This is a genomic window from Enterococcus sp. C65 (assembly GCF_040887165.1).
Lineage (GTDB): Bacteria > Bacillota > Bacilli > Lactobacillales > Enterococcaceae > Enterococcus_B > Enterococcus_B hirae.
Genome location: NZ_JBFOFG010000001.1, coordinates 1 through 57671 on the forward strand (window position 1 = coordinate 1; position 57671 = coordinate 57671).

46 protein-coding genes and 1 other annotated feature are annotated in these 57671 nt (G+C 36.1%); of the genes, 39 read left to right on the forward strand and 7 right to left on the reverse strand.

From position 1 onward, the window contains the following. Nucleotides 1–5: 5 nt before the first annotated feature. The 4 genes from AB3I12_RS00005 to AB3I12_RS00020 all read left to right on the forward strand — a co-directional run bounded on the left by AB3I12_RS00005 (nucleotide 6) and on the right by AB3I12_RS00020 (nucleotide 5038). Nucleotides 6–815: an isoprenyl transferase gene (locus AB3I12_RS00005; RefSeq protein WP_010718874.1), complete on the forward strand. Its 810-nt coding sequence runs from the start codon at nucleotides 6–8 to the stop codon at nucleotides 813–815. Continuing rightward, nucleotides 812–1612 (forward strand): phosphatidate cytidylyltransferase, encoded by an 801-nt coding sequence (locus AB3I12_RS00010; protein ID WP_010718875.1) that lies wholly within the window; start codon nucleotides 812–814, stop codon nucleotides 1610–1612. The genes AB3I12_RS00005 and AB3I12_RS00010 overlap by 4 nt, the downstream gene beginning before the upstream one ends. Nucleotides 1613–1996: 384 nt before the next feature. Beyond that, a complete protein-coding gene (gene rseP, locus AB3I12_RS00015) occupies nucleotides 1997–3265 on the forward strand; it encodes an RIP metalloprotease RseP (protein WP_010718876.1) in 1269 nt (422 codons plus the stop codon). 69 nt (nucleotides 3266–3334) lie between these two features. Next, a complete protein-coding gene (locus AB3I12_RS00020) occupies nucleotides 3335–5038 on the forward strand; it encodes a proline--tRNA ligase (protein ID WP_010718877.1) in 1704 nt (567 codons plus the stop codon). 196 nt (nucleotides 5039–5234) lie between these two features. Here the strand turns inward: AB3I12_RS00020 and AB3I12_RS00025 are convergent, their stop codons facing one another. Both AB3I12_RS00025 and AB3I12_RS00030 read right to left on the reverse strand, forming a co-directional pair. Then, nucleotides 5235–6029: an SDR family NAD(P)-dependent oxidoreductase gene (locus AB3I12_RS00025; protein WP_053766742.1), complete on the reverse strand. Its 795-nt coding sequence runs from the start codon at nucleotides 6027–6029 to the stop codon at nucleotides 5235–5237. A 16-nt stretch (nucleotides 6030–6045) separates the two neighbouring features. Continuing rightward, nucleotides 6046–6888, reverse strand: a complete 843-nt coding sequence (locus tag AB3I12_RS00030) for an aldo/keto reductase (protein WP_063627249.1) — start codon at nucleotides 6886–6888, stop codon at nucleotides 6046–6048. A gap of 131 nt (nucleotides 6889–7019) precedes the next feature. On the opposite strand from AB3I12_RS00030, the gene AB3I12_RS00035 reads away from it, so the two are divergent. From AB3I12_RS00035 to AB3I12_RS00085, 11 genes are all read left to right on the forward strand, one after another. Beyond that, nucleotides 7020–7385: a helix-turn-helix domain-containing protein gene (locus AB3I12_RS00035; protein WP_063627248.1), complete on the forward strand. Its 366-nt coding sequence runs from the start codon at nucleotides 7020–7022 to the stop codon at nucleotides 7383–7385. Between the two features lie 150 nt (nucleotides 7386–7535). After that, entirely contained in the window at nucleotides 7536–11888 is a 4353-nt protein-coding gene (locus AB3I12_RS00040; protein ID WP_063627709.1) for a PolC-type DNA polymerase III, read from the forward strand. Between the two features lie 143 nt (nucleotides 11889–12031). Beyond that, the gene (rimP, locus tag AB3I12_RS00045; RefSeq protein WP_010718882.1) at nucleotides 12032–12505 is read left to right on the forward strand and encodes a ribosome maturation factor RimP; all 474 of its coding nucleotides are present in this window, start codon (nucleotides 12032–12034) and stop codon (nucleotides 12503–12505) included. Between the two features lie 21 nt (nucleotides 12506–12526). Next, the gene (nusA, locus tag AB3I12_RS00050; RefSeq protein WP_010718883.1) at nucleotides 12527–13714 is read left to right on the forward strand and encodes a transcription termination factor NusA; all 1188 of its coding nucleotides are present in this window, start codon (nucleotides 12527–12529) and stop codon (nucleotides 13712–13714) included. 23 nt (nucleotides 13715–13737) lie between these two features. Next, entirely contained in the window at nucleotides 13738–14031 is a 294-nt protein-coding gene (locus AB3I12_RS00055) for a YlxR family protein (RefSeq protein WP_010718884.1), read from the forward strand. Next, nucleotides 14028–14339, forward strand: a complete 312-nt coding sequence (locus AB3I12_RS00060; RefSeq protein ID WP_010718885.1) for a YlxQ-related RNA-binding protein — start codon at nucleotides 14028–14030, stop codon at nucleotides 14337–14339. The genes AB3I12_RS00055 and AB3I12_RS00060 overlap by 4 nt, the downstream gene beginning before the upstream one ends. A 12-nt stretch (nucleotides 14340–14351) precedes the next feature. Beyond that, nucleotides 14352–16673 carry a translation initiation factor IF-2 gene (infB, locus tag AB3I12_RS00065; RefSeq protein ID WP_063627247.1) on the forward strand — a complete coding sequence of 774 codons (2322 nt, stop codon included), beginning with the start codon at nucleotides 14352–14354 and terminating at the stop codon, nucleotides 16671–16673. Between the two features lie 19 nt (nucleotides 16674–16692). Beyond that, complete coding sequence (gene rbfA, locus AB3I12_RS00070) at nucleotides 16693–17040, forward strand: 30S ribosome-binding factor RbfA (RefSeq protein ID WP_010718887.1); 348 nt, start codon at nucleotides 16693–16695, stop codon at nucleotides 17038–17040. A gap of 662 nt (nucleotides 17041–17702) precedes the next feature. Further along, nucleotides 17703–18626, forward strand: a complete 924-nt coding sequence (truB, locus tag AB3I12_RS00075) for a tRNA pseudouridine(55) synthase TruB (protein ID WP_010718888.1) — start codon at nucleotides 17703–17705, stop codon at nucleotides 18624–18626. A 2-nt stretch (nucleotides 18627–18628) separates the two neighbouring features. Continuing rightward, entirely contained in the window at nucleotides 18629–19564 is a 936-nt protein-coding gene (gene ribF / locus AB3I12_RS00080) for a riboflavin biosynthesis protein RibF (RefSeq protein ID WP_063627246.1), read from the forward strand. Between the two features lie 199 nt (nucleotides 19565–19763). Then, nucleotides 19764–20549 carry a glucose-1-dehydrogenase gene (locus AB3I12_RS00085; RefSeq protein ID WP_034698325.1) on the forward strand — a complete coding sequence of 262 codons (786 nt, stop codon included), beginning with the start codon at nucleotides 19764–19766 and terminating at the stop codon, nucleotides 20547–20549. Nucleotides 20550–20908: 359 nt separating this feature from the next. Here the strand turns inward: AB3I12_RS00085 and AB3I12_RS00090 are convergent, their stop codons facing one another. Next, nucleotides 20909–21364, reverse strand: coding sequence for a helix-turn-helix domain-containing protein (locus AB3I12_RS00090; RefSeq protein WP_010718891.1), 456 nt, complete (start codon nucleotides 21362–21364; stop codon nucleotides 20909–20911). Between the two features lie 788 nt (nucleotides 21365–22152). Between AB3I12_RS00090 and AB3I12_RS00095 the strand changes: the two genes are divergently transcribed. Beyond that, nucleotides 22153–23370: a radical SAM protein gene (locus tag AB3I12_RS00095; protein ID WP_196763496.1), complete on the forward strand. Its 1218-nt coding sequence runs from the start codon at nucleotides 22153–22155 to the stop codon at nucleotides 23368–23370. 14 nt (nucleotides 23371–23384) lie between these two features. Further along, entirely contained in the window at nucleotides 23385–23648 is a 264-nt protein-coding gene (locus AB3I12_RS00100; RefSeq protein ID WP_010718894.1) for a hypothetical protein, read from the forward strand. Between the two features lie 147 nt (nucleotides 23649–23795). Here AB3I12_RS00100 and brnQ read toward each other — a convergent pair whose 3' ends face one another. Further along, nucleotides 23796–25154: a branched-chain amino acid transport system II carrier protein gene (gene brnQ, locus AB3I12_RS00105; protein WP_063627245.1), complete on the reverse strand. Its 1359-nt coding sequence runs from the start codon at nucleotides 25152–25154 to the stop codon at nucleotides 23796–23798. Between the two features lie 133 nt (nucleotides 25155–25287). Then, nucleotides 25288–25526, reverse strand: a binding site (T-box leader). Nucleotides 25527–26034: 508 nt separating this feature from the next. Between brnQ and AB3I12_RS00110 the strand changes: the two genes are divergently transcribed. The 6 genes from AB3I12_RS00110 to AB3I12_RS00135 all read left to right on the forward strand — a co-directional run bounded on the left by AB3I12_RS00110 (nucleotide 26035) and on the right by AB3I12_RS00135 (nucleotide 32308). Further along, entirely contained in the window at nucleotides 26035–26376 is a 342-nt protein-coding gene (locus AB3I12_RS00110) for an LPXTG cell wall anchor domain-containing protein (protein WP_063627244.1), read from the forward strand. Beyond that, on the forward strand, nucleotides 26342–27010 hold the full coding sequence (locus tag AB3I12_RS00115) for a WxL domain-containing protein (RefSeq protein ID WP_063627243.1): 669 nt from the start codon (nucleotides 26342–26344) through the stop codon (nucleotides 27008–27010). Before AB3I12_RS00110 ends, AB3I12_RS00115 begins: the two co-directional genes overlap by 35 nt. A gap of 17 nt (nucleotides 27011–27027) precedes the next feature. Continuing rightward, nucleotides 27028–27738, forward strand: a complete 711-nt coding sequence (locus AB3I12_RS00120) for a WxL domain-containing protein (RefSeq protein WP_010737764.1) — start codon at nucleotides 27028–27030, stop codon at nucleotides 27736–27738. Beyond that, a complete protein-coding gene (locus tag AB3I12_RS00125) occupies nucleotides 27735–28775 on the forward strand; it encodes a DUF916 and DUF3324 domain-containing protein (RefSeq protein ID WP_368015405.1) in 1041 nt (346 codons plus the stop codon). The genes AB3I12_RS00120 and AB3I12_RS00125 overlap by 4 nt, the downstream gene beginning before the upstream one ends. An 8-nt stretch (nucleotides 28776–28783) precedes the next feature. Continuing rightward, nucleotides 28784–30541, forward strand: a complete 1758-nt coding sequence (locus AB3I12_RS00130; protein ID WP_063627241.1) for a hypothetical protein — start codon at nucleotides 28784–28786, stop codon at nucleotides 30539–30541. A 504-nt stretch (nucleotides 30542–31045) separates the two neighbouring features. Then, nucleotides 31046–32308 carry a sensor histidine kinase gene (locus AB3I12_RS00135; protein ID WP_063627240.1) on the forward strand — a complete coding sequence of 421 codons (1263 nt, stop codon included), beginning with the start codon at nucleotides 31046–31048 and terminating at the stop codon, nucleotides 32306–32308. 59 nt (nucleotides 32309–32367) lie between these two features. Here the strand turns inward: AB3I12_RS00135 and AB3I12_RS00140 are convergent, their stop codons facing one another. Continuing rightward, the gene (locus AB3I12_RS00140; protein WP_202606086.1) at nucleotides 32368–33132 is read right to left on the reverse strand and encodes a LytTR family transcriptional regulator DNA-binding domain-containing protein; all 765 of its coding nucleotides are present in this window, start codon (nucleotides 33130–33132) and stop codon (nucleotides 32368–32370) included. A gap of 409 nt (nucleotides 33133–33541) precedes the next feature. Between AB3I12_RS00140 and AB3I12_RS00145 the strand changes: the two genes are divergently transcribed. The 10 genes from AB3I12_RS00145 (at nucleotide 33542) to AB3I12_RS00190 (ending at nucleotide 48809) form a co-directional block, all read left to right on the forward strand. After that, complete coding sequence (locus AB3I12_RS00145; RefSeq protein ID WP_063627239.1) at nucleotides 33542–34225, forward strand: hypothetical protein; 684 nt, start codon at nucleotides 33542–33544, stop codon at nucleotides 34223–34225. After that, a complete protein-coding gene (locus AB3I12_RS00150; RefSeq protein ID WP_063627238.1) occupies nucleotides 34218–35939 on the forward strand; it encodes a sensor histidine kinase in 1722 nt (573 codons plus the stop codon). The genes AB3I12_RS00145 and AB3I12_RS00150 overlap by 8 nt, the downstream gene beginning before the upstream one ends. Beyond that, nucleotides 35936–37453 carry a response regulator gene (locus AB3I12_RS00155; protein WP_063627237.1) on the forward strand — a complete coding sequence of 506 codons (1518 nt, stop codon included), beginning with the start codon at nucleotides 35936–35938 and terminating at the stop codon, nucleotides 37451–37453. Before AB3I12_RS00150 ends, AB3I12_RS00155 begins: the two co-directional genes overlap by 4 nt. 226 nt (nucleotides 37454–37679) lie before the next feature. Beyond that, nucleotides 37680–38648: a sugar ABC transporter permease gene (locus tag AB3I12_RS00160; RefSeq protein ID WP_063627236.1), complete on the forward strand. Its 969-nt coding sequence runs from the start codon at nucleotides 37680–37682 to the stop codon at nucleotides 38646–38648. Nucleotides 38649–38661: 13 nt separating this feature from the next. After that, complete coding sequence (locus AB3I12_RS00165; RefSeq protein WP_010737756.1) at nucleotides 38662–39579, forward strand: carbohydrate ABC transporter permease; 918 nt, start codon at nucleotides 38662–38664, stop codon at nucleotides 39577–39579. A gap of 16 nt (nucleotides 39580–39595) precedes the next feature. Further along, entirely contained in the window at nucleotides 39596–41035 is a 1440-nt protein-coding gene (locus AB3I12_RS00170; protein ID WP_034866998.1) for an ABC transporter substrate-binding protein, read from the forward strand. A gap of 72 nt (nucleotides 41036–41107) precedes the next feature. Next, nucleotides 41108–44182 carry a glycoside hydrolase family 38 C-terminal domain-containing protein gene (locus AB3I12_RS00175; RefSeq protein ID WP_063627234.1) on the forward strand — a complete coding sequence of 1025 codons (3075 nt, stop codon included), beginning with the start codon at nucleotides 41108–41110 and terminating at the stop codon, nucleotides 44180–44182. Next, nucleotides 44175–46412, forward strand: coding sequence for a glycoside hydrolase family 3 N-terminal domain-containing protein (locus AB3I12_RS00180; protein WP_063627233.1), 2238 nt, complete (start codon nucleotides 44175–44177; stop codon nucleotides 46410–46412). The genes AB3I12_RS00175 and AB3I12_RS00180 overlap by 8 nt, the downstream gene beginning before the upstream one ends. Continuing rightward, a complete protein-coding gene (locus AB3I12_RS00185; protein ID WP_063627232.1) occupies nucleotides 46381–47733 on the forward strand; it encodes an alpha-L-fucosidase in 1353 nt (450 codons plus the stop codon). The genes AB3I12_RS00180 and AB3I12_RS00185 overlap by 32 nt, the downstream gene beginning before the upstream one ends. 17 nt (nucleotides 47734–47750) lie before the next feature. Continuing rightward, complete coding sequence (locus tag AB3I12_RS00190) at nucleotides 47751–48809, forward strand: family 20 glycosylhydrolase (RefSeq protein ID WP_231105502.1); 1059 nt, start codon at nucleotides 47751–47753, stop codon at nucleotides 48807–48809. Between the two features lie 175 nt (nucleotides 48810–48984). Here AB3I12_RS00190 and AB3I12_RS00195 read toward each other — a convergent pair whose 3' ends face one another. Further along, complete coding sequence (locus AB3I12_RS00195) at nucleotides 48985–49362, reverse strand: YccF domain-containing protein (protein WP_010718913.1); 378 nt, start codon at nucleotides 49360–49362, stop codon at nucleotides 48985–48987. A gap of 274 nt (nucleotides 49363–49636) precedes the next feature. Here AB3I12_RS00195 and AB3I12_RS00200 point away from each other — a divergent pair, with 274 nt between their 5' ends. From AB3I12_RS00200 to AB3I12_RS00225, 6 genes are all read left to right on the forward strand, one after another. After that, a complete protein-coding gene (locus AB3I12_RS00200; protein WP_063627230.1) occupies nucleotides 49637–50167 on the forward strand; it encodes a PadR family transcriptional regulator in 531 nt (176 codons plus the stop codon). Nucleotides 50168–50334: 167 nt separating this feature from the next. Continuing rightward, nucleotides 50335–51705 (forward strand): MFS transporter, encoded by a 1371-nt coding sequence (locus AB3I12_RS00205; protein ID WP_063627229.1) that lies wholly within the window; start codon nucleotides 50335–50337, stop codon nucleotides 51703–51705. A 643-nt stretch (nucleotides 51706–52348) separates the two neighbouring features. Next, on the forward strand, nucleotides 52349–53101 hold the full coding sequence (locus AB3I12_RS00210; protein WP_010718916.1) for a restriction endonuclease: 753 nt from the start codon (nucleotides 52349–52351) through the stop codon (nucleotides 53099–53101). A gap of 227 nt (nucleotides 53102–53328) precedes the next feature. Next, nucleotides 53329–53940 carry a hypothetical protein gene (locus AB3I12_RS00215; RefSeq protein ID WP_231105501.1) on the forward strand — a complete coding sequence of 204 codons (612 nt, stop codon included), beginning with the start codon at nucleotides 53329–53331 and terminating at the stop codon, nucleotides 53938–53940. Between the two features lie 679 nt (nucleotides 53941–54619). After that, complete coding sequence (locus AB3I12_RS00220; protein ID WP_010718919.1) at nucleotides 54620–54811, forward strand: hypothetical protein; 192 nt, start codon at nucleotides 54620–54622, stop codon at nucleotides 54809–54811. 401 nt (nucleotides 54812–55212) lie between these two features. Continuing rightward, nucleotides 55213–56235, forward strand: a complete 1023-nt coding sequence (locus AB3I12_RS00225) for an HNH endonuclease signature motif containing protein (protein WP_063627228.1) — start codon at nucleotides 55213–55215, stop codon at nucleotides 56233–56235. Between the two features lie 460 nt (nucleotides 56236–56695). Here the strand turns inward: AB3I12_RS00225 and AB3I12_RS00230 are convergent, their stop codons facing one another. Beyond that, the gene (locus tag AB3I12_RS00230; protein WP_231105500.1) at nucleotides 56696–56842 is read right to left on the reverse strand and encodes a putative holin-like toxin; all 147 of its coding nucleotides are present in this window, start codon (nucleotides 56840–56842) and stop codon (nucleotides 56696–56698) included. Nucleotides 56843–57671: the final 829 nt, after the last annotated feature.

Genomic DNA, 57671 nt, shown 5'->3' on the forward strand with positions numbered 1-57671 from the left:
AAAGAATGTTACGTTTTTTTCCGCAAAAAAACAAGTATATTCAAGAAAAAAGTGATTTTCATTTTGCGGCTGAAGGTCCCATTCCTCAGCATATCGCAATCATTATGGATGGAAATGGTCGTTGGGCCCAAAATCGACGTTTACCTCGAGTTGCTGGACATAAAGAAGGGATGGAGACAGTTAAAAAAGTAACCAAACAAGCTTCTCGTTTAGGTGTGAAAGTTTTAACCCTCTATGCTTTTTCAACAGAAAATTGGAAACGACCAAAAGATGAAGTCCGTTTTTTGATGCAACTTCCAGTGGATTTTTTTGATACATTTGTTCCAGAATTGATCAAAGAAAACGTTCAGGTTCGTGTCATGGGCTATGAAGAAGTATTACCTGAACATACACAAGATGCTGTTCGTCGAGCAATTGAGCAAACAAAAGATAATACTGGAATGATCCTTAACTTTGCTTTGAATTATGGAAGCAGAGCAGAGATTGTGACAGCAGTCAAAAAAATTGCTGAAGAAGTCAAAAATGAAGAAACTGCGATTGAAGCTATTGACGAAGAACTGATTGCAGATCATCTCATGACTGGTTTTTTGCCAACCGAATGGCGGGATCCTGAATTGGTTATTCGAACAAGTGGGGAAGAAAGAATTAGTAACTTCTTGCTTTGGCAACTTGCATACAGCGAATTGTATTTCACAAAAGCTTTGTGGCCTGATTTTGATGGGGCGCATCTAGAAGAAGCAATCGCAGCATTTCAAAACAGAGACCGTCGTTTCGGTGGCGTGAAGAAAACAGAGAAAGAAGGAGATCAGTCATGAAGCAACGAGTGATCACAGCTGCTATTGCCCTGGTCCTATTTATACCAATTATATGGATCGGTGGAATCACAATCGAATTTGTAGCAGCTTTGTTAGCAGTTGTCGGTGTCTATGAGTTATTCCGTATGAAGGGCTTGACGTTGTTAAGTTTTGAAGGAATATTATCAGCGATTGGAGCAGTTATTTTAGTTCTACCAAAAGAACGTTGGTTTTTCTTTTTACCGGAGAAGACAAGCACGTTTATGCTCTTTTACTTGATCGTCATGATCTTGTTAGGGACATCAGTTATTTCAAAGAATACCTATACGATTGATGAAGCGGGGTTCCCGGTAATTACTAGTTTATATGTAGGTATTGGATTTCAAAATTTCGTCAATGCAAGAACAGAAGGTTTGGCAGTTTTGCTCTTTGGATTATTTGTCGTTTGGGCAACTGATATCGGTGCTTATATGGTTGGAAGACAATACGGAAAACATAAGTTAAGTCCAGATGTTTCACCGAATAAAACAATCGAAGGAGCATTAGGTGGTATTGCTAGTGCATTAGTCGTTGCTTTGTTGTACTTCTTGTTCTATCCAGCCAAAGAATTATTTGGACATGGGCTGTTCTTCATGCTCCTTGTAACGATGCTCTTATCGATCGTGGGACAATTTGGTGATCTCGTTGAATCTTCGATCAAACGTCACTACGATGTCAAAGATTCTGGGAATATCTTACCAGGGCATGGCGGGATACTAGATCGTTTTGATAGTTTGCTTTTTGTCTTTCCAATCATGCATTTATTTGGATTGATTTAGTGATCATCAAAGACTTGAATGAGCACTTGCCTAATCGTCTACTCATTTATAAATAACAATAGTTTAATAGGATGCCAATGAGTTGTTAACTAAATATGGGCATGGGAATGAAGCATTATCTTTTTTCAAATCAATATGCGAGTTTTATGTTCACATCTTACTCAAAAAAGAATACGTGGTGTCTTAGAAGTTGTTCGTTCAGAAAATAAGCCGAATAATCCAGAAGAAAAATAGTTTTGGATTATTCGGCTTATTTCTAAAAATTGATTATTTCCAGCGCCACCTCTTTTCTTTAAAAAAACTAGGGCTATTGGTGAATAGCTATTAATATGGTAAAATTAAGATGTTTTATTTAACCTAAAAAAAAGTAAAGGAGAATGTAAAATGAAAACAATTATTACATTTATTATTGTTTTTGGCATTTTGGTCATTGTTCATGAATTTGGACACTTCTTCTTTGCGAAACGATCAGGAATTCTCGTTCGAGAGTTTGCAATTGGTATGGGACCCAAAATTTATGGGCATCAAGCTAAGGACGGAACTACCTATACACTACGTTTATTGCCAATCGGAGGTTATGTGAGGATGGCAGGAAACGGGGACGATGAAACAGAGATGGCTCCGGGAATGCCGTTATCTCTTTTATTAAATTCTGATGGTATCGTAGAGAAAATCAATTTAAGTAAAAAAGTACAGCTTACAAATAGTATCCCGATGGAATTGATTCGTTATGATCTTGAAGAAGAATTAACGATTACTGGCTATGTCAATGGCGAGGAAGAACAAGAAGTGACTTATTCTGTCGCGCATGATGCTTCGATCATTGAAGCCGATGGCACAGAACTTCGAATCGCTCCAAAAGACGTGCAGTTCCAATCAGCCAAATTATGGCAACGGATGTTGACGAATTTCGCAGGACCAATGAATAATTTCTTGTTAGCTATTTTGTTATTTATTCTGCTTGCTTTTATGCATGGCGGAGTTCAAGTCACTAACACGAATCAAATTGGCGAAGTCTTACCTAATGGTGCAGCACAAACTGCTGGTTTAAAAGAAAATGATAAAATCTTGGAGATCAATGGGAATGCCATTCATTCTTGGGGAGATCTAACGGCTACGATCACCGAGAATCCTGGGAAAAAACTCAATGTTGAAGTCGAGCGCAATGGTCAGAAACAAACCCTTTCAGTAACACCAGGCGTGGTAGAATCGAATGGAAAAAAATATGGGCAATTAGGAATCAAAGCACCAATGAAAACGGGATTTTTTGACAAAATCATTGGAGGAACACAACAAGCTTTCAGTAGTTCATTAGAAATTTTTAAAGCACTAGGCTCATTATTTACAAACTTTAGTTTAAATAAATTGGGCGGTCCTGTAATGATGTTCCAATTATCTTCAGAAGCTGCAGATCAAGGAATATTAACGGTCATTAGCTTGATGGCCATTCTTTCGATGAATTTGGGAATCGTTAACTTATTACCAATTCCAGCGCTTGACGGAGGAAAGCTTGTCTTGAACGTCGTGGAAGGGATTCGTGGAAAACCAATCAGCCAAGAAAAAGAAGGCTTTATCACATTAGCAGGCTTCGGTTTATTGATGCTTTTAATGGTATTAGTCACATGGAATGATATCCAACGATTCTTTTTCTAGAAAAAGTTTATAAATAGGGTATAATTACAAACGATAAATGATTATATGAGAAATGAAGGAGTATATAGAATGAGACAATCAAAAATGTTGATTCCAACATTACGAGAAGTTCCAAATGATGCAGAAGTACTAAGTCATCAAATTTTATTAAGAGCAGGGTATATTCGCCAAGTTTCAGCTGGTATTTATTCTTATTTGCCTCTTGCTAATCGTGTATTGGAAAAATTAAAAACGATCATGCGTGAAGAATTTGAAAAGATTGGCGCTGTCGAAATGTTGATGCCAGCTCTCTTACCTGCGGAATTGTGGGAAGAATCTGGTCGTTATGAAACTTACGGCCCAAATTTATATCGTCTCAATGATCGTAATGATCGCAAAATGATCTTAGGTCCAACTCATGAAGAAACATTTACTGAATTGATTCGCAATGAAGTCAATTCCTATAAAAAATTGCCGTTGAACCTTTACCAAATCCAGACAAAATATCGTGATGAAAAACGTCCACGGTTTGGGTTATTACGTGGCAGAGAATTTATTATGAAAGATGCTTACTCTTTCCATTCATCAGAAGAAAGTTTAGATGAAGCGTATAAAGATTATGAAAAAGCATATACTGAGATTTTCAAACGTTGTGGGTTAGATTTCCGAGCAATCATTGGTGATGGTGGCGCAATGGGTGGTAAAGATTCAAAAGAATTCATGGCGATCTCAGAAATCGGTGAAGATACGATCTGTTACTCAACAGAAAGCGATTATGCCGCTAACTTAGAAATGGCGACAAGTTATTATGTCCCTAAAAAATCACATGAAACTCAACTTGAATTAGAAAAAATTGCGACACCAGATGTAAAAACGATTGAAGAAGTAGCGAACTTCTTTGAAACTGAGCCACAAAAAATCATCAAATCTGTTTTATTTATGGCAGACGAAAACCCAGTATTGGTATTAGTACGTGGGGATCACGATGTCAATGATGTGAAACTGAAAAACTTTTTAGCGGTTGATTTCTTAGAAGAAGCAACAGAAGAAGATGCTCAAAAATACCTAGGAGCAGATTTCGGCTCTGTTGGTCCAATCGGTGTAGCAGAAGAAGTAAAAGTCTACGCTGATCGTCATGTCCAAGACTTAGCGAACGCTATTACTGGAGCGAATGAAACTGGGTTCCATTATGTGAATGTCAACCCAGAACGAGATTTTGAAGTGATCTCATATGAAGACCTTCGCTTTGTTCAAGAAGGAGATCCATCACCTGATAATAATGGTGTATTGGCATTTACACGTGGAATCGAAATCGGACATATCTTTAAATTAGGCACACGCTATAGTGAATCAATGGGCGCAACCGTATTAGATGAAAATGGACGTGAAAAATTTGTCATTATGGGTTGTTACGGAATTGGCGTAAGTCGTCTGCTTTCAGCAATCGTTGAACAAAATTCAGATGAAAATGGCATTAACTGGCCTAAAGGAATCGCGCCTTTTGATTTACATGTTGTTCAAATGAATCTAAAAGACGAAAACCAAACGAACTTAACCGAAGAAGTCGAACAAACGATGTTAGCTGCTGGTTATCAAGTACTCGTTGACGATCGAAATGAGCGTGCAGGTGTGAAATTTGCAGATTCCGATTTAATTGGCTGTCCAATTAGAATTACAGTAGGTAAAAAAGCGGTGGATGGTATCGTTGAAGTCAAAATTAAGAAAACTGGGGAAATGGTTGAAGTTCGCAAAGAAGAGCTAGCAAATACGTTACCCATTCTTTTAAATCAATAAAATACAGTCAAGAAAGAAAATTCTTGCTTGAAATGAAAGACAAGCCTAACAAATAGTTGGGCTTGTCTTTTTTCTAATGAGACTGAGGTAAGTTTTGGCTCGGTATCCTTCGTTTTTTGTTTCTCACATTTGTTCGAATGAAAAATCATACTGGCTCTTTAGTAAGAAGAAATTAATTTGTGTTACAAAATCGTTCTTAATAAATCGTTGGCACCAATCCTCCATCAAGTCGCAAGGCAGCGCCAGAAAAAGAAGTTGCATAGGGGCTAGAAACAAATGCAACAAAACGCCCGATTTCTTCTGGTCGGATCAAGCGTTGGATCTGTGAGAGTGGACGATGATTTTTCATAAAATCTTGTTCCCATTCAGATTCAGGCAATTGGCTGTCTGCGTACATTGTTGTTAACATTTCTTGAACGCCCTCTGTCAAGGTGGAGCCAGGCATGATCGTGTTGACGGTCACTTGAGAGCCAACAGTCAATTTGGATAAACTTTTTGCTAAAGAAAGATTCATCGTTTTGGTCATACTGTATTGAGCCATTTCACCTGAAGGCATCACTGCTTCTTCACTCGCAATAAAAAGGATACGACCAAAATCTTGCTTCAACATTTTAGGTAAATAATTTTTGGCTAATGCATTTCCAGCAAGTACATTGACTTGGAAAAAATGTTCCCAAATATCATCTGTGATAGCTAAATAATCCATCGGTTCAAAAATCCCCATATTATTGATCAAAATATCTACTGTAGGAAATTGCGTAAACAGTTCTTGCCGTGCTTCTGGATCTGCTAAATCAAATGGCGCACGCTGAGGGTTAGTTTGGGGGAATTTTTCTTTTAATTCAGTGACCACTTGATCAACAAGCGGTGCGTGACGACCGTTTATGATGACATCTGCACCTTCTTTTGCCAATTCGATCGCAATGGCCTTTCCGATGCCTTTTGTTGAGCCAGTGACTAACGCAACCTTATGAGATAAACCTAGTTCCATCTTACATCTTCCTCCTTTATTTAAAATCGAATGTATCAGGATTTGGTCCTACCCGAAAATGCTCGTTCAGTGCATTCAAAACCGTCATTTCATCTTCAGAAAGAACGAAATCAAAAATGTCAGCATTACTTTTCATTCGTTCGGGCTTAACTGACTTGACCACTAATAAGATGTCTTGCTGGACATCCCAACGTAAGATTACTTGGGCTGGAGTAATATGATGCGCTTCAGCAATCTCTACTATAGTTGGGTGATTCAATAGTTTCCCTTGCATCAAAGGGGACCACGCTTGGATCTTTATTGCATGTTTTGCGCAGAAATTGCGTAGTTCAATTTGAGATAACTTTGGATGTAGTTCCACTTGGTTGAGAACGGGAATGACATTCGCATGTGTCAATAATTTTTCTAAATGAGTGATTTGAAAATTGCTAACACCAATCGCTTTGATTTTCCCCGCTTGATATAATTGTTCCAAAGCACGCCATGACTCTAAAAATGCATCTTCGCCAGGCCAATGGATTAAATAAAGATCTAGATAGTCTAGTCCTAGACGTGCTAAACTGGTTTCAAAAGCTTGGATCGTTTCGTCATAGGTTAAATGATCGTTCCAGACTTTGGAGGTTACGAATAGTTCTTCTCGAGAAATTCCAGCAGCTTTCAGCCCTTCTTTGATTCCGATTCCTGTACCAATTTCATTATCATATATTTGAGCAGTATCAATCAACCGATAGCCCTTTACAATGCCTTCTTTGACTACTTCAGCAGTTTGGGTATCAGGGATTTGAAAGACACCAAGTCCTATCCCTGGAATTTCTATTTGGTTATTTAACATGATTCGATCATTCAATGAATGGATCATCTATACTCCTCCTTTAATTTTCAATAGATATAATGTATACTAGATAGGCTCTAATAGATAGTACCTACTTTATTGTGCTATAGTGTCTAAAAAGTAACTATTGGATAGTAAAAGGATTTTAGGAGGGAAATATGATTGGAAAAACGTATAATATTGGTGTAGAAGCCACGATGGATGTTATCGGTGGGAAATGGAAACCGATTATTTTATGCAACCTGCGTCACAGTCCGCTTCGTCCCAGCGACTTAAAACGAAAAATTCCTAATCTTAGCCAAAAGATGTTGACTCAACAATTGCGTGAATTAGAAGCAGACGGTATTGTTGTACGAACCTCATATCATCAGGTTCCACCAAAAGTTGTTTATTCCTTAAGTGAATATGGTCAAACATTAAGTAGTGTGTTAGATGCGTTATGTGATTGGGGCGAACTGCATGTTACTACGTTGCAAGAGCAAGGAGTACCAATCAGCTTACGTTGTGAGGATTCATTTAGCTAAGTAATCAACGATTTAGAACGAGAAAGAAAATTCTTTGTCGTTTTTTTAATGTAAATCCATGTAAAAACGGGTATACTAAATAGTACTGAAAGAAGAAGAGGTTCAAATGAAATAGCATTGATTTGTCCTCGTCAGAAAGGGCGTATGGTTTTGTCAGAAAAACGAGAGTTATTTGAAAAATTGTTGGAACAAATCCAACTAGAAGAAGTGGAAAAAAATCATCCACTAATCTCTGCTGGCGAAATGGAGCGTGTAGTGGTTCACCGCAAATCAAGATTGTGGGAGTTTACCCTACACTTTACTCAAATTTTACCGATCATGCTTTATCGATCATTGCTCCAAAATTTGACACTGGCATTTAAAGATATTGCACAGATCAGATTAACTATCAAAGCTGATGATCAGCAGTTTGATGAAAAATTATTACAAGATTATTGGGCACAAGCTTTAGAAAGCCAACAATGCGATACGCCGTTGGCTCAACAAGTTTTAAAAACACAAGTCCCTATATTGAAGGAAAAGAAAATTGTCTTGCCAGTCGATAGTAATGGCGCTATTAATTATTTAAAGCAACAATATCTACCTTTAGTTGAAACGCTGTTTGTCAGCTACGGGTTCCCTAAATTTCGTATCGAACCTGAAATTGATGAAGAACAAGCAGAACGTGTGCTAAAACTGTTTGAAGAGCGGAAGCAAGAACAAGCAGAAGCGTTCATGAAGCAAGCTGCGGAAAGTTTGATTGTCCATGAACAAAAGAAAAAAGAAAGAAAAGAGCAACTTCCTGTACTAGATGGACCGATCCAGTTAGGTCGTAATATTCCAGCAGATGAACCGACAACACCAATGATCAATATCGTTGAAGAAGAACGTCGTGTGACCTTGGAAGGCTATGTATTTGATAAAGAAGTGCGTGAGCTACGTTCAAAACGTAAGATTCTAACGTTAAAAATCACCGATTATACTTCTTCTTTTATTGTTAAGAAATTTTCAAATAATGAAAAAGATGAACAAATCTTTGATGCAATCAGCGTAGGAAGCTGGTTAAAAGTTAGAGGAAGTATCCAAGAAGATACATTTGTGCGAGACCTGGTGATGAATGCACAAGATATCATTGAGGTGAAGCATGCACCTCGTAAAGACTATGCTCCTGACGATGAGAAACGAGTGGAATTACATGTTCATAGTAATATGAGTACGATGGATGCAACCAATAGTATCTCTGACCTTGTGGCTCAAGCTGGAAAATGGGGACACAAAGCGATTGCGATCACGGATCATGGAGGGGCACAAGCATTTCCTGAAGCGCATAGTGCCGGTAAAAAAGCAGGCGTAAAAATTCTTTATGGGGTTGAAGCCAATGTTGTAGATGATGGTGTGCCGATTGCTTACAATGATGAACATGTTTCTTTGAATGAAGGAACATATGTCGTATTTGACGTGGAAACCACTGGACTATCTGCTGTTTATGATACGATCATCGAATTAGCTGCGGTCAAGATGTATAAAGGGAATGTCATTGAAAGCTTTGATGAATTTATTGATCCCGGACACCCACTTTCCCGCACAACAATTGATCTAACTGGAATCACGGATGAAATGGTACGAGGATCTAAATCAGAAGAAGAAGTCCTACGTCTGTTTCTCGAGTTTTCAAAAGATTCGATTCTGGTCGCCCATAATGCCGCGTTTGATATGGGATTCTTGAATACAAGTTATGCAAAATATGGAATCCCAGAGGCGACGAATCCAGTCATCGATACGCTGGAATTAGCCAGATATCTGTATCCTCAATTTAAACGATTTGGTCTAGGTGTGTTATCTAAAAAATTTGGTGTCAGTCTTGAACAGCATCACCGAGCGATTTACGATGCTGAAGCGACAGGTCATTTAGCATGGATTTTCGTTAAAGAAGCAATGGAAAACCATGAGATGCTCTACCATGATCAACTCAATGCTCATGTGGGAGAAGGCGATTCGTATAAACGAGCAAGGCCATTTCATGTGACGATCTTAGCGAAAAATCAAGCTGGATTAAAAGATTTATTCAAATTAATCTCGATGTCGAATGTGGAATATTTTGAACGTGTCCCACGTATTCCTCGTTCACAACTGAAGAAATTACGTGAGAATCTTTTCATTGGCTCTGCTTGTGATAAAGGTGAGATTTTCGAAGCAATGATGCAAAAAGGAATTGAAGAAGCTAGAAATCGAGCAAAATTTTATGATTATATTGAAGTGATGCCAAAAGCGGTCTATGCACCATTGCTTGAGCAAGAACTAGTCAAAAATGAACATGATTTAGAAGAAATCATCAAAAATCTAGTTGAAATCGGAAAGTCATTGGACAAAATCGTCGTTGCTACTGGGAATGTTCATTACCTTAATGAAGAAGATGCAATCTATCGGAAGATTTTGATTAATTCAATGGGTGGGGCTAATCCGTTGAACCGACATAGTTTGCCTGATGTGCATTTTAGAACAACAGATGAGATGTTGACTGCTTTTAACTTTTTAGGAAAAGATCTAGCGAAAGAAATCGTCGTTGACAATACGAATAAGATTGCTGACCTTTGTGAAGAGGTCATTCCGGTGAAAGATGATTTGTATACGCCAAAAATTCCTGGATCTGAAGAAGAGATTTCTGATTTGAGTTATACCAGAGCTAAACAGTTGTACGGTGATCCATTACCAGAAATCATTGAAAAACGATTAGAAAAAGAATTGAATTCGATCAACGGGAATGGGTTTTCTGTGATCTATTTGATTGCGCAAAAACTGGTGCATAAAAGTAACGAAGATGGTTATTTAGTTGGTTCACGTGGATCAGTTGGTTCTAGTTTTGTTGCGACAATGACTGGGATCACTGAAGTAAATCCATTAGCCCCTCACTATTATTGTCCTGATTGCCAGTATTCAGAATTCTTTGAAGATGGTACTTACGGTTCGGGGTTTGATATGCCTGAAAAAAAATGTCCGAAATGTGGCGCACGATTAAATAAAGATGGACATGATATTCCTTTTGAAACGTTCTTAGGGTTCCATGGAGACAAAGTACCAGATATCGATTTGAACTTTTCAGGTGATTACCAAGCAGAAGCGCACAACTATACGAAAGTTTTGTTTGGGGAAGAATATGTTTATCGAGCAGGAACAATCGGTACAGTTGCCGATAAAACAGCTTATGGCTTTGTTAAAGGTTATGAGCGAGATCATAATTTACAATTTCGCAGTGCTGAAGTTGATCGATTAGCCAAAGGTGCGACTGGCGTGAAGCGAACGACTGGACAACATCCAGGGGGGATCATCGTTATTCCCGATTACATGGACGTATATGATTTTACACCGATCCAATATCCAGCAGATGATCAAAATTCAGAATGGAAAACAACGCATTTTGATTTCCATTCTATCCATGATAATGTACTGAAGCTTGATATTCTGGGACATGATGATCCGACAGTAATCCGTATGTTGCAGGATTTATCGGGAATCGATCCACAAACGATCCCAACTGACGATCCAGAAGTAATGAGGATTTTTGCCGGTCCAGATGTCTTGAACGTTACCAGTGAACAGATTTATTCTAAAACAGGGACACTAGGTATCCCAGAGTTTGGGACACGCTTTGTTCGGGGAATGTTGGAAGAAACACATCCAACGACTTTTGCTGAACTCTTACAGATTTCCGGATTATCACATGGGACCGATGTATGGTTAGGTAATGCAGAAGAATTGATCAAACGTGGGGATGCGACTTTGGCTGAAGTAATTGGTTGTCGGGATGATATCATGGTTTACTTGATCCATGCTGGATTAGATAGTGGGATGGCTTTTAAGATTATGGAAACCGTTCGTAAAGGGCTATGGAACAAGATCCCTGATGAATTACGAGAAACCTATCTATCCGCCATGAAAGAAAACAATGTTCCAGATTGGTACATTGATTCTTGTTCTAAAATCAAATATATGTTCCCAAAAGCCCATGCAGCGGCTTATGTTTTGATGGCCTTACGTGTAGCTTATTTTAAAGTCTATTTCCCTATTTTATACTATTGTGCCTATTTCTCAGTTCGAGCGGATGATTTTAATCTTGTGGCTATGTGTAAAGGGAAAGATGCGGTAAAACAAGCGATGAAAGAAATCACAGATAAAGGTTTGGATGCCTCAGTCAAAGAGAAAAATCAGTTGACCGTCCTTGAATTAGCGAATGAAATGTTGGAAAGAGGCTTCCATTTTGGCATGATCGATCTATATAAATCAGATGCCGTGAACTTCGTGATCGAAGGAGACACATTGATCGCACCATTTAGAGCTGTCCCAAGTTTAGGAACAAACGTTGCAAAACAAATCGTTGAAGCACGAAAAGATGGACCATTCTTATCAAAAGAAGATCTTGCTACACGAGGAAAAGTTTCTAAAACGTTGATTGAGTATATGAACGACAACGGGGTATTGAAAGACCTTCCAGATGAAAACCAACTTTCCTTGTTTGATATGTTCTAATCAAGGGTTAGCGTGGAAGCTTGTCATTTTAAATGAAATATGGTATAGTTATTTATAGGTAATGATACTAACTGTGAGTGAGCGGAATTTTCGCTCACTCTTTTTAATGGAATTACGGAAGCAATTTTAAGGAGGCGAACTTTTTGAGTAGCGTCGTTGAAACAGTCACAGCAATGGTGACTCCGATTTTAGAGGAACAAAATTTTGAACTTGTCGAAGTAGAATTTGTGAAGGAAGGCAAAAGTTGGTTCTTACGAGTATTCATTGACAAAGATGGCGGAATCGATATCGAAGAATGTGCATGGGTTAGCGAAAAACTTAGCGAAAAACTTGATGCAGCAGATCCAGATCCTATCCCACAAGCTTATTTTCTAGAGGTATCATCTCCAGGGGCAGAACGCCCATTAAAAAAAGAGAAAGATTACGAAAAAGCGCTTGGAGAATATATCCATGTTTCTCTTTATCAACCAGTTGATGGAGAAAAACAATATGAAGGATTTCTCCAATCAGTTGATGCTGAACAGCTGATATTGAAAATACGCATAAAAACACGGGAAAAAGAATTAATTCTTGACCGAAAAAATATTGCCAAAGCTCGCTTAGCGATCCAATTTTAATCACGGAGAGGAAACAGAAAAATGAGTAAAGAAATGCTAAACGCATTAGATGCATTAGAAGCTGAAAAAGGGATTTCAAAAGAAATCGTGATCGACGCTTTAGAAGCTGCTTTAGTTTCTGCATACAAACGCCATTATGGTCAAGCTCAAAATGTTGAAGTTGAATTTGATCAAAAGAAAGGGAAAATTCACGTCTATGCTGTGAAAGAAGTTACTGAAGAAGTAATGGATTCACAATTAGAAGTATCATTAAAAGATGCACTTTTGATTAATCCGGCATATGAGATTGGTGATACCATCCGTTTTGAAGTGACACCAAAAGACTTTGGACGAATTGCTGCACAAACAGCAAAACAAGTTATTTTACAACGTGTCAGAGAAGCAGAAAGAACCATCATTTACAATGAGTTCAGCGCTTATGAAAAAGACATTATGCAAGGTATCGTTGAACGTCAAGATAAACGATATATCTATGTAAATCTTGGAAAGATCGAAGCTGTTTTATCGAAACAAGATCAAATGCCTAATGAATTTTATCAACCGCATGATCGTATCAAAGTGTACGTTTCTCGTGTAGAAAATACGTCAAAAGGTCCACAAGTCTTCGTTAGCCGTAGCCATCCAGATCTATTACGCCGTTTATTCGAACAAGAAGTGCCAGAAGTTTACGATGGGATCGTTGAGATCGTAAGCATTGCTAGAGAAGCAGGCGATCGCTCAAAAGTAGCCGTTCGTTCAAATGATGAAAATATTGATGCAGTTGGAACTTGTGTTGGACCAAAAGGTCAGCGTGTGCAAGCGATCGTGAATGAATTAAAGGGTGAAAACATGGATATCGTTGAGTGGAACGAAGATCCAGCGGTATTTATCACGAATGCTCTGAATCCAGCGCAAGTGATCGATGTGATTTTTGATGAAGAAAATCCTAAAGCTTGTACCGTTGTCGTTCCAGATTACCAATTATCCTTAGCGATTGGTAAACGTGGACAAAATGCACGTTTGGCTGCCAAACTAACAAATCACAAAATCGATATCAAGTCAGAATCAGATATGGCTGAATATTATGAAAAACAAGCGCAAGATCAAGAAGTAGCTTCTGAAGAAGTCGCTCATGATGAAGCGATCGTTCAATCTGATTATACAGATGATGAATATGAAACGATTGCTTTCAACGATGAAACAGTTGAAAATACGGATCAAGATGCTTAACAATTAGCTTAGGAGGCGAAGAGATGAAACAAAGGAAGATTCCTTTACGCAAATCTGTGGTTTCAGGTGAAATGAAACCCAAAAAAGAGATGATTCGAATTACCCGTTCCAAAGAAGGGGAAGTATCGATTGATCCCACTGGGAAAATGCCAGGCCGTGGTGCGTATGTCTCACTTGAGCCGGCTGAAGTACAACAAGCTTGGGATAAGAAGATTCTTGATCGGGCGTTAGAAACGACTTTGACAGATGAATTCTACCAAGAGTTACTCGATTATGTAACACATCAAAAAGCACGAAAAGAGCTATTCGGTAAATGAATGAAGGAAATCGGCAAAAAGCCATGAATCTCATTGGGTTAGCGATGCGCGCTGGTAAGTTGATTACCGGCGAGGAGTTGACCATTGCAGACATTCGTAAACAGAAAGCAAAGATCGTGTTTGTAGCAAATGATGCGAGTGAGAATACGAAGAAAAAAGTGAAAGATAAGAGTTCATATTATGAAGTTCCTTGCTTTGAACTATTTTCCGAAGCTGAAATCACGCAGATGATTGGGAAGCCTCGCAAAGTATTTGGAATCGTAGATAACGGTTTTGCGAAGAAAACCAAGGAGCTAATTGAAGGTTAGGAAGGTGATTGCATGAGCAACAAACGAATTTATGAACTAGCAAAAGAATTAAATCAGCCTAGTAAAGACGTTGTGGAAAAGGCGCAGCAACTTGGGATTAATGTGAAGAATCACATGGGAGCAATCACAACTGGTGATGAAAAGAAGTTGCAACAAGCGTTCAAAAAACCACAGACGAATAAAAAACCAGCACAGCAAGCCAGCCAAAAGCCAGCCACAAACCAGCCGAATGAACAAAAGAAACAAGAAACAAAAACGAAACAACAAAAAAATAACCGCAACTATCAAGATCGCGGTCAAGGGAGCGGTCAAGTGAATCAAGGAAAAAACCAATCAACAAACCAAAACCGAAGTAATAATGGAGGCGGAAATAACCAAAACCGTCAAGGAGCAACACAAGGCGGAAACCAAAATCGCCAAGGATCAAACCAAGGTGGTAACCAAAACCGTAACAACAATAATAATCGTGGTAAATTTAACAATAACAACCGCAATCGTTTTAACAAAAAAGGGAAAAAAGGAAAACAACAAACTTCCAATAAACCTGCTGTACCACCACGTAAATTCCGTGAGTTACCAGAAGTATTAGAGTATACTGAAGGCATGAACGTTGCGGATATTGCGAAGAAAATCCATCGTGAACCAGCAGAGATCATCAAAAAATTATTTATGCTTGGCGTAATGGTCAACCAAAACCAAGCACTAGATAAAGATACGATTGAACTCTTAGCAACAGATTATGGGATGGAACCACAAGAAAAAATCCAAGTAGATATCGCAGATATCGACAAATTCTTTGAACCAGAAGAATTAAATCCTGATACATTGGTTTCTCGTCCACCAGTTGTAACAATCATGGGACACGTCGACCACGGGAAAACAACATTACTTGATACATTACGTCATTCACGAGTAACAAGTGGTGAAGCTGGTGGGATTACACAACATATCGGTGCCTACCAAATCGATATTGATGGCAAACCAATCACATTCTTAGACACACCTGGGCATGCTGCATTTACAAGTATGCGTGCGCGAGGAGCAAGTATCACTGATATCACGATCTTAGTTGTAGCAGCAGATGACGGTGTTATGCCACAAACAGTCGAAGCAATCAACCATGCGAAAGCAGCTGGCGTACCAATTATCGTTGCTGTTAATAAGATTGATAAACCAGGGGCAAATCCTCAACACGTGATGCAAGAATTAAGTGAATATGAATTGATTCCAGAAGCTTGGGGTGGAGAAACGATTTTCGTTGAAATCTCTGCTAAATTTGGTCAAAATATTGACGAATTGCTAGAAATGATCTTGCTGGTTGCGGAAGTAGAGGATCTAAAAGCAGATCCTAAACAACGAGCAATTGGTACAGTAATTGAAGCACGTCTAGACAAAGGAAAAGGACCTGTTACAACATTACTTGTTCAACAAGGGACTTTAAACGTAGGTGATCCAATTGTAGTAGGAAATACCTATGGACGTGTGCGTGTGATGGTCAACGACTTAGGTCGTCGTGAAAAATCTGCTGGACCAGCAACACCAGTTGAGATCACTGGGTTAAACGATGTGCCACAAGCAGGTGACCGCTTTGTTGTCTTTGAAGATGAAAAAACTGCTCGTGCAGCCGGTGAAGAACGTGCCAAACGTGCGTTGTTAGAACATCGTGCGATCACTAGTCGGGTAACATTGGACAACTTGTTTGAAAGCTTAAAAGAAGGCGAATTAAAAGAAGTAAATGTTATCATTAAAGCTGATGTACAAGGTTCTGCAGAAGCATTGGCTGCTTCATTGCAAAAGATCGATGTAGAAGGCGTACGTGTGAAAATCGTCCATTCTGCAGTTGGTGCCATCAATGAAAGTGATGTAACCCTTGCAGCAGCAAGTAATGCGATCATCATTGGATTCAATGTTCGTCCTACACCACAAGCTAAAATTCAAGCGGATAATGAAGAAGTGGACATTCGTTTACACCGAATCATTTATAAAGCAATCGAAGAAATCGAAACGGCGATGAAAGGGATGCTAGATCCAGAGTTTGAAGAAAAAATCACTGGTCAAATGATCGTTCGAGAAACATTCAAAGTATCAAAAGTTGGAACGATCGCTGGGGCTTATGTCACAGAAGGATACATTCGACGTGATAGTGGCGTTCGCGTGATCCGTGATGGTATCGTCATTTACGAAGGACAACTAGCTAGCTTGAAACGTTTCAAAGACGATGTAAAAGAAGTTAAAATGGGTTATGAATGTGGTGCAATGATCGAAAAATTCAATGACATCAAAGTCGATGACGTCATCGAAGGCTTCATTATGGAAGAAATCAAAACAAATTAATTTTAGGAGGCCGCTCAATATGGCAAACTATCGAGACCGCCGAGTCGGTCAAGAAATTTTAAAAGAAGTAAATGATATTTTACGCAAAAAAGTTCGTGATCCTCGTGTAGAAAACGTGACAATCACTGATGTCCACGTTACGGGAGATCTACAACAAGCAACCATCTATTATAGTATTTTATCTGACTTAGCTTCAGATAAGAAAAAAGCACAGGAAGGCCTAGCAAAAGCAAGTGGACTGATTCGCCGTGAATTAGGACACAACTTAAGCATCTATAAAACGCCTGAATTAACTTTTGAATTAGATGAGTCAGTGGGGTATGGTAACCACATTGATGAGTTGCTTCGTAATTTAAATAAAGATTAAAACAAAAAGAGCTATAAACCTTAAGAAGTGGGGTTATAGCTCTTTTTTAGTAGTTTTTTTAGTTTTAGCTTTTTATAAAGCAGAGATACCGCAGTTACACCATCATCCAATTTTTTAGAAAAAAAGTTCAAACTACACAATGCAAGTAGTTTAAAATGACAAACGCACAGTACCATAATTTTACTGTACAGAATACATGAGAAAAAAATGAGCAATTTGTACGTGTCTCGAACAGGTTGTGAAAGAAGCGGTCAACTCCAAACGAATAAGAGAGAATCTTTTAAAATAGCTTTTCTTATTTTGAAAAATTCTCTCTTATTTTTAAGAAGTGGCTTCTTGGACACCGTTTATTAAGAGTTAGATTTATACTTCAGACTCTTTTCGAGATTCGTATATGATCCTCAGTTTTTTGTTTTGGGGAAGACTAGGATCATTTATTCCTTAAAAGCTGCGACTCGTTTTAATCAAAGGCTGCAAATGAAGGATTCAAGCTTGCCTTTGTCTAAGAGAATAACATGAATTGTATTTACAGGTTTGTGAAGTTTTATTACAAGTTTGTTGCCAAATAATAAAAACGTAGCGAAAAAAGGTAAAATCGTCACATTATTGTGGGATGTGTTATAATGACAAAGTTGATATTTTATTGGATAGGGAGAAAAAACATGGACGGATTATTACCTTTGTGGAAAGAACGTGGCATGACAAGTCATGATTGTGTATTTAAATTAAGAAAAATCTTACATATGAAAAAAATTGGTCATGGTGGTACGTTAGACCCTGATGTTGATGGTGTGTTACCGATTTGCCTTGGAAAAGCGACTAAAGTTATCGAATATTTAAGCGATGCAGGAAAAGTATACCAAGGAGAGATTACATTAGGATTTAGTACAACGACAGAAGACAAATCTGGTGAGGTCGTCGAAAGTAAAACAGTTGATCGATTAATCAGTGATGAAGAAATTGATGAAACGATGAAAAGTTTTATCGGGGAAATCACTCAGATACCACCGATGTATTCAGCTGTCAAAGTGAACGGCAAACGTCTTTATGAGTATGCCAGAAACAATGAAACAGTTACACGTCCCGTGCGTAAAGCGCAGATTGAACGTTTTGAAAGAACAAGTGACGTGCATTGGGACCAAGAGAAGGGATTGCTATCTTGGCGTTTTGAGGTAGTATGCGGGAAAGGGACTTATGTACGAACGCTTGCTGTTGATACTGGGAAAAAATTAGGCTATCCTGCTCACATGTCCGATCTAACTCGAACAGCTAGTGGAGGAATGAAGAAGGAGCAGGCAATCACTTTGCAGCAAGTAGCAGATTATATGCTTGCAGGAACCTTTGAAGAACATTTATTGCCACTAGAAGCTGGTGTTGCTCGTTTTAAGAGAGTAGACATTAGTGATCGTGTTTGGGAAAAAGTTAAAAATGGTATGCGCTTAGATTATCAGGTATTTAACTTAGCAGAAATGCCGACAGAAGAGATCGCACTTTTTTACCAAGACAAAGTAGTAAGTATTTACCAGCCAAATCCAAAAGAAAAAAATAAATTAAAACCAAGCAAAGTGTTGAGGAATGAGGTATAAAAATGAAAATTATCAAAATTAGACATCCTTATCAAGCAGATCAGATCCCACCAGAAGACGTTGTACTTGTTTTAGGCTTTTTTGACGGGGTACATCTAGGCCATCAACGTGTTATCAATCGGGGAAAAGAAATTGCCAAAAAAGAAGGATTGAAATTAGCTTTGATGACTTTCAACCAACATCCTTCAATCGTCTTCAAAAAAATAAATCCAAGTCAAGTAAAATATTTGACTACTCTGGAACAAAAAGAAGAAAAAATGGCCCTATTAGGTGTTGATTATTTATACGAAATCGATTTTACGTCATCGTTTGCTCATTTAGCTCCACAAGAATTTGTCGATCAATATATCGTAGGACTTCATGCAAAATATGCTGTTTCTGGTTTTGACTATACTTACGGACCTAAAGAAATTGCAGATGTAGCGCACTTACCAAGTTATGCAAAGAATCGATTTGAAATCATCACTGTACCAAAAGAAGAAGACAGTGGCGAGAAGATTAGTTCGACACGGATACGTGAATTATTAAACGCAGGAGAAATAAATGAAGTAACACGTTTATTGGGGGCTACTTACGAGGTCGAAGGGGTGGTAGTCCATGGCGATGCTCGTGGTCGCCTGCTAGGATTCCCAACAGCTAACATCAAAGTTAAAAGTACTGTTCATCTTCCAAAAGAAGGTGTCTATGTTTCAGAGATCAAAGTTGGTGAAACGTGGTATCAAGCAATGGGATCAATCGGTCATAATGATACCTTTGGTGATGATCGTGAACTTACCGTTGAATTATATATTTTAAATTTTGCTCAAGATATCTATGGAGAGCATGTAAAAGTCCGTTGGCATCATTTTTTGAGAAACCAAGTGAAATTTCCAAACGTTGAATCATTGATTGAACAACTGAAAGCAGATGAAAAAGCGACAGCGGACTATTTTAAATAAAAGTATTGAATTTAACTGAAGACAATAAAAAAGCCTTTTTTGGTGAAATCATTCGAGTCAGCAAGTAGCTTGCTGACTCTTTTATTATAGAAAAAAGTAAATCGATCGAATAAGCGTATCGTTTGCCTAAAAGACAGGGTGCTATTGTACACTTGATATAGGAAGTATGCAGTAGGTGAAAAAGAAGGGTGGAAAGTATATGTATAAAGATCTAACAAATAAGGTGGCAGTAGTAACTGGAGGATCAAAAGGGATCGGTAAAGCAATCTGTGAACGCTTTGGTAAAGAAAAAATGTGTGTGGTTGTCAACTATCATTCGGATGAAGAAGGGGCACAAGAAGCAGTAGCCGAGATCGAAAAAAATGGTGGCAAAGCAGTAGCTGTCGAAGCGGATGTCAGTACAGAAGAAGGGATGGATCGTCTGCTCAAAGCAGCAATCGAAACGTTCGGAAGTTTAGATATCTGGGTCAATAATGCTGGTATGGAAACGCAAAAACCAACCCATGAGCTGGAATTAGAAGATTGGGAGAAAGTGTTAAAGGTGAACCTAACAGGCGTATTTTTAGGGACAAAAACAGCGTTGAATTATTTTAAAACTCATCAGATCAAAGGTAATATTATCAATATGTCCTCCGTTCACGAACAAATCCCTTGGCCGACATTTGCTCATTACGCAGCATCAAAAGGCGGTGTCAAGCTGTTTACAGAAACAGTAGCCATGGAGTATGCACCAGAAAATATTCGAATCAACAGTATTGGACCAGGGGCGATCAAAACTCCGATTAATGCAGAAAAATTTGAAGATCCAAAAGAAAAAGAAATTCTAGAAAGCATGATACCAATGGAACGAGTGGGTAAACCCGAGGAAGTCGCCGCTGCTGCTGCTTGGCTCGCTTCTAATGAATCCAGTTATGTGACAGGAATTACTTTATTTGTAGATGGTGGCATGAAACTATATCCATCCTTTCAAGGTGGTAAGGGTTAAAGCTACTTACCATTATTATAGAAACAAGAAATAGGAAAAAAATAAATTTAGAATCTAAAAAAACAGTAAACGACATTCAAAGAGCTGACCTTCGGCAATAAGACAAAAATCCACAAAACAGGGGGAGCTGTTTCGAGATTTTTATCTTGTTTGCTCCAACGATTACTCGTCGTAGTTTTTACTTGGCGAGTAATCAGGTCAAACGCTCTTTTCGCAATCTCTTATGCACGGTGCTTATGCATCCAGTTCTTGAAATAAGCCTGAATTTTTTGAAACATGGGAAGCTGTTTCAAAAAATTCAGGCTTATTGTCATCAGAGCAGATCGTTTCTTTCACAGTCTCTCTTTCAAAATAAAAAACTAATTCTTTTTTAGTGAAATGGATGTTTGTTTTTGTAGTTGTTCATAGATCCATGACCCGAAATTAGTGACATAATTAAAGTTACCACCAATTAAGATATCATATTCATTTTCTTTGAAATGCGTGTATTGGATCAATCGATCATTTTTATTAGCATAAACCTCTGAATGATAGTTAAAAAGTTGCTCTTTAAAGGCATCCATTTCGTGAAAATCATCTGTTACAAGAGATAATTTTAATGTGACAGGGACATCAAGCGTCACTTGATAATCTTTTTGGATCATTAGATTTTCCTTGTCACCGTAAAGGAAATCAAACAAATTTTGTTCAGAAAACTTCCATTTTCCTCCAACTTTTGTTCCCTTTAATTTCCCTTCGTGCAGATAGTTTCGAATTGAACGAGTTGTCACACCAAGTTGGTCGGCTAATTCTTGTACTGAATAATAACCTTTCAATATATCCCTCCTAAAAATTAAACCACTTATTTAAACACCGTGGTATCGAATTAAAATAAAGTCCTTATGACCCAAAAGTTAGTTTCAGATTGATGAGGAATTAAATATACTTTATAGATTGTAATTATACTAAAATTCTTATGAAAAAAATAGATTTGTTCGTTAAATAATCGTTATGTTTAGAATAAAATAAACAGATAAAGCAGTGTTTTTCAAATTTAAACTTAAAAAATCGTTATTTAAAATAACTTAATGGAAATTTATGAACACTATGGAAATTTGAGGTGATGAAATAAAATAAAAACAAATTTACTTATAGATAGCAATGAATCCAATCAAATAAGTCAGAAGAACAAATCAACGTGTCTTAGAAATTTTAGCGTTATATAAAAGAAACGCATAAATTGTTTAATTTTTTTTATTTTATAACTAAGGTTTTAATAATTTTTCTCTCGAACCGTCATTGACAATATTTTCATTCAAAGTTTATACTATATTTAGGAAAAAAAATGAATATTATCGTGCTTTTTCCTAAAAGTTCAGAAAGGAGACTTGTTATGTTTACGAAACCTGTACTAAAAAAAATCTCTGGCAATGTTTTGTCCCCATGTTCTTGTGGGTTATTGATTGGTAACGGTTCTTAATCTAGTCTTCCGATGTCCATTTTTAATTGGAAAATAAAGTTGCCTACAAAACTCCCCTGTTAAAAAGGCGACTTTATTTTCCTATTTAATATAGTCAAAATGTTATTATTCGTTTGTGATGCTAATAAAAGAGGTGAGTGATCTATGAAAATCAAGGAAAATTTATACGCTTATCCTTTTCTTGATGAAGTGATTCTCCATAATGTTCTAAGAAGCAGCTGGCTAGTGATTTCTAAAGAAGAGTTAGAGTTGGTGAAGCTACGAAAGTATTCAGCGTTATCCGAGTCTACGCAAAAAAAACTAAAAATCTTTCAGCTTCTATTAGACGAGCCATTAAAAGTAAAAAAAAATGAAGTCACCATTCCTGAAACCGCTTATTTGGCGTTGACACATCAATGTAATTTAAAATGTGTGTATTGTTACGCAGAAGCAGATATGACCAAGAACTATCCAGATCAATTGTCTTTTATTGAATGGTTCCAACTATTAGAGCAATTAAAAGACTGTGGTGTAAAAAAAGTCATTTTTACTGGTGGAGAAATAGGACTGAATCATGATTCTTTAAAATATATCGATTATGCCTATCAACTAGGCTTATCGGTTGGTTTGATCACTAATGGAACCTTGATTGGAAAAAAAAGGAATGCACAATTCTTGGCAGATCGATGCGAATCAATGACCATCAGCTTGGATTCGATTGATAAAGAAGAAAATGACAAGAACCGTGGTAGAGGTTGTTATGAAATAGCAATGAGAGGTATCCGTAATCTTTTAGATATCGGTTTCCATAATATTTACGTTAATGCAACCGTTACCAACTATAACTTAAAATCAGTTGATCAAACGATTGAGTTTTTTAAAGAGAATGGAATCGCCTATAAATTAGGTGGATTTAGCGAATTAGGAAGAGGTAGTATGGCAGATATTTCATTATCTTTTGAAGAAAGAAAAAAAATCGAGTGCAAAGAAAAAAGTCCTCAACGATCTGCATTTTTAAAGCCATTTACAATTAAAGAATCTTGTGGTTTGGGTTTGGGAGAGTTCGTTATCAATCCAGTTGGGGATATTTTTGCATGTAAATTATTGGAGACAGATGACTATAAATTAGGTAATATCAGAAAAAACAAATTAGCTGATATTTATAACCATAAAGAGATAGAATTGCTTGAATCTCAAAATATCCATCATTTATCTGGTTGTCAAACTTGTTCTTTTCGCTATTTATGCGGTGGTGGTTGTCGTGCGCAACATTATTATCATACCAATGATATTCATGGAGTGGATCGCTCTGAATGTCAATTATTGCAAGAGTTAATAAAAAATCAAATGTATCGTATCTGGAAACAGACAGAAATGACCTGAAGGAGCGTGATTAGGTGAGACTGAACGGCGAATTGGCCTATGAGAAATTAGGGAATGACCTCTATCTTTCCATGAATGATGAAATCTATCTTTTAGATAATGAAGTATCGATCTATATATTTGAATTATTAAAAACAAATATAGCACTTAGTCATGTAAAAGAAAAAGTATTAATACGATTTGCTGATTCTGGTGACTATTCTAATGAAGAAAAAGAAAAATATATCACAGAGTTTATCTCAGATCTGATCAACAATCAAATTCTCTTACAAGATTAGGTCAATCAATGAAAACTAGCAAAAGAACAATGCGTTTATCAAAAGATAATCAACATTGTTCTTTTTTGCTTCTTTCTTCTGGCTTCACTCAAATTATCAAATGAAGCGTCATATTTCGGTAAAACTTCTCTTTGTCCGTTACAAGACTCAATTAGATAGAGAAGGGTCTAACTCAGTTCTTTGTTTAAAAATTAAACAATACAGTACGCCTATGATAAAGCCACTGATTGCTGGCAGGATAAAACCAACACCACTGGAAGCAAATGGAATCGTATGAACATACCAATTGGTTAAATTTGTTGTCAAATGATTTTGAATAGGTAATGCTTTGATACCATCAAATAAAGCAGGTATGGCTGTAAAGATTGTCGTCAATTGATAAACGATTCTGCGATTTTGGAAAAAGGCAGAGCAAAGTGCTGGGATGATCATTGCCATGGAAAGAGGATAAAGAATCATTAAAAATGGCATGGTCCAAGCAATAATGGTGTCAAGTCCAAAGTTTGCGGTAATAAAAGAAAGTAATGTAGTGATTCGAAGCCATCCTTTATAGCCGATCTTAGGGAAGCGAACAGAGAAATCTTGGGCAAATGAGGCAATCAATCCCATCGCAGAAGTGAAAACTGCTAATAGCGTCATCAAGGCCATAAAAATCAATCCCACTTTACCAAAATAGGATTGAACGATTTGAGTTAATGCAATCCCTCCGTTTTCGGAGATACCAAAGCGATTTAAAGACATCGTACCTAATGCAATAATCCCCAAATAGATACCACCACATAAAACCATCGTTAATAGACCAGATTTTACAGTATTTTTAGCAATCTGGTCTTCATCATGATTCCCCATTCCTTGAAGCGCACGAATGATCGTAATTCCAAAAGCTAATGAGGCTAATGCGTCCATTGTATTATATCCTTCGATAAAGCCGTTGGTAGTTGCTGCTTGTTGGTAATCCAGTACAGGCTTGGCATCCAATGGACCTAAGGGAAGAATCAAAGCGACGATAAACACAGCGAATAGTAAAATTAAGAATAATGGGTTTAAATATTTTCCAATGATTTTTAATAAATTTGATTCACGAGTTGATAAATAATAGGCTAAGCCAAAGAAAATAACCGAAAAGATAAATAAGCCAATCGTTGTATACTTTTCTGGTAAAATCATTCCTAAACTAAATTGATATCCTAATGCAGCAGTTCTGGGAGTGGCGAATAAAGGTCCTAAGGCCATATGGTTCATAATAAGAAATAAGGTACCATACCACGCAGCCACTGGTTTAGCAAAATCGTACAACCCGCTTGAGCGTGTTTTACTTAAGGCAATCAGTGCAGCTAAAGGTAATAAAGTAGAGGAGATCAAAAAACCAATCCCAGCAGATAACCAATGACTACCTGCAAGTTGACCTAAATGAGCAGGGAAAATAAGGTTACCTGCTCCAAAAAGCATTCCGAAAATGAGTGAAGCTAATAAAAATAATTTCTTTGTTGATAATTTTTCCATCATAAATAACTCCTTAATCGTTTAGTTAACATAAATGAAATGAAGCTAAACGTCTGACTCGTCTTTGTCTAAAAATTTGCATAAATCTTTTCCTTTCTTTGGTGAAAAACACAAAAAGCCCGTTGGAATAATTATTCCAACGGGCAATTGACATTGCGGTACCACCGTTTTTTTTTGTTTATGAATAAACAATCTCTTAGCGACTCACTAATAGTGAAGCGCATTATCCGATAACGGGGATCGCCGGCACAAACTTCTAACGTCACTTGTGCATCTCCAGAGTTACTTTCACAAATAATAGACCTACGATTTTCCACCAACCAATCGCTCTCTAAAATGCTTATTATTTGTTACTCTCTCTATCAATGATTTTTGTTCATTATAGAAGCAATGATGGACAGTGTCAAGACAAAAAAAGTAAAAAATTGAATTTTCTGTCAATAGATTTGGGTGAAACGTTCACCATTGATTTTTTTCTTTCTTCTTAATTACGGTCAATTTTTATTGCTGTAAGAGTCTTCGTTAAGGACAGAAGCGTAGTTAAGTGTCTACATAATAAATAGTGAAACGAATGCCTAATGGCTTGAAAAATGTGGTGGAATATTCTTTGAGATTGTTAGAAACAGCCAACTATTGTTAGCAAAGTATTTATTTGACTGTCTCTACAACAATTTTGAAATTTGATCTATCACACCGATTTGTTATCAGTCAGTCGTTCGATTCATCTTTTAAGGCAAAAAAAGCAAAAATTGTAAGGTTAAACGGTTTCAAACGCCTTTTTTTAGAATGAATATAAGTAAAATAGGATTTACCCAATTGAGCGAAGATTAAAAAAAGGAGGTTTTGTTACATTTGCTGTAAAGAGAAAGGTGAGGGTAAGTGGATGAGAAAGATGACGATTGTTTTCTTTTTGTTCCTTATTTTTTTGACCATTGAGGCATATACGCGAACAATGATTGTCTACGCTGAATCTGTACAAAGCACAGCGGGGATCCGCTTTGTACCAAATCCTTCAAATGCATCATCAAAAGATCTGGCAAAAGAGAAAGACGGGCAGACAAAAAGAATGATGCAAAGAAAGCTCCCAAAAACAATTGATCAGCAGAGTAGTTCTTTGATGATCTGTGGTGGACTCATTGTAACAGCAGCAGGAGGTTTCCTCTTACTGAGAAAAGGAAAGAAGGAAAAAAATGAAAAAAGTAGTTTTAACAATCGCACTATTTAGCACATTCGTTATTAGTGCGAAAGCAACAACCGTTTATGCAGAAATAGCCGATGATACTCATGGCACAAGTATCGCTAAAGTTGGGTTAGAGAAACAAGATGAAACGGATGAACCAACGGATCCAATTGATCCACCAGATGTACCAGGTACGTATATTCCAACAGGAAACACCGGTGCTTTACGTATTGACTATATCTCAAATATTGACTTCGGTACACAAAAAATCGCTAGTGAAACAAAAAACTATACAGCTGGGAATTCAGATGAATTTGTTGAAACACAAATATCTGATCTACGAGGAAATGGTGCAGGTTGGAACTTACAAGTTAGCTATGATAGTGAAAAAGCAGGATTTTATACTGAAAATGGTATTGCGTTAGCTGGGGCTGAACTAAGCTTGCCAGCAGGGACAGCAAAAACGGTGACAGAGAATCAATCTCCGGCAGCTGAAACGGCAACGGTAACAGTAAATAAAGATGCGCAAAATATTATGTTTGCTGCCGCAACAACCGGTCTAGGGACTTGGGAAGATCAGATGTCAGCAGAAGCTGTTTCATTAAAAGTACCTTCTGGTAACTTGGCAGGAACTTATTCTGCCACACTTGTTTGGACATTAACAGACGCACCAGCTTAATCTAAAGGAGAAGAAACATGAAAAAAAATATTCTAGCAACTACATTATTAAGTGTGTTAGCCATTAATACCATGAGTATGACCATCTATGCAGAAGAAATGAGTGATTCAGCAACTTCAACAGCAAAGATCACATTCGAAGGGAATGATACCCATTCCAATAAACCAGTGAATCCAGATAATCCAGATGATCCAATCGACAAACCAGACGAAGTAGATCCAGATGACCCTAACAATCATGGAACTGGCGATCAAGGACCACTTTCAATTGACTATGTGTCCAATATCAGTTTTGGTACACAAGAAATTTCACAAAATAAAAAAGTCTATGTCGCAGCAAATGCAAAACCATTTGTTCAAATTACAGATAAACGAGGAGTAGCTGGTGGCTGGTCACTAACTGCGACTGCTTCAAAATTTTCAGCAGCTGACAGCACTGAATTAAAAGGAGCAATCCTATCATTTGCGAATGGAGATACTCGAACAACTTCTGATAACATCAGCGGCAAACCTGATGCTTTTGATTTCACTTTTAACAATCATGAAGCTCAACCAGTTATGACGGCAAAAAGTCTGAATGGTCAGGGCACTTGGTTAGATGTATTTGAAGGAGAAGAAGGAAACAATACAAATGTTCAATTGACTGTTCCTGCTGGTTCTGCTCAAGCAAAAGAGTATACCGCAACGATTACTTGGACCCTTACTGCAGGTCCAACTGATGCACAATGATGCATAAACGTCATCATCGTTTTATTTGTTTAGTCACAGGCATCATCGGAGTTTGGGGAATCCTTGATGTCAATTCGCTTACCTCATATGCAGATTCAGCTGAATCTGCATATAGTGTAAGTGCAAATATACCTGAAGAACAAACAAATAAAGATGTATCTTATTTTGATTTAACTGAAGCACCAAATGAAACGCGCGACCTATCCATTCATTTATCCAATGTCGGAGAAAAAGAAAGTGTCTTTGAAATAGAGATCAACAATGCAGCGACCAACACAAACGGTGTGATCGATTATAATCAACGAACAGTTAAAAAGGATACCTCTGCCAAATACCAAGTCAGTAATTGCTTAACCACTGATGCAAAGGAAGTAACAATTCCAGCTGGAGAAGCAAAAGACGTTCATTTTCAATTGAAAATGCCAAAAGAATCATTTGACGGGATTCTTTTAGGAGGTATCCATGTAACGAAAAAAGAGAACCAAAGTGAAAAAGTTTCTGGAACAGCGATTCGAAATAAGTATGCTTATGTTATTGGGGTTGAGCTTAGGAACAACAGTAAACCTGTCTCACCAGATTTGAAATTGATTTCTGCAAGAACTGGGTTACAAAATTCGTATGCAACGATTTTTGCACATTTACAAAATCCTACATCAACAATCATCAGCCAAGTTCATACGGAAGCGACGATCACTAAAAAAGGTTCATCAAAAGTGTTGTATACAGCAAACAAAGATCATATGTCGATCGCACCCAATACGAACTTTGACTTTCCGATCAGTGTCAACAAGAAGAAAATCGATCCGGGAACTTATACGTTAACAGTGGATGCGACAACAGAAAATAATCAAAAGAAATGGCATTTAGCAAAAACATTTACGATCAAACCAGACAATGCCAAAAAAATCAATGATGAAGCAATTACAGAAGAAAAAGCAGAAGTGTCTTATTTGCCGATGATCATTGGTATAGGTAGTTTGCTATTAGGGATCATTGCATTCTTAAGTTATAAATTGTTCCAGCAAAAAGGTAGGTGAGAAAAGAAATGAAAAAGCAAAGAGTGAATAAAAAATTATTATTTCTAGTCGCCTATTTTGCTTTGTTCAGTCTCTTTCAGCTAGCCTTCTCTACTAAGTCAGTTGTTGCGGATTCATGGCCTGATGGACAATCAGAAGCTGACATCTATGGTGGACATATCCATGCTAAAATCACCTATGTAAAAGATGGGAATCCAAATTATACAGCGATTGGGGATACGATAACAGTTACAACAGTTTTAGAAAAAAAAGATGATACAAACCTTGAAGAAGAGTATAAGCAATCAACGTTAGTGACGGTTTTTCCTGATAAAGAGCAAGGGTTGGAATTATTAGGAGAACCCGAACTTGTTTATAAACATGGTGGTGTAACAGGTAACGGAAATTTGATGGCTCCATCTAAGGAAGTTGCCTATGACATCATAACGGCTTATAACTTTTATGGACATACAGAATTTGGAGATTCCAAGTCCTATGATGGGCGGATTACAGAAATATTGCCGCTCGCTTCAGACGGTATCTCTGATGGTCCTTATAGTGACAATTACTCGGTTTATCGATTATTGGAAAAAACGGGTGATTCAATGACGATCACCTATCGTGCCAAAGTCACAGAAAAAGCAGTCACTAAGGATAAATTTGTCTTGCGTGCATCTGTTTGGGATAGTATGAAAAAAGATATTGGATTTACTCATTTTTTATCTGCTGAAATGCCAAGCTTTCAATCAGAAAAGTTAGCCTTATCTTTTGATGATACGAGCAAAAATCTAGAATTAGATTCCGAGCAGATCACGCTAACAGGTAAATGGAGTGGTCCTTTGGACGATCTCACAGCTTACTTAACAATCAATGGGATGATAATGAACACTGATGAACTATTGTCTTGCTTCAAGAGTGATGGCACATTTCGTGTACCTGTTGACCTGAGTCAGCTACCATCAGTTTCAGAAGTGAATAATGTGACTTTGATGATTCAAAAAAGTAATGGTGAGTCAGCACAAGATTCAACGGTCTTAAGAATGACCAAACCTGCTTCACCTCCTACGATTGAACTGGCAAATAATCTTGCTAATCAAACGCTCGTTCTTTACCCGGGGGATCAAGGGTTTACCTTGAGTGGCAAGTGGAAAGCCGATAGTGGTTCGTGGATCAATATTTACTATAAGTTAAATGGTGTTGAAAAAAAGCTGAATGATTCAGATTCGATTGCGAATACACAACCTGGAAATATGGTTGATTTTTCAAAGAATTTCACACTTGCAGACTTAGCAGCAGGAGAAAATCAATTTGAAGTTTATGTTAAAAATGAAAAACAACAACAATCAAATATTGAAACATTTAAGGTGATCAAAGAAGCGGGGGTTGTGAGATTTGTAAACGTACCAGATCTTCTGACTTTCATGTCAATCCCCGTTGCTAGTCATACGATTCAAACAAATTTGACACAGGCAGCCAATCTTTTAGTAGAAGATACAACTGGAAAACCGATTAATTGGAAACTTAATGTGTCACAAACTGAAGAGTTTAAAGATGGTAAACAAGTATTACCAGCCACTCTTTTTTATCAAAATGGTGATACGGCACAAGTCATCGAAAAAGAACATCCGATCACACTTCCTATGACTGAAGTAACAACTAATAATAATGTCCGGAATTACAGCATTCTACAAAATTCAGAAAACTATTTTTATCTAAATGTTCAACCCGGTGGATATGCTGGGGAATATTCATCACAGGTGGAATGGACAATTGTCAATGCCCCTTAGTTACTTTTATTGATAAAATATAGTGGAGCTGGTTAACAGGGATATTCAAATGATTGAAATCCAGATTTTTAATATTGAAATTAGCGAAATAAGCCAAAGATAGCCAAAATTACTTTTTGTATTTAAGCTATCTTTGGCTTATTTTTTTGTATTGTTTTATTAAGGATGGTGCAAATGCTGATCAAAGAAGACTGTTCATTGATTGAAATAGTTTGGATAGTTCTATGCTACTAAAAAAAGATGAATAAATGAAACTTGGATTTCCATCTAATCGAGAAGGTTAAGGTAACGTGAGGTTCAGTTTTACAGTTAAGCTCTAAGGTGGTTAAATAAAAATTAAATTTTTCAAATATTCTAAATATGCTTGCGATTTTTCTAGTATTTTTTATTATTCATGTTATCTTATAACAGTAATGTTATTGGTTGTCAAAAGGGGAGGCACCAATTAATGAAAAAGTGGTATGTTTGAAAATGATAAACTGGTTTGCTTAGGGGGATGGGTTAATGGAAGTGATTATTTATATTATAGTGGTTCATCTTAATTTTGCACTGATAGGTCTCATTTTATTTGCAAAAAAAAGGATTTTTATGGATTGCTTCATTCGTTTGGGATTAACGCTACTTAATATATGGCTGATTGAATGGACGCCAGTATTTTTGGTTTTACTTTATTTTTATAATGGAAAATATATTTTTCAGGAAACAAGAAATCTATTTATTGTTTTTTTATTAAATACTTTTTGTGTAAATTTTATCGGTATTTCTGTTTTTTTGACAATTGAAGTGCCACGATTTTTAGAAAATTATGACTTGTTAGCGAATGCGATCCTAGAAATTTTGCTTTTAGTGGCAATCCTAATTGTAATGAAAGAATTAGATAAAAAGTTTCGAATTAGTAATTATCTATACGCATATAAAAAAAATCGTCTGTTTTCGACATTTTTGATTATATGTATGTTCATGTCACTTTTGTGGTATCATTTGCTTTTTTCGATGGATTCATTGGATTTCCTTTTAACCTCTTTTATTTTAGTTGCTAGTAATTCCTTTTATGGACTACTTATGCTTTTGATTTTATTGAATGAAAAAAAGGAAGAATACTATCAGATCTATTTGGAAAGCATGAAAAAAAATGAAGAATATTATCAAAAGCTAGAAGAATTTCGTCATGATTATAAAAATTATGTTAGTGTGATGGAAGATCTTGTACAGAATAAACAAATTCATAACGAAATAGAGGCCATCGTAGGGGAAGAAAAAGAGTTTTTTGAAACGCAACTCAACGATGCTTTACACATGAAGTTACAAAAAATTTATGATCCACTGTTGCAAGGAGTTTTTGTCAAATTTGTTAAGCGGGCAGAAGAGCTTGGGATACCTTATAAAATCCAAGTCAATCATATCATACCCAAGCTTTCAATGAATTCCTATGATATGATTCGCTTATTTACAAATATTATCGAAAATGCTTTTGTTCATTATGATCAAACGATGGCGAAAGAAAAAAAAGAAATCACGATCATCGTTGAGCATTTGTGGGATTGTTTTTATTTTGAATTTAGTAATCCCAGCAAAAACACTGGAAAAAATCTAACTGAATTGTTTCAAAAAGGAACAACCAGTCAGAAAAGTAGTAAGGGAATTGGGTTATACAGTGTCAAAAAAATCGTAGAAGAGAATGAGAATCTTGCATTGAATTTAAAGTATGACAAACAAGAGCAACGTTTTTACTGTATCTTAACTTTGAAAAAGGAAACAGTCCATTAACAAAAAGCCACTTGCCTATTTACTGAATAGGCAAGTGGCTTTTTGTTGTACGTATAGGACTACTGAACCAAATGATTTTCATTTTTCAGATGTTCCATAAAATCAACTAATTTTTTTATACTTCTTCGGCTAAGGATCAAGGCATCATCGTTTTTAAACACAATTTCATTGTTCTTTTTATCTACTAATTTGATATTAGCTGGATTGATGGAGTAACTCTTCAAATCATTGAAAAAATGAAAGTTTTGAAACGTTTGTTTTAGTTCTTCAATTTTTCCATGAATCAAAAAAAATTCTGTTTGACAGAAAAATTCAATGGTCGAACGAGAACCTGTGATCTTACTTAAGTAATTGACTTCTTTAGGGTCGATTAAATAGATTTTAGAAAGTGATTCGATTTTAATGAGTTTACTTTGTCCTTGTGGCAAATTCGAATGGTTGAACAATAATTCTTCCAAGCCATTTACAGCTTCCGTGATGTCTTTTTTACTATAATATTTATCTGCTCGAATATTTTGATTGATAATCTCCATTCCTTTAGTTGTGTCATTCGTCAAGAACAGGATGTAACAAGAATGATTTCTTTGACGAATTTTTTTGCTAAAATCAATCCCAGAATGAAAACGGTTCAATTCGATATCAACAATAAAAATATCTGAGTCTTGGATAGGCATAAAATCAAGGTCAGCATAGAATTTTTCTAATTGAGAAGGCAAGGGGATGGTTAACGAAATTGCTGCTAAATTAGCACTACGATTATATTGTTTACGAAATTCTTCTTGATGGAATACATTATCTTCAATATAGTACACTTTCACACACATCACCTCCAACTTTCAATCGTTCTTAGTATAGCAAGAATCAATGTGTGGATAAAGAGAATAAAAGAATAAATTATTAGACTTTTTTTATTTAATATTTAAATAATTGAAAGGAAATATGGATGTTGAAGTAAAATTTGAGCGAAAGAGTCAGAGAGAAAACGGTTATTTTAGAAGTCTAAAAATCATCTGGAAATAGTCTACAGACAAAAGCTGGGATACCTTTTTTAAAAGTTGAACCAATGCGTACGGTTTTGTTCGTAAAAAGAAAGAACATCCTATATTAGTTGGTCATATGAAGAAAAGCAAGAATGAGAAAAGAGAAAAATTAATTGAAATAGCCGTTACAAGAAAACGCTTTTATGTTAAGGTAGATACGTAAAATAGTACATTGGTTAGGGAGGGGATTCAATTGACAAGGGAAGAAAAAATATATGATGTAGCATCACAGATCATTTATGTAGTCGTGAACAATCTTTTTTTTATTGTTGTAAATTTACCGCTGTTTAGTTACCTTTATTTGATGATTTATCAAGGAGTTACTTTATATCTAATCTTAATGGGTCTCTTTATGATTCTGTTTGCTATTTCATTGATCGCACTATTTGAATCGCTGTATCAGTTTATTATTAAGAAACAGGAAAGCAATCTCCGATTTTTTTGGCGGAGCATCGCTAAGGCATGTTCTTGGGATAGTTTACCTGTCTATTTGCTCATCAGTCTGATTGCTTCAATAGGATTTCTCTTTTTTATGGTTGAACTTTCTCCAATTTTTTCTATATTTGTCATTATTTATGCTATTTTAGCGGTCTACGGGATGTTGATCCTTCCTTTTGCTATCATGGAAACGATCCTTTTCCAAAACACCTTTTTAAAAACGTTGTTGAATGCGATGATTTTATCTTTTCAAAAATGGCAATTACAGCTTTTTACGATTGCCTATCTGTTATTTGTTCTTTTATTGTTTCCACGCTCGCCAGCTATCTTCTTTTTTGTCGGTTTTAGTGGCTACTGCTACTTGTTTTTAACTTTTTATGCACCATTTTTACAAACTCGGATAGCGAGTATTAAGGGATTGGATCAGAGAAATGACTAAAAGCATAACGAGGATTAAACATAACCTTTTGAAACACGCTTTTTATCGTTACATGTTGTGGATGAGCGTTAGTTTATTAGTGTTATTCTTTATTATTTATCTCATCACAGTTTCTTTCCATCAAAAAAGAGATGAAAATCTAAAGGAAATCAACTTAAATTTTTATACAGAAATTATGATGATGAAAAATGCAACAGATAATATGCTGGCGCTTTTGTATGCGGAACAACCTGACTTGGAAGATTTGAGACAAATTACTAATTTATCACTCGCAGAATACTACGAATACAAAACGACTACTTACATGAAACATGCCGGTTCAAAGTATAATGGAACCCAAAATTTTGTTAATCAGTCCTTTAAAATGAATGATTATTTGTCAACTGTAGTTATTTATCATGCGCAGACGAAACGTAGCGTAGTCTTTCAAAAAGATCAGACAACCACGATGAAAAAAGTGGATGAATTTCATCTAGCAGACCCAAACGATATCGAAAAGACAAAAAAGCAAATTTTTAAGATAAATAAGAATAGAAATCTGATTGGATTTCACAAAGAATTACATAAAGAAACAGATTTAAGTTACGCAGCAGATGTCTATTTTTATTATGATATTTCTCCATTATTTGAAAAGATTCATTATCAAGTGTTAAGAAACAACGGCAATATTCAAGTTTTCTACAAAAACAACCCTATTCCACCGGAGATAAAACCAAAATATGTTCTAGACCAACGTCAAGCAGAACATTACGTGGTTACAGCCACGACAAAGTATGCCAATGTTTTTACAGAATATTCTTTGATCTATACTGTCTACTCTTTTTTTGCCATCCTTGTGTTTTTAGGTTTTTTCCCATTTCTATTTCAGTATTTGCAAAAAATAGAGGGAAGACTCTCTCAACTAACTCAAAAAATTACCAAAGTAAAAACAGGGAATTTTGACCCTGAAAAGTTCGCTCAATCAGACGACTATAAAAGTGATGATGCGATTTCTTTGATCTCTTCTAGTATTGATGAATTAGCGTATCAGTTAAATGACCAGATTCATCAAGTTTATAAAAGTAAGATTAAACAAAAGGATTATCAGATCCAAAGTATTCGGTCCCAGATCAATCCACACTTTCTTTACAATACGTTAGAAGCAATTCGAATGAAAGCAGAACTAAATGAAGATCACGCAGTGGCAGGAATGCTCTTAAATGCTGCAACATTATACCGTAAATTGATCAAGGGGAAAGATGTCATTTGTTTAGCGGAAGAATTGGAATATTGTGATGCTTATCTTAGTCTTTTTGAAATACGTTTTGAAGATGCACTATTTTATGATATCGTTTGTGATCCAAGTCTTGAATCTTTGCTGATTGAGAAATTTACGATCCAACCAATCATCGAAAATTTTATTCATCACGGGATTGATTCGCAACGCCAAGATAACTTCATCGAGATCCATTGTTTTGAAAAGGATGATCGGTTATACATTGAAGTAGTAAATAACGGAAAGCCAATTCCAAAAGTTGAAAAACAAAGAATCCAAAAACAACTTGCTCAAAACAGCCATGATCTGGAGATGACTGCCCCTACTGGCTTATTTGGGGTAGATTATCGAATCAAACAACGCTTTGGTCATCAGTATGGCGTAACATTTACTACGCAAGAAGATTATGTGAAATTTCAAATCACCATGCCTAAAAAAAGAGGAGGGGAGATCGTGTGAATGTTTTACTAGTTGATGATGAACCGTTAATCACAGAAGGAATTGAGAAACTGCTAAAAAAAACAACCGGTAACACAAAAAATTTCACGACATTTAAAACAACTTCCGGTATTGAAGCATTGAAAATCCTAAATGAGGTAGCTATTGATATCTTATTAACAGATATCAGAATGCCTGATATTGATGGATTGGCACTTGCTAAAAAGGCACGTTGTGTACAAAAACAAATAAAAATCATCTTTATCAGTAGTTATGATGATTTTAGTTATCTGAAACAAGCCATTCTCATTGGAAGTAGTGATTATCTTTTAAAACCAGTCGATCCTAATGAGTTAGCCACTACTTTTGGGAAGTTGACAAGAGAAATAAAAGAAGAAAAACTCTTTCAGCATTTGAAGAACAATCAACAGATTGATGTGTTTCGTGTCAATTTGTTGCGGAAATTGCTGCATCAAGAAATTTCGTCAACGGAATTAGCAAAATGGCAGGACATCCTTGAACCAATCACGGATTGGCAAAATTATACCATCACTTACCTAGAAGGTGCTTTTTATAATGATAAACTTTTTGAACGTGTTTCTGAGCAGTTATCGGTATTATTCGTCCAACCTTATAGCCTTTTATTGGAACCGAATAAACTTCTTTTGTTTTTTTCTCCTAAAGAAGAACAACATTATCGGTTAAGTATTCAATATTTATGTGAGACATTTGATTTATTTGCGGTCATCGGTAGTGGCTGCCATTCATTAGTTGAGATCACACATTCTTATCGAAGTATTGAACCATTTATGGAAAGTAAAAATATCTTGGAAAACCCATTAGTCATTGATCTATTTCCTAAAACTACATTGATCAACGAATACCAACTAACGCAGAAAATTTATTTTAAAAGTTTAGCTTATCTTGAAAACCAATCGATTGAAGCATTCCAACAATTAGCTATTGCCAATATTGATCAATGGAAAGACCATCCGATTCAGTCGTTAGTATGTCATTACTTGCTGATCGCACTTCACAAAGGGATTGCTACTCTGGAAAAACAAGAACAAGCTTATCAAGAGTTACAACCATTGATCTACGCATTAAAGACAGCAGACAAATCAGTTTTTAAGAAAAAGATAGGTACGATCTGTTCAAAACTGACTGAAATAAGTTGTACCACAAAAAGTCATTCTCCAGTGATTGACCAAATCTTATATCTAGTCAATCAGGATTTCACGAAACGCTACTCTTTAAAATCATTAGCTGAGCGATTTCATATGAATCCAGCCTATCTTGGACAGCTTTTTTTAAAAGAATTGAATATGAGTTTTAGTGAATATGATAAAAAAATTCGTATGAGAGAAGCCAATCAGCGAATCAAAGAGAGTACGGAAAGAATTACTGTGATCGCAAAAGCCTTAGGATATGATGATATCAGTTTATTTTATCGTCATTATAAAAAAGAATACGGAATAACCCCCAATAAAGCACGCAAGTTCGAAAACGAAAGAGAGCCGTTGAACCTAAAATGAAAAATCATTCTTTTATCATTTTTTATGACTAAGAAAGGCGTAGCAAAACCAATAATGAAATCATGAATCATTTTTCGAGAAGAGTGATATTCCAGACTCTTCTTTTTTGTGTCTTTATTACATACAAAAAATATTGTCTATAATTTTGCCAATAAATCTATAAAATCGCAAATTGAGAAAGCGCTTTATTTACTTTATGATAAACGTAGATAAGGAGTTGAACAGGATGGAAGAAAATTTAGCAGCAACATTTGTCAAAAAGAAGCAGGAAAATCGTGTGTTAAAAACATTTAAAAAAAACCGACCTTTATTTTTCCTTTCTTTACCAGGAATTATTTGGTTTGCGATATTTTCCTATTTTCCACTTTTTGCGATTTTAGTGGCGTTTAAAGATTTTCGATTAAGTGGTAATTTTTTTGAGAGTTTTATGAAGAGTGATTGGGTCGCTTTTAAAAACTTTGAATTTATTTTTAAAAGTGGGAATGCTAGCCTGATTATTCGCAACACGGTTGGTTATAATGTGCTGTTCATTGTTATGGGAATCATCGTGCCATTGATCCTTGCATTATTGTTAAATGAAATTTTCAGTAAGCGACTATCAAAATTGTATCAAAGTGTCATGTTTATTCCTTACTTTCTTTCGATGGTCGTTGTCAGTTATATCGTATTTGCATTTTTGGACCCGACAAATGGGTTTATCAATCAGTTTTTGATAAGTATTGGGAAAGAGCCGATCCAATTTTATATGCAAGCAAAGTATTGGCCTTATATTTTAGTCGTTGTACAAATGTGGAAAACGATGGGCTACAATATGATTATTTTTTTAGCCGCAATATGCGGGTTTGATAAATCTTATTACGAAGCAGCTAATCTTGATGGAGCAACAAAATTCCAACAAATCTGGTATGTCACGATTCCTATGTTGAAACCGGTGATCATTATGTTGACGATTTTAGCAGTAGGGGGGATCTTTCGGACAGACTTCGGATTGTTTTATCAAGTGCCAAAAGATTCAGGGGCGCTTATCAATGTGACACAAACCATTGACACTTATATCTATCGCGGATTGTCGTCTATGGGAGATATCGGTTTATCGGCTGCTGGTGGACTGTTGCAGTCAGTAGTTGGCTTCTTTTTAGTGTTAGGAACCAACATGATCGTCAAAAAAATCGATAAAACACAAGGAATCTTTTAAGGGAGGAAAAAGAGTGGAAGCAAAAAAAACACTAGGTGAATCTTTGAACCGATTTGGACGAATCAGTAAAAAAAATAACCTTTTGATTAGTCTGGGTTTAGGGATATTGACCTTTTTAACTGCTGTTCCTTTTATTTTAGTTTGTATTATCGCCTTTACTGATTCAGAATCGATCCAACGAAACGGGTACCGACTGCTACCTGAAAAATGGAGCCTAGCAGCTTTTCAAGCAATTTTTGAAGAAGGAGCGATTTTTTCCGCTTTCGGTACAACGATTTTCATTACGATCATTGGGACCGTCATCGGTGTGTTTTTAATGTCGACCTTTGCGTATACCCTTTCTCGAAAGACTTACGCTTATCGAGGGTTTTTATCAAGGTATTCTTTGATACCCATGTTGTTTAGCGGTGGGATGATTGGTAATTACATTGTGGTTGTGAATGTTTTAGGGTTGAGGAACTCTATCTGGGCATTGATTTTACCTTTGTGTATGTCCACGTTTTCAATCATGGTTTTGAAAACGTTTTATCAAATGTCTGTCCCAGAAGCATTGATTGAATCAGCATATATCGATGGTGCCAGTGAGTGGTTGATTTATTTTAAAATCGTACTTCCGTTATCGTTACCAGGTATCGCAACCATTGCCTTATTTTTAACCTTAGGCTATTGGAATGATTGGTTTTCAGCATTACTTTATACAGATAATAATCAATTGGTACCGTTACAGTATTTGTTGATGAAGATGGAGAATAATATTGAATTTATTGCAAACAATGCTGGAAAAATGGGGATGACCCAAACCGGTGCTTTACCCACTGAAACGATCAAAATGGCGGTGGTAGTAGTAGCTACTTTACCGATCTTGATTGCATATCCTTTTTTTCAAAAATATTTTATTGGTGGTTTAACTGTTGGCGCAGTGAAAGAATAGTATAGGAGGAAAAATAATGAAAAAATTTGTATTGCTAGGAGCTGCATTATTAGCAGGAGGTCTTTTAACAGGATGTTCAAGTAACAAAACCAGTAATGCGAGTGAGTCTGGTACGGTGGATCTTACTTGGTACATAACGGGTATTCCACAAAAAGATGTGGCAAAAGTGAATGAGGCGGTCAATAAGTATACAAAGGACAAATATAATGTCACAGTGTCTCTTAATCAAATTGACTGGGGTGAATATGACCAAAAGATGAGCGCACTGGTCAATGCCGGAGAAAGCTTTGATCTCGCATTTACTGCTTCTTGGCTAGGAGGATTTAATTATTTAACCAATGCTCGAAAGGGCGCATTGTACGATATCACAGAATTACTTGATAATGAAAACCAAGGATTAAAAGCTGAAATCTACGAGAATTTTTGGAAAGGTTCCACCATTGATGGAAAGATATATGGGGTACCAGCGCAAAAAGAAATCGCTGCTACGGAATATTTTGTCTTCAATAAAGAACTAGTTGATAAATATGATGTTCCGTACGAATCAATCAAAACCTATGATGAACTTGAACCATGGCTCAAAACGATCAAAGAAAAAGAAGGAATCAATCCTTGGTACATGTCTGAAGGTTACCGAAACCCTTATAAATTCGATGAATTATCAACATCCGTTGGGATCAACCTTGAAGGAGATGAAGGGAAGATCGTCAATTATTATTTTGAGAAACCATACGTTGAACGGGTTGAAAAAGTGAGAGATTTTATGAAAAAAGGCTATGTGAATAAAGATGCAGCACTGGCAAAACAAACCGATATTGTTGGGAAAGAATGGTTTGTTACTTCAACCGTGATGGGACCACTTGATACAGCAACAGTCAAAGACCAAGTGAAAAAAGATGTAGTGGTAACGCCTATGGTAGATTCAATTGTGACGAATGCTTCAGCAATGGGTGGCGGTACGGTGATCAGTGCGAACTCGAAACATCCAAAAGAAGCGATGAAGCTACTAGAAGCTGTAAATACCGACGAAAAATTGATGAATCTCTTATCCTATGGTATTGAAGGAACACATTATGAAAAAACTGGGGAGAAGACAATCAAATGGTTAGATGCTCATAGTAATTATACGATGCCATTTTATATGTTTGGGAATTACTTCAATCTTTATCACCAAGAAGGTGCGCCAACAGACGAATGGGAAGTGTTGAAATCTTATAATGAGCAAGCAGAAGCATCCCCAGCACTTGGATTCAACTTTGATACGAAAGCTGTGACAACGCAACTTGCTGCTTTGAATAACGTACAAGAAGAATTTAAAGCATTGATCAACACTGGCTCAGTTGAAACACAAGAGAATTTGAATAATATGAAGAAAAAAATGAATGCGGCTGGACTAGATGAAATTATCACGGAAATGCAAACACAATATGATAGTTGGAAAAAAGAACAAAAATAATACAGATAGTACAAGCCAGGAGCTCAATTTTTTTAGTTGTTTCCTGGCTTTTCACTAGAAAAGAGGAATAGTGTGAAAAAATTACTAGAATTTGAACGTGTGCAACGAATCATCATAGAGTTAAAAAAGAACATGATCAAAACTGCGATACCTGTTGAGAATTTAGTTTTTCATTCTGAAACGGGGACAAAAGAATTTGAAAGAGGTGCTTATTTTGGCGAAAAAAATCAGTACTATACAATTGCAGGAGAACTCTGTTTACCAAATGAATTTCAAAATCAAACAGTCGATTTAGCAATCTTTTCTTCACTAACTGAATGGGATTCAACGACAAACCCTCAAATAAAAGTGTATTTTGATGATCAGCTGATCCAAGGGTTAGATGTTAACCATACGACTTTGCGGTTACCCAAAGAATATGCCTCAAGAGATCGGATTCCATTGCAAATCGAGGTTTTTTCAGGTCGGGAGGAAAAAAAATATCCTTTGACGGTTGAGCTAAGGCTGATCGATCCTTTGTCTTATGAACTCTATTACGATTTGTTCGTGATATTGGATAGTTGGCGATCGCTAAACGAGCATGACTCGAATTATATCTATTATGAAAGAGAATTAGGACAAGTAGTTGATCAATTGAATTTTTATAAAACTTATAGCTCAGAATATTATCAAGGATTAATGAAAGCAAAAGAACACTTAGAACGTGCATTTTATCAAACAGGCTTAGTAAAAAATGCTCCTCGTGCCTTGGTTGTTGGTCATACACATATCGATTTGGCTTGGTTATGGACAGTGATGCAGGCGGTTGAAAAGGGAGAACGTAGTTTTTCGACTGTATTGAAATTAATGGAGGAATATGATGAACTGACTTTCATTCAGAGTCAACCACAAATGTATCAATTGATCAAAGATACCTATCCGCAACTATATGAGAAAATCAAAGAAAAAATTGTTGCAGGCAAGTGGATTCCAGAAGGGGCTATGTGGGTAGAAGCAGATTGTAATCTTGCTTCAGGTGAATCATTGGTCCGTCAATTTCTTTATGGGAAACAATTTATACGCGAAGAGTTTGGTCAAGAAAGTCAAATTTTGTGGTTACCAGATGTTTTTGGTTATTCTGCAGCTTTACCGCAAATTTTGAAAAAAACAAACACGCCCTATTTCATGACAACAAAACTTTCTTGGAATCAATTCAATCAGATTCCTTATGACAGCTTTTTTTGGCAAGGAATCGATGGTAGCCGAGCGCTAACTCATTTTATTACGACAATCAGTGACGGTTATAGCCCGACACCTTACTATACGACTTACAATGGACTACTCGATCCTTATACGGTGAAAGGAAGTTGGGAACGCTACTTAGATAAGGATGTCAATGACAGTATTTTGATCGCTTACGGTTATGGAGACGGTGGTGGAGGACCAACACGAGACATGTTGGAAACGTTGAAGCGTATGAAAAAAGGTTTGCCGAGTATGCCCCAAGTCATTGAAAGCACAGCGATTGATTTTTTTGAAGAACTCTCAGAAAAAATGACCAAACATCAGGAAAAAGAGTGGCTCGGAGAACTGTATTTTGAATACCATCGAGGAACATACACCTCAATCGGGAAAAACAAGCGCAACAATCGATTTGGTGAAACGTTATTACAGACAGTTGAAAAATTATATAGTATCTTTGCCCGAGAAAAATATCCAGCTGAAATGTTGGAAAAATCATGGAAACAATTATTGTTAAATCAATTCCATGATATTCTTCCAGGAAGCGGAATCAAAGAAGTTTATGATCAGACAGATATTGATTATCACGAACTTTTCACTGAAATGAACCAATTAATTGACACAGTGTTGCCAAGTCACGATGCAGGACAGTTTCTTTATCTGTTCAACCCTAGCGGAGTAAGTGAACAAGTCATCGTTCCATTACCACTGGAGTCAGGAGAATGTCTGGAACATCAAGGTCAGTCGATTGTCAGCCAAAAAACGTATGATGGACAATTCTTAGGACGATTCGATCATTTACCTGCTCTCGGTGGGAGTTATTACACTATTGTAAAATCAGATCGTGAAGTCACGACTAAAACGGAAACCACTCCTTTAACTAAGCAATACGAGACACAAGACTTTAGTCTTTTATTCGACGAACACTATCGTATGATCAGTGCATTCGATAAAAAGAACCAACGAGAAATCGCTGGTAAGAAAGCAGTGAACGAACTACTGGTTTACGAAGATCTGCCTTTAAATTATGATGCATGGGACATTGATTTTTACTATAAAAATAAACCAACAATCATTACCGATATTCAAGAAGCATTGATTGTTGATCAAGGTCCGATTCGGGATACGTTGAAAATCGTTAGAAAGTTTTATGATTCGACTATTACGCAATACATCCATTTGATTCACGGAAAAGCACGAATCGATTTTGAAACGAAGGTTGATTGGCAGCAAAATCATAGTCTCCTTCGAGCGGAGTTTCCAGTGCCTGTCAATGCCTATCAAGCGACTTATGATATCCAGTTTGGCAATCTACAACGACCGGCGCATAAAAATACTTCGTGGGACAAAGCAAAGTTTGAAGTATGTGGACATAAATGGGTCGATTTATCCGATGATGGCTATGGGATTTCATTATTGACAGATTCAAAGTATGGCTTTGATGCTCAATACCAACATTTAGGAGTCTCATTGATCAAATCCGCCACAGATCCTTATGAAACAGCAGATCAAGGCAATCATCAGTTCACCTACTCGCTTTATTGCCATGCTCAAACGTGGAAGGAAGCGAAGACCCAAGAAGAAGCTCGTCAATTAAATATCCCTTGTTTGGCTGTTCGTCAAGAACAGAAAACTTTACCAGAAGGTTCGTGGGTGAACTGTCAAGAACGAAACATTTGTCTGGAAACCTTAAAGAAAGCTGAAACGGATGGATCCATCATTATGCGGGCTTATGAATTTGAAAATCGCCAAACAACAACGGTCTTAAAATTTTCTCAGCCAATTCAACATGTACAGATTTGCGATCTATTAGAAAATCCGATTGAAACAGTCGCTTTAGACAGTGAGCATGAGGTAACAGTGGTGTTCAAACCTTACGAGATCCATACCTTCAAAATCCAATTAAAGGAGCAGAACGATGGGTGATTTGCAAAAATTGTTGCAAAAAATGACACTAAAAGAAAAAGTTGGACAATTGAATCAACGATTGTATGGCTGGCAAGTCTACGAAAAAAAAGACGGAAAGCTTTTTTTGACGGACTATTTCAAAAATGAAGTGAAAAAATATGGCACGGTCGGTGTCATTTATGGGGTATTTCGTGCCGATCCTTGGTCTGAAAGAAATGAGCTGACTGGATTAACAACCAGTGAGGCACAAGAAGTCAGTCAGATGATCCAACAATACATGAAAAAAGAGACCCGTTTAAAAATACCGGTCTTATTATCCGAAGAATGTCCTCATGGGCATCAAGCCTTAGAAGCCACCACTTTGCCAACGAATTTTTCAGTGGGATGTAGTTGGAATCCAGAACTTTACCAACAATTGCAAGAAGTCGTGGCTGCTGAGTTACAGGAAAAAGGGGCTCATCTTGGACTGATTTCGACTTTAGATCTATTAAGAGATCCACGCTGGGGCAGAACAGAAGAATGTTTTAGTGAAGATCCGTATCTAACAGCAGCCTTTACCCAAGCAGCTGTAACTGGTTTACAAAAAGAACAAAAAATTAAAGCTGTGTTAAAACATTTGGCTGGTCAAGGAAACGTCATGGGAGGACATAATTCTGGTCCAGTGGCAATCGGAGAGCGTGAGTTAAGGGAAATCCATTTACCCGCCATTCGAGCAGGAATTAAAGCTGGCGCAAAAGGCTGTATGGCAGCGTATAACGATATTGATGGTGTGTTTTGTCACACGAATCCCCATTTGTTACAAGAAATTTTACGAGAAGAATACGGGTTTTCTGGAATCGTCATGGCCGATGGTTGTGCATTAGATCGAGTGGCAGAAACTTGTGGCGATCCATCAATGGCTGCAGCCAAAGCCATCTCTAGTGGAGTTGATCTTAGCTTATGGGACGAGGTGTTTCCTTATCTAGAACAAGCAGTGGCTATTGGGCTGGTAAGTGAAGAAGTGATTGATCGTTCTGTTTTAAGAATTCTTGAGTTGAAAAGCGAATTAGGTCTTTTCTCTAGCCAAAGTTCACCGAAAGTTTCTTTTACTTCGGCACAAAAAGAAACGTTGTGTACAGCTTTGGCAGAAGACAGTCTAGTATTGTTGAAAAATGACAATATATTACCTTTGAAAAAAGAGAAATTAAATCAAATTGGAGTTGTAGGACCTCATGCGAATAATATCTATCATCTATTAGGTGATTACACGCCTTTTAAAAAAATAGCATCATGTTGCAATCTATTGCAGGGGATCGAAGAGCACACGGCAAATTCAACTACCCAATTGGCTTTTGCTCAAGGCTGTCAGATCACAACTGATCTACCTCAAGGACTAGACGAAGCAAATCAAGTAGCTGAAAATGCAGATGTCATTGTCGTGACTTTAGGTGGGTCCAGTGCCAGAGATTTTTCAACGGCTTTTGCTAAAAATGGCGCTGCATTACAGGGATCACAAGAAATGACTAGTGGGGAAAATATTGACCTAGCCTCGATCGAACTACCGGAATGCCAAATTAAACTAGTCAAGGAATTAGCAAAACATGGAAAACCAGTCATTGCCGTTTTGATTGAAGGCCGACCTCATAGTATCTCAGCGATTGAACCACATGTTTCAGCGATTCTTTTCGCTGGCTATCCAGGACAATACGGAGGAAAAGCGATCGCGAATGTTCTTTTTGGGAAAAATCCGAATGGTAGATTAGCGTTTACGATTCCCGAGCATTCAGGTCAATTACCCGTTTATTATAACTATCGAAATACTCAATTTAAAGAAACGTATACCGATTATCCTGAAAAGCCAATCTATCGTTTTGGCTATGGCTTAAGCTATACATCGTTTGAATTGACCGATGTACTCTTTACCGATCATCAAGATCATTCGATTAAGGTTTCTTGTCGATTGAAAAACACAGGTAATCATAGTGGAGCAGAGACGATTCAAATTTACGGGAAAAAACAACAAGGTTTTATTCCCCCACGAGAAAAAGAATTGCTGGTATTTAAAAAAGTACATCTAACCCCATTGGAAGAACGAATGATTGAAATTATCCTAACAAAAGAACAGTTATACTATTTAGATGAAACGTTTAAAGAAGTATTGCCAAGAGAAGTTCATTTGACAGTTGAAACAGTTACCTTTAAACAAAGTATTCAATTATTTAGAAAGGTTGATGATCATGAAAAAAGCACATGGTGTATCCGCAGTTGAACAGGAAAACGAAGACCGTAAGCTGCGAAAAGACATTGTCGAAAACCATCAAAGCGAAACAGATCATTACCAGGAGTTACCCGCTAATATCCAAAAAAAACTCGATTGGTTTCAAGATCAAAAACTGGGAGTGATCTTTCATTGGGGGCTGTATAGTATTCCCGGTATTGTAGAGTCTTGGCAATTGTCACAAGAAGACAGCTGGGCAAGAAAAATACCTTGGCGCACGAACATGGTCGAATTACGAGAAGATTATTGGGGGTTGATCCATAGTTTCAATCCTTATAAGTTTGAACCAACTAAGTGGGCAGAGCTGTGCCGACAAGCTGGTTTTCGCTACATGATTTTTACAACAAAACATCATGACGGCTTTACAATGTATGATACAAAGTATTCGGATTATAAAGTAACTGCAGCGACATGTCCCTACCATAAAGCGCCTCAAGCAGATATTTTTAAGGCAGTTGTCACCGCTTTTAGAAAGGAAGGACTAGCGACAGGTGCTTATTATTCAAAACCAGATTGGCATAGCTCTTATTATTGGTTGCCAGAAAGAGAAGCGACTGGGCGATACGCAAATTATGACCCAAAAGAGTTGCCTGAAGTCTGGCAGAAATATGATCGGTTTGTTACGAATCAACTCACTGAAATTAGCCAAAATTATGGCCAACTTGATATCTTATGGTTAGATGGAGGCTGGGTGAATCAGGGCAATGAACAACTCGATATGGAAAGAATAGCGAGTGAAGTCAGGCATTCTCAGCCAGATCTCTTGATTGTCGATCGAACCATTGGCGGGGCCTATGAGAACTATGTGACACCAGAAAGAAAAATACCTGAACAACCACCAGTCAAAGTATGGGAAAGCAATATCCCATTAACCAAAAATTGGGGCTATTGGCCAAATGATGAATATAAAGAAGTAGCAGAAGTTATTCTATCATTCGTCCAGATCGTTGCAAAAGGAGGAAATCTACTACTAGGAATCGGACCTAAACCAAATGGAGAGTTACCTACAGAAGCGGTAGCGATTTTAGAAAGACTAGGCGATTGGTTGGAAAAATATGGCGAAGGAATCTATGAGACAAGAGCAGTACCGTTTGATTCCCCTGAAGGCTGGTATGTGACCCAGAAAAATGGCGATTATTACTTTTTTTATAAAGAAAACGCTTCATCTTTATTGCTGTCTGAGGTAGGATTGGATTATAGAAACTTTACCATTCAAGAACTGTCTGAAAAAAATCAGGTAATGGGATCAGAAACTTTAGTACCAGGAAAAACGATAGAGGGCATTGGTTGTTGGCAACTAATGGCAGAATAAGGAGTGGATGCTACTTGATGAATGAATCAAACAAGCCAATATCTGTTACAAAAGCACCTTCTTTAAAAGAGCGTGGCGTGATTTTAGATATTGGACGTAAATTTTATTCAATGGATTTTCTGAAAAAACTTGTAGACTACATGGCTTCATTGAAAATGAATGCTTTGCAACTTCACTTTTCTGATAATGAAGGATTTCGGTTGGAATGCGAAACAATTCCAGAAATCACATCAGAAAAATTTTTGACGAAACAGGAAATGACAAAATTGATTGATTATGCGGAGCAAAAGGGGATCTCTGTGATTCCAGAGTTTGATAGTCCTGGCCATTTGCAACGGTTGTTGGCAATCTATCCACAATGGCAAATGGAGCGAAAAGGCGAGGATTCTTTGATTTTTCCCACTAATCGAGCCCTTGATATCACCAAAAAAGATGCGGTCGCCATGATCAAAAAGATGATAAAAGAATATGCAGAGTTATTTCATCGTTCCGATTATTTCCATTTAGGGGCAGATGAATACATTGAATTTTCAGAGTTGGACAAATATCCTGCATTAAAAGCACAAGCAATCGCTGAATACCACGACCCAACTCGTCAGTATGATGTTTTCATCGACTACATCAATGAGTTAGCAGACTATGTCGAAACATTAGGTAAAAAAGCTAGAATTTGGAATGATGGTGTCTATAAAAAAGGACTGCTCATGAAAAGTAAATTAAAACCTTCTATTCAAATTACGTATTGGACGAAACATCAAGCAACAATGGCGACTGCGGGGGAATTTCTCACTCGTGACCATCGATTGATCAATGTCAACGATCAATTTTTCTATTTTGTTTTAGGAGAAGGTGCCAGTTATAAATATCCTACAGCTCAAAAGATTCAAGACCACTGGACGATTAATCAATTTCCTGAAAACCAACGATTAACAAACGAACAAATGAAAAAAGTACAAGGTGCCTATTTTGCCATCTGGAGTGACTACCCTGATGCTTTGACTGAGAATGAAGTCTTAACAATGATTAAAGAACCATTAGCTGCACAACAGCAAATCATCTGGCACGAAACAATATGAACAATCAGTGATCAAAGAGGTGAATCTATAGTTGATGTTGTCTTCAATAATTGATCCTGGTGTTTCTTAAAAGTTGTCCAAACAAAAAAGCCGAAGATTTCAAAAATTGTTTCTTTTTTGACATTCTTCGGCTTTTTTAGATCTAGAAATTGTTACCAGGTTCTTAACTATCTAATCAATAATAAGATCTGGTTAGAACGATTCTCGTACCAAAAGGCATCAACGCTAATTTAGCTAATTTAAACGACTGTTTACCAAATGGAATACCAATGATCGTAATATAGAGTATAAGACCACTAATCACGTGGGCAATCGCTAATGGGAGTCCACTGATAATCAACCAGATGATATTGATAATTAAAGAAGTCCCACTATCGCTATAAATCACTTCTTTACCAAATGGGAAAAAGCTAAGAGTTGCCAGCTTAAAACATTGTAACCCGATTGGAATACCAATGATCGTTATACACCAAATGACTCCTGCTAAAAACCAACCAATCCCACCGATACAGCCTCCAAAAATAAACCAAATCAAGTTTCCTAACATTCTCATTTTAACACCTACTAAATTTTTTCCCATTATACCATGTAATGGTTCTTAGAGTTCCTTTATTAAAGTTATTTAATTATGTGTTTTTTGTTTTGAATAAATGTTTTTTAATATTAATTATATATAAAAATAGTTATTTAATGGTGAACTAAGAACAGAAAGAATGTGAATGGCAAAGTGGGTTTGCTTAATTACCTTAATAAAGAAAAGTGATTGACTTATGCATCTTTTAGATATATCATTCTTGTATCTAAAAGATAGATAAGGAGGAAGAAACATGATGAATGAACTGTTTGTTCTAGGAGAATTGATGGAATCACCACAAAATGGTTATCACTTAAGAAATGCAATGCAGGCTTCTTTAGGCAAAAATCGCAAAGTCAGTTTTGGTGTTTTATACCCATTGTTAGACAAGTTGGCAAAAAATGGCTTAGTCACTATTACTGTTAATGAAGAAGGCCGTACACAAAAGACTGCCAGTATTACTGATAAAGGACGTCAACGATTTTTTGAATTAATGAAACAAGACGTTCCCAGTGGCGCTCATACAGAAGAAATTTATTTAATCAAACTCGATTCGATGCAACATCTCTCATTAGACGAACAAAAAGAATTGTTAATGGTCTACATACGTGAAAAACAAATCACGGTTGACGAAATCAAGGGCTATTTAAAAAAACTAGACGAAGTAAAAAAAATTGATCATTGGTATGCGACTAAAAAGTTAGAATTATTACTTGGAAAAGCCCAGTTAGCAATCCAGTGGGCAGAAGATTTTCTATCAGAACTGCCTTATGTGGAAGAATAAGCATGATCATGGTGTAGAACAAAACGTGACAGTTCTTAACATCAGGTCGATTTTAAAACGTCATAAAAAAGCAACGATACTGTAACTTTATATTAGTTACAGTCTCTTTTATACAAAAAAATATATATCTAAAAGATATATTAAGGACGATGGATGGAGGAATGAGCATGTCTCAACAAATCAAAATTGCCTTAGTAATGGCAATGAGTTTATTTATGGAAATATTAGATGGTACGATTGTTACAACAGCTTTACCCAAAATGGCGACCACTTTTTCAACAAGTATGTCACAAATCTCACTTTTAATCAGTGCGTATTTAGTCACAGTGGCGATTTTTATCCCAATGAGTGGCTGGTTAGCCAATTATTTTGGTAAGAAAAAAATCTGGCTTCTGGCTGTTTTCCTATTTACCATTAGTTCATTAGGGAGCGCCCTTGCGCCTAGTTTTGGGGTTCTTTTAGGAATGCGAATGTTGCAAGGTTTCTCTGGAGCGTTGATGACACCTACTGCACGATTGATCGTTTTTGAAAAAACGCCAGTCGACCAACTATTAAAAATGACGAGTTATCTTGTTTGGCCAGCATTAATCGCACCTGCGATCGCTCCTATAATGGGTGGAGCAATCATTACCTATTTAAGTTGGCATTGGATTTTTTTGATCAATTTGCCAATCGGTATGTCGATCTTGATTCTAGGATATTCATTGATTCCGTCAGACCAAGACCTGATCAAAAATAAATTTGATTGGCTCGGTTTTGTGGAAATGGCAACGGCATCCACCTTACTGGTAGTCGGTGCAGAATTATCTTCACGAGACGGTCTTTCATTTGAGATAGCAGGAATTGTGTGTATCGTGAGTGGAATAATATTTCTTTTGTTCACATATCAACATTTAAATAAAGTCGAACACCCCTTATTTTCATTAAAGGCTCTTTCAAAGACTTCTTTTAGAATTGGCCAAACCAGTGGGGCAATCCTATGGTTATCTGTCGGAGCGATGCCATACTTGTTGACGATCTATTTACAAAATATTTTTCATTGGTCAGCAGTCGTTGCAGGAAGTTATGTTATTTTCATTTTTATTGGAAATATTGGGATCAAACCCTTCACGACATCGATTATTCGCTCACTTAACTACAAAGGGGCATTGATTGCGTCATTCCTCATGATTTTGAGTAGTTCTTTCTGTTTAGTTTTCATTGAATCAACCACGTTTCCAGCGATTATTATGTTACTAGCTTTTGCCTCAGGAATCGGACGCTCGCTCGCACTCACAGCGTTTATGGGATTAAGTTTATCAGAAATTCCACCACAAGAACGCAATAGCGCCAATACATTGAATACAGTTGTCCAATCTTTAGCTCAAGGATTAGGGGTATCATTTATTACGTTGGTGATTCATTTATTGGAAATCCAATTGTCGATCCCACTGGCTTATAGCCTAGGTTTTGCTGTTTTAGGGGCGCTAATGCTTCTGCCAATCATTGAAATCCTAAAAATCCCACAAACAATGGGCATAGCGACAATGAAGAAATAAATCTAAATATAGTAGACAGGTAGATTTATTGAAGAAAGATTTGTACTAAGGGTACTTTACAATCAAAAATCTACTAAAAAACTAGTCCTTCGCTGACTTGATTGAGCGAGGGGCTAGTTTATGTAGCGTTTTATCGAAAAGCCACATTGGTAGTAAGTTGAATAACGACACTTCGATTCAAACAAACGCCAACTCTATTACCAATAAGCAAATCAAGGATCATAGATTAGCGAGTCAGTACAAGCAATTGTTTTAAGTAATTGGCTAAAAACTCTGAATGACTATTCTGATTTTTTGATCAACACAAGAACAAGTAACAATCCAATCTTTCCAAATAGGAAAAATCCTTTGTGTGACTCGGACACAAGTTAGCTTTCCTTAAAATATAATCGAGCCTTTTTGATAAAGTTTCTTTGAGTATAGGAGAGGAATGTCACCCAGTAAACGATAATTCAAACCAATGATAATCAACGAGAACGCCTAAAAAAATCTGTAATCTTCACAATAGTTCTAATAAGCGAAGTATCAACGAATTGATTCTTTTAATAAAAATTATTTAAAAATTTTTATTATATAACAAATTAATACTCTTGTTATTGATTTACAATGTAATTGTCAGAACGATAAGCGAGAGGAGAAAATAATGGTTTTTAAATTCTTACAAAAATTCAAAGAAGCCAATCAACTGGAAAGCAGCGCTCAAGAAGTGGTTTCCAAACAATACTTAGAAATAAGAAAAACGTCTTTTGTGCAAAAGAAAGATGAGAAGATCGTAATCGACTTTTTAAGTGACATGGATAAAGATTTCGGTAGTAGCCAAGATGATCGAGTGAGGCAAGGAGAACATTTTGAGCAATTTTTAGCAGCAGCTTTCCGATTAGCAGGATACGGGGTTGAGATAACGAAGAAAAGTTATGTCAAAGATCATCGTAAGTATGTGGGAGATGGAGGTGTCGATTTAATTTTGACGAAAGAAAAAAAGCGGATCGCGGTACAAGCAAAATCCAATCGCTTAAACGCAAAACCCACACCGACACTGATTGGACGTAAAGATATCACTAATTTTTCAGGAATTTCAAATAAAAATTGGGATAAAAAAATGTTTATCACCACTTCATTTTTTTATCAACAGGTCTATGAAGAAATTGAACAAAATGAAAAAGCAAAAGAAATCGAGTGGTATGATCGCTACGGGTTATTACAATTATTAAATCAAATCATACCAGATACGATGCTAAAATTTCAGCTTTTAAATTCTTTGCCAATGGGTATAAAAATATGCCCCAAATGTAGCGAAGGAATCATAATTAATTGTCGGAATGGAAAAACCGGCCATCTATTTAAAGCATGTTCCTTACATTGTGGTCATACAGAAAAGTTCAACACAACGGAATGATTACATTAGTCAGCGATTCTTTTTCCAAAATCTCTACATATACTAATACAGTGATACTTCGATTGAATGCTAGTCAATACTATGGACGCTAAGACAGCGTTATAGTTTAAAAAATCCACAAAAAATATGTGATGCAGCCATACTTGGGAATAATTCCCCGTCAATTTTTCAATAGAAAGAATAAACAGTTCAAACAAGTGATTAAGAAAGGACTCTAGAATGGATAAATGACAAAAATACTCAAAGTAAAGCAAATTGAAGCAATGAAATTTTATACGGATATCTATCGAGAAGCAAGTTCATTCAGAAACATGTGGGTAATCAAACCCTTTTATCTGTTTTTATATGTTCTTAGCCTATGGATTAATACGTTATTTATTCTAGTTATTTTGGGTAGTAGTTTTTTATATTTAACTGGAAATACTCATGCTTATAATAATATTGAAACAATCTTTTACCAATTCATCGTGGCGACTGCGTTTCTGTTATTCTGTTACTATAAAAGATATCGAACAAAGCATGGTCGTCCTAAAAAATACCATAATTATTTATATAAACGAAAAGCCGAAAGAATGCTCGACGAACGAAGTATCAATCAATTGATTTTTGATGTGGAATACTTGATCAAAAAGAAAGAAAACCACGGAACCAGTATGTTAAGTATTTACCAAAACTTTATCGTAGCTTTGTGTTTTCCCATTACAATCTATCTCATCCAAAATTTTTTTGAGAAAGGCAGTATAAATTTTAGTACTTTTCTAATCAGTCTTTTTCCACTGACATTCATTTTTGGGATTTTTAAATCGAATAATTTATTTATATTAGTAAAAAGCCTTTAAGTTGAAGATTATTATATGCTTGTTCATGTAAAAAAAGAATTAGAATATATGAAGACAATCAAAATAAATAAGACCAAACGTTGAAAATCGGTATTTATGTGTCTCACTCAATCAATAGAAAAATAAACAGCACCTAATCTTTTCCAAAACAGTAAAACCGTCATTTTAGAGGTAGGTTATATTCAATCTAAAGCTCAAACTCATCCTCACAATGATATGGGGTCAAGCTATTAGTAAATATCTGGAATACGACTAAGGCTAGAGTGCGCGGAATAAATTCATAAAGAGAGGGATATTAGATGAAGTATATCACTAAAAGTTGGTCATTTATTTCTATTTTAATCTTATTAATCATTTTTGAAATAGTTAACACATATCTTATTTGTCAGTTTCCTATTTATTTACGAATAGGCATACTTATGCTCATTGGGTGGGGATATGAAATAATCATAAGACGTTTTTTAAAACATTAACTATAAAAAAATATGGTAGAACATCATGAAAAAATACTATAAGATTATCTCTGATTTACGTTGAGCAACTTTAGAATCAGCGCTTAATACAGTATTTTCAAGAAAATAAGATAGAATTAAAAAAGGTTAGGCTGGTTTCCTACGAGAACTAGCTATAATGATGCTGGAATAGCTATAGCCGGAATAATATAGAGGAGTGAGTTTTCTTGTATAAAAACTGGAAAAAGTATACGAAAAACCATCCCTACGCTAGTATTATCATTGTGGCGTTAGTAGCCAGTTTAATAGGTATTTTTATCGAATATTTACTGAATCGAGACTTTCTAAGAAGCGGCTTTGGAGTAACGTTGATTTTGATTATCGGGCAGATAGTTGTTGTAAAGAAAAATAAGAAATAATTTACTGAAATAAAGTGTCGGGGTAAGGAGAGTTTAAGTAATACAAGATTTAAAATTTTAAATAATAAATATTCAAGTCATATCTGAAATTTGATATGACTTTTTTGCTTTTAGATTTTTTGAACAGTATAAAGAAAATGATTAATTTTGCAGAAGAAAAATTATCTGTGGATACAAATATCTTGTTTTTTTAAAATGATTTTTTATTTATAACGTTTAGTTAATAGTATATATCTACAAAGTAATCTTTCAGAAATATGGCTAGTAAAAGTAAACGTAGACGATGTATAATAAAGATGTTTTAATATGTTATAGATATCTTGAACAATAAGATATTTTTTATTAAACTTTTGAATTTTTTTGATCATAATTATATTGATGCCATTAGGAGATACATTGTTATGGGAACAACACTAATTACTAAAAAAGATTTACTTAAAAAATTAGATATAACTACAGAAGTATTAAATTATTTAGTTAGACATGGTATGCCAAAAGATGAAGAAATGTTTGATTTTGCCAAAGTGATTTCATGGAGAGAAGAATGGTCAAAAAAAATATTGGGTAATATAGAAGTGGGTGAAGTTTTTACTAATAAAGAAGTTGCAGAGAAATTTAAATGTTCTATGCAAGGCGGAATGAGAAGATCCCATAAAACTAATACTCTTGTACTCTTTAGTGATCAAACAGGAGGCAATGTTTATAAAGATAAATGGTTAAATGGTATTTTACAATACACAGGTATGGGTTTGAATGGTGACCAACTATTAGATAAAGCTCAAAATAAAGTTTTAGCTAATTCAAAATCTAATTTTGTAAAGCTTCATCTATTTGAAACCTTTAAACCAAAAGAACACACATATTTAGGAGAAGTATATTTAGCAGGAAAAATATATACTGATAATGAGCAAGATAATAGCGGTAAAATGAGGAAAGTATATAAATTTCCTTTAGCTTTAATAAATCAAAAGCAATTGATAGAAGATAAAGAGATATACAGTCATGAAGAGAATCAAATTAGATATGTTCGTAATTTGTCTAATATTAAAATAGAAGAGGAGGCAAGAAAAATTAGCAGTTATAACAAAAAAATGGCTGTTAAATATGGTAATAAAGAAGAGTTTTTATTTTCAAAAACAAAAGTATATAAACGAAATGTTTTCATATCCGAATACGTTAAGCGACTTGCAAAAGGCATCTGCCAACTCTGTCAAGAAAAAGCACCATTTATAAAAGACGGTGTACCTTATTTGCATTGTCATCACATAGAGTATTTATCAGAAGGGGGGAAAGATGTAATTGAAAATTGTATTGCATTATGTCCAAACTGTCACGCTAGAATTCATGAACTTGAGTTGCCAGATGATAAAGATAAACTAATTAAGATTGTTGCGGAGAGAGAGTATAAACTGAATCACATATAAAGAAAAATTAGCAACTTCGTTAAACCTTCTATACTTTTATAGGTACTGTATTATGCGAGCGTTCGCTATAAAAAGACTGGGTTGTATCAATATTTGTTCGAAGTTCTTTTTCATGGTCTTCTGGTAAATAGGCGTCTTCTAGAATCATATTAGAAAATGCGTGAGATTTTCCAAGATAGGGAATATCTTCATAGTAACGGAGGAGCTCATACATTTTTGTAAAGTTCTAGGTTCGAGTATTAGGATCGGAAAGTCATTGTCAAATAAAGTAACTTTTACGCTTTATGGATATTTAAATATAAAATAATGAAACAATTGAACAAAAGAGAAAGGGTATGCTATAATAAACATGAAAAAAGGAACTGCGTCAACAGTTCCCTTTTGACAGCACCGCTAAAGACGGTGGCAAGTTATATAGTTATCTCAAAAAGGAGTAACCAATCTCTCGCTAAAGTGACGGTTACTTCTTTTTGTCGCTTTTGTGGGCTAAGGTTAGAATGCCAAAAATCAGTGTTGCGATCAAAGATCCAAAACTGATCATTAGCCCTAACGCTGCTTCCACAGACAAAAGGCGTCTCCTTTCTCTAAAGTTTGAGATTATGTGCATAAGCACCACCTCACTTTCAGATTAGATAGCCACCGTCATTAAACTTTACTGTCATAACTGATTATAGCATATAGGATTTGTTATTATTACCTTAAAAATAAAAAACAACTGTTCTTTTGTTTTGAAAATTGAATAGAAGAATAAACGTATGCTATAATGAAGATGAAAAAAGGAACTGCGCGAACAGTTCCCTTTTGATAGCACCGTTTAAGACGGTGGCTCAGTTTAATTATAGTTACAAAAAATAACCGTTAAACTGCCTAAGTGTAAATTGCGGTTATTTTTTGTCGTTTTTGTGATTGCTGATTGTCAGAACTAACGTTGCAAAAGCTATTGCAAACATTAGCGCTTCAAAAACAGACAAGCTTATCCTTTCTAGGAAGCAAGTCACAAATCAACATAGGCATCACCCAATTTCTATTGGGATTAGCCACCACATAAACTGTGCTGTCTCAACTATATATAGCATATAGACCTAGTTATTTTCTTGAAATTTCAAGTATAATTAGGTCTATTTTTTTGCTTAAAAATAAGAAACCAAGAGGGATTGTGAACTGAAAAAAGATCAAGAAAAAGGACAAAAACAAAAACTTTTTATCCGTGAAAACGTAAGTATATTAGAATCGATGGAAGTTAAAGTTATTTAGTCAAATAAGAAAAATTAAAGTTGCTTTATAACATAAGAAAGAAACAAAATAAAATAAGATTAAGGGGAACAAAAATCAATGAAACAACCAATCCCGCAGAACAAAAGGTTTCTGCGTATATCCATATCCCGTTTTGTGAGCATATCTGTTCATTACTGTAACTGGCTGACTAAAATTAGTTC

Coding starts and splice junctions, on each gene's coding strand:
- AB3I12_RS00005 (WP_010718874.1), top strand. CDS start 6: ATGTTACGTTTTTTTCCGCAAAAAAACAAGTATATTCAAGAAAAAAGT.
- AB3I12_RS00010 (WP_010718875.1), top strand. CDS start 812: ATGAAGCAACGAGTGATCACAGCTGCTATTGCCCTGGTCCTATTTATA.
- rseP (WP_010718876.1), top strand. CDS start 1,997: ATGAAAACAATTATTACATTTATTATTGTTTTTGGCATTTTGGTCATT.
- AB3I12_RS00020 (WP_010718877.1), top strand. CDS start 3,335: ATGAGACAATCAAAAATGTTGATTCCAACATTACGAGAAGTTCCAAAT.
- AB3I12_RS00025 (WP_053766742.1), bottom strand. CDS start 6,029: ATGGAACTAGGTTTATCTCATAAGGTTGCGTTAGTCACTGGCTCAACA.
- AB3I12_RS00030 (WP_063627249.1), bottom strand. CDS start 6,888: ATGATCCATTCATTGAATGATCGAATCATGTTAAATAACCAAATAGAA.
- AB3I12_RS00035 (WP_063627248.1), top strand. CDS start 7,020: ATGATTGGAAAAACGTATAATATTGGTGTAGAAGCCACGATGGATGTT.
- nusA (WP_010718883.1), top strand. CDS start 12,527: ATGAGTAAAGAAATGCTAAACGCATTAGATGCATTAGAAGCTGAAAAA.
- AB3I12_RS00055 (WP_010718884.1), top strand. CDS start 13,738: ATGAAACAAAGGAAGATTCCTTTACGCAAATCTGTGGTTTCAGGTGAA.
- AB3I12_RS00060 (WP_010718885.1), top strand. CDS start 14,028: ATGAATGAAGGAAATCGGCAAAAAGCCATGAATCTCATTGGGTTAGCG.
- infB (WP_063627247.1), top strand. CDS start 14,352: ATGAGCAACAAACGAATTTATGAACTAGCAAAAGAATTAAATCAGCCT.
- rbfA (WP_010718887.1), top strand. CDS start 16,693: ATGGCAAACTATCGAGACCGCCGAGTCGGTCAAGAAATTTTAAAAGAA.
- truB (WP_010718888.1), top strand. CDS start 17,703: ATGGACGGATTATTACCTTTGTGGAAAGAACGTGGCATGACAAGTCAT.
- ribF (WP_063627246.1), top strand. CDS start 18,629: ATGAAAATTATCAAAATTAGACATCCTTATCAAGCAGATCAGATCCCA.
- AB3I12_RS00085 (WP_034698325.1), top strand. CDS start 19,764: ATGTATAAAGATCTAACAAATAAGGTGGCAGTAGTAACTGGAGGATCA.
- AB3I12_RS00095 (WP_196763496.1), top strand. CDS start 22,153: ATGAAAATCAAGGAAAATTTATACGCTTATCCTTTTCTTGATGAAGTG.
- brnQ (WP_063627245.1), bottom strand. CDS start 25,154: ATGATGGAAAAATTATCAACAAAGAAATTATTTTTATTAGCTTCACTC.
- AB3I12_RS00110 (WP_063627244.1), top strand. CDS start 26,035: ATGAGAAAGATGACGATTGTTTTCTTTTTGTTCCTTATTTTTTTGACC.
- AB3I12_RS00115 (WP_063627243.1), top strand. CDS start 26,342: ATGAAAAAAGTAGTTTTAACAATCGCACTATTTAGCACATTCGTTATT.
- AB3I12_RS00120 (WP_010737764.1), top strand. CDS start 27,028: ATGAAAAAAAATATTCTAGCAACTACATTATTAAGTGTGTTAGCCATT.
- AB3I12_RS00125 (WP_368015405.1), top strand. CDS start 27,735: ATGATGCATAAACGTCATCATCGTTTTATTTGTTTAGTCACAGGCATC.
- AB3I12_RS00130 (WP_063627241.1), top strand. CDS start 28,784: ATGAAAAAGCAAAGAGTGAATAAAAAATTATTATTTCTAGTCGCCTAT.
- AB3I12_RS00135 (WP_063627240.1), top strand. CDS start 31,046: ATGGAAGTGATTATTTATATTATAGTGGTTCATCTTAATTTTGCACTG.
- AB3I12_RS00140 (WP_202606086.1), bottom strand. CDS start 33,132: ATGTGTGTGAAAGTGTACTATATTGAAGATAATGTATTCCATCAAGAA.
- AB3I12_RS00150 (WP_063627238.1), top strand. CDS start 34,218: ATGACTAAAAGCATAACGAGGATTAAACATAACCTTTTGAAACACGCT.
- AB3I12_RS00160 (WP_063627236.1), top strand. CDS start 37,680: ATGGAAGAAAATTTAGCAGCAACATTTGTCAAAAAGAAGCAGGAAAAT.
- AB3I12_RS00170 (WP_034866998.1), top strand. CDS start 39,596: ATGAAAAAATTTGTATTGCTAGGAGCTGCATTATTAGCAGGAGGTCTT.
- AB3I12_RS00180 (WP_063627233.1), top strand. CDS start 44,175: ATGGGTGATTTGCAAAAATTGTTGCAAAAAATGACACTAAAAGAAAAA.
- AB3I12_RS00185 (WP_063627232.1), top strand. CDS start 46,381: ATGAAAAAAGCACATGGTGTATCCGCAGTTGAACAGGAAAACGAAGAC.
- AB3I12_RS00190 (WP_231105502.1), top strand. CDS start 47,751: ATGAATGAATCAAACAAGCCAATATCTGTTACAAAAGCACCTTCTTTA.
- AB3I12_RS00195 (WP_010718913.1), bottom strand. CDS start 49,362: ATGAGAATGTTAGGAAACTTGATTTGGTTTATTTTTGGAGGCTGTATC.
- AB3I12_RS00200 (WP_063627230.1), top strand. CDS start 49,637: ATGATGAATGAACTGTTTGTTCTAGGAGAATTGATGGAATCACCACAA.
- AB3I12_RS00205 (WP_063627229.1), top strand. CDS start 50,335: ATGTCTCAACAAATCAAAATTGCCTTAGTAATGGCAATGAGTTTATTT.
- AB3I12_RS00210 (WP_010718916.1), top strand. CDS start 52,349: ATGGTTTTTAAATTCTTACAAAAATTCAAAGAAGCCAATCAACTGGAA.
- AB3I12_RS00215 (WP_231105501.1), top strand. CDS start 53,329: ATGACAAAAATACTCAAAGTAAAGCAAATTGAAGCAATGAAATTTTAT.
- AB3I12_RS00225 (WP_063627228.1), top strand. CDS start 55,213: ATGGGAACAACACTAATTACTAAAAAAGATTTACTTAAAAAATTAGAT.
- AB3I12_RS00230 (WP_231105500.1), bottom strand. CDS start 56,842: ATGCACATAATCTCAAACTTTAGAGAAAGGAGACGCCTTTTGTCTGTG.